The 57,197-nt window shown below is 69.2% G+C and carries 51 protein-coding genes and 1 pseudogene; 21 read left to right on the forward strand and 31 right to left on the reverse strand.

The features are described from left to right. Window positions 1–19 precede the first annotated feature (19 nt). The 3 genes from EIZ44_RS39110 to EIZ44_RS39120 all read right to left on the reverse strand — a co-directional run bounded on the left by EIZ44_RS39110 (window position 20) and on the right by EIZ44_RS39120 (window position 2,186). Entirely contained in the window at window positions 20–232 is a 213-nt protein-coding gene (locus EIZ44_RS39110) for a hypothetical protein (RefSeq protein WP_134734024.1), read from the reverse strand. Between the two features lie 102 nt (window positions 233–334). Beyond that, window positions 335–997 (reverse strand): response regulator, encoded by a 663-nt coding sequence (locus EIZ44_RS39115; RefSeq protein WP_134734025.1) that lies wholly within the window; start codon window positions 995–997, stop codon window positions 335–337. Between the two features lie 10 nt (window positions 998–1,007). Then, the gene (locus tag EIZ44_RS39120; RefSeq protein ID WP_134734026.1) at window positions 1,008–2,186 is read right to left on the reverse strand and encodes a sensor histidine kinase; all 1,179 of its coding nucleotides are present in this window, start codon (window positions 2,184–2,186) and stop codon (window positions 1,008–1,010) included. 140 nt (window positions 2,187–2,326) lie between these two features. Here EIZ44_RS39120 and fabG point away from each other — a divergent pair, with 140 nt between their 5' ends. The 7 genes from fabG (at window position 2,327) to EIZ44_RS39155 (ending at window position 8,775) form a co-directional block, all read left to right on the forward strand. Beyond that, window positions 2,327–3,082, forward strand: a complete 756-nt coding sequence (gene fabG / locus EIZ44_RS39125) for a 3-oxoacyl-ACP reductase FabG (RefSeq protein WP_037814923.1) — start codon at window positions 2,327–2,329, stop codon at window positions 3,080–3,082. Between the two features lie 5 nt (window positions 3,083–3,087). Next, window positions 3,088–3,540, forward strand: coding sequence for a MaoC family dehydratase (locus EIZ44_RS39130; RefSeq protein WP_037814918.1), 453 nt, complete (start codon window positions 3,088–3,090; stop codon window positions 3,538–3,540). A 98-nt stretch (window positions 3,541–3,638) separates the two neighbouring features. Then, window positions 3,639–4,664, forward strand: coding sequence for a phosphotransferase family protein (locus EIZ44_RS39135; RefSeq protein WP_134734027.1), 1,026 nt, complete (start codon window positions 3,639–3,641; stop codon window positions 4,662–4,664). Next, entirely contained in the window at window positions 4,664–5,887 is a 1,224-nt protein-coding gene (locus tag EIZ44_RS39140; RefSeq protein ID WP_037814915.1) for an acyl-CoA dehydrogenase family protein, read from the forward strand. Before EIZ44_RS39135 ends, EIZ44_RS39140 begins: the two co-directional genes overlap by 1 nt. Further along, complete coding sequence (locus tag EIZ44_RS39145) at window positions 5,884–7,062, forward strand: acyl-CoA dehydrogenase family protein (RefSeq protein ID WP_037814913.1); 1,179 nt, start codon at window positions 5,884–5,886, stop codon at window positions 7,060–7,062. The genes EIZ44_RS39140 and EIZ44_RS39145 overlap by 4 nt, the downstream gene beginning before the upstream one ends. After that, a complete protein-coding gene (locus EIZ44_RS39150) occupies window positions 7,059–8,153 on the forward strand; it encodes an acyl-CoA dehydrogenase family protein (RefSeq protein ID WP_037814911.1) in 1,095 nt (364 codons plus the stop codon). The genes EIZ44_RS39145 and EIZ44_RS39150 overlap by 4 nt, the downstream gene beginning before the upstream one ends. 70 nt (window positions 8,154–8,223) lie before the next feature. Then, the gene (locus EIZ44_RS39155) at window positions 8,224–8,775 is read left to right on the forward strand and encodes a GrpB family protein (RefSeq protein ID WP_134734028.1); all 552 of its coding nucleotides are present in this window, start codon (window positions 8,224–8,226) and stop codon (window positions 8,773–8,775) included. 744 nt (window positions 8,776–9,519) lie between these two features. Here the strand turns inward: EIZ44_RS39155 and EIZ44_RS39160 are convergent. The 7 genes from EIZ44_RS39160 to EIZ44_RS39190 all read right to left on the reverse strand — a co-directional run bounded on the left by EIZ44_RS39160 (window position 9,520) and on the right by EIZ44_RS39190 (window position 17,028). Beyond that, entirely contained in the window at window positions 9,520–10,500 is a 981-nt protein-coding gene (locus EIZ44_RS39160; protein ID WP_205669957.1) for a chitinase, read from the reverse strand. Between the two features lie 197 nt (window positions 10,501–10,697). Further along, entirely contained in the window at window positions 10,698–12,014 is a 1,317-nt protein-coding gene (locus EIZ44_RS39165; RefSeq protein WP_134734029.1) for an MFS transporter, read from the reverse strand. Window positions 12,015–12,067: 53 nt separating this feature from the next. Beyond that, window positions 12,068–12,841, reverse strand: a complete 774-nt coding sequence (locus tag EIZ44_RS39170) for an SDR family oxidoreductase (RefSeq protein WP_037814906.1) — start codon at window positions 12,839–12,841, stop codon at window positions 12,068–12,070. Next, window positions 12,838–13,590, reverse strand: coding sequence for an SDR family oxidoreductase (locus EIZ44_RS39175; protein ID WP_106961427.1), 753 nt, complete (start codon window positions 13,588–13,590; stop codon window positions 12,838–12,840). Before EIZ44_RS39175 ends, EIZ44_RS39170 begins: the two co-directional genes overlap by 4 nt. Window positions 13,591–13,967: 377 nt before the next feature. Continuing rightward, window positions 13,968–14,789, reverse strand: coding sequence for a carbohydrate ABC transporter permease (locus EIZ44_RS39180; RefSeq protein ID WP_134734030.1), 822 nt, complete (start codon window positions 14,787–14,789; stop codon window positions 13,968–13,970). Continuing rightward, window positions 14,789–15,721: a carbohydrate ABC transporter permease gene (locus EIZ44_RS39185; RefSeq protein ID WP_370318143.1), complete on the reverse strand. Its 933-nt coding sequence runs from the start codon at window positions 15,719–15,721 to the stop codon at window positions 14,789–14,791. The genes EIZ44_RS39180 and EIZ44_RS39185 overlap by 1 nt, the downstream gene beginning before the upstream one ends. Next, complete coding sequence (locus EIZ44_RS39190) at window positions 15,718–17,028, reverse strand: extracellular solute-binding protein (protein WP_134663536.1); 1,311 nt, start codon at window positions 17,026–17,028, stop codon at window positions 15,718–15,720. The genes EIZ44_RS39185 and EIZ44_RS39190 overlap by 4 nt, the downstream gene beginning before the upstream one ends. 152 nt (window positions 17,029–17,180) lie before the next feature. On the opposite strand from EIZ44_RS39190, the gene EIZ44_RS39195 reads away from it, so the two are divergent. The 3 genes from EIZ44_RS39195 (at window position 17,181) to EIZ44_RS39205 (ending at window position 23,780) form a co-directional block, all read left to right on the forward strand. Continuing rightward, window positions 17,181–18,224 carry a LacI family DNA-binding transcriptional regulator gene (locus EIZ44_RS39195; protein WP_134734031.1) on the forward strand — a complete coding sequence of 348 codons (1,044 nt, stop codon included), beginning with the start codon at window positions 17,181–17,183 and terminating at the stop codon, window positions 18,222–18,224. Further along, on the forward strand, window positions 18,221–20,521 hold the full coding sequence (locus tag EIZ44_RS39200) for a beta-xylosidase/alpha-l-arabinosidase (protein ID WP_134734032.1): 2,301 nt from the start codon (window positions 18,221–18,223) through the stop codon (window positions 20,519–20,521). Before EIZ44_RS39195 ends, EIZ44_RS39200 begins: the two co-directional genes overlap by 4 nt. Before the next feature lie 289 nt (window positions 20,522–20,810). After that, window positions 20,811–23,780 carry a right-handed parallel beta-helix repeat-containing protein gene (locus EIZ44_RS39205; protein ID WP_134734033.1) on the forward strand — a complete coding sequence of 990 codons (2,970 nt, stop codon included), beginning with the start codon at window positions 20,811–20,813 and terminating at the stop codon, window positions 23,778–23,780. Between the two features lie 79 nt (window positions 23,781–23,859). Here the strand turns inward: EIZ44_RS39205 and EIZ44_RS39210 are convergent, their stop codons facing one another. Together EIZ44_RS39210 and EIZ44_RS39215 are read right to left on the reverse strand one after the other, a co-directional pair. Beyond that, a complete protein-coding gene (locus EIZ44_RS39210; RefSeq protein ID WP_205673448.1) occupies window positions 23,860–25,149 on the reverse strand; it encodes an MFS transporter in 1,290 nt (429 codons plus the stop codon). A gap of 86 nt (window positions 25,150–25,235) precedes the next feature. Further along, window positions 25,236–26,579, reverse strand: coding sequence for a M20/M25/M40 family metallo-hydrolase (locus tag EIZ44_RS39215; RefSeq protein ID WP_240691539.1), 1,344 nt, complete (start codon window positions 26,577–26,579; stop codon window positions 25,236–25,238). 66 nt (window positions 26,580–26,645) lie between these two features. Between EIZ44_RS39215 and EIZ44_RS39220 the strand changes: the two genes are divergently transcribed. Further along, window positions 26,646–27,191 carry a winged helix-turn-helix domain-containing protein gene (locus EIZ44_RS39220; protein ID WP_205673449.1) on the forward strand — a complete coding sequence of 182 codons (546 nt, stop codon included), beginning with the start codon at window positions 26,646–26,648 and terminating at the stop codon, window positions 27,189–27,191. 91 nt (window positions 27,192–27,282) lie between these two features. Then, window positions 27,283–28,506, forward strand: a complete 1,224-nt coding sequence (locus EIZ44_RS39225; protein WP_240691540.1) for a cytochrome P450 — start codon at window positions 27,283–27,285, stop codon at window positions 28,504–28,506. Here the strand turns inward: EIZ44_RS39225 and EIZ44_RS39230 are convergent. From EIZ44_RS39230 to EIZ44_RS39255, 6 genes are all read right to left on the reverse strand, one after another. After that, window positions 28,395–28,766 (reverse strand): VOC family protein, encoded by a 372-nt coding sequence (locus EIZ44_RS39230; RefSeq protein WP_134734036.1) that lies wholly within the window; start codon window positions 28,764–28,766, stop codon window positions 28,395–28,397. The two genes, EIZ44_RS39225 and EIZ44_RS39230, sit on opposite strands and share 112 nt — an antisense overlap. Before the next feature lie 49 nt (window positions 28,767–28,815). Next, the gene (locus EIZ44_RS39235) at window positions 28,816–29,412 is read right to left on the reverse strand and encodes a GNAT family N-acetyltransferase (RefSeq protein ID WP_134734056.1); all 597 of its coding nucleotides are present in this window, start codon (window positions 29,410–29,412) and stop codon (window positions 28,816–28,818) included. Window positions 29,413–29,555: 143 nt separating this feature from the next. Continuing rightward, a complete protein-coding gene (locus tag EIZ44_RS39240; protein WP_134734037.1) occupies window positions 29,556–30,515 on the reverse strand; it encodes a hypothetical protein in 960 nt (319 codons plus the stop codon). Window positions 30,516–30,618: 103 nt separating this feature from the next. Then, complete coding sequence (locus tag EIZ44_RS39245; RefSeq protein ID WP_037814893.1) at window positions 30,619–30,996, reverse strand: hypothetical protein; 378 nt, start codon at window positions 30,994–30,996, stop codon at window positions 30,619–30,621. Window positions 30,997–31,071: 75 nt separating this feature from the next. Further along, a complete protein-coding gene (locus tag EIZ44_RS39250) occupies window positions 31,072–31,689 on the reverse strand; it encodes a response regulator (RefSeq protein WP_134734038.1) in 618 nt (205 codons plus the stop codon). Further along, window positions 31,686–32,861 (reverse strand): sensor histidine kinase, encoded by a 1,176-nt coding sequence (locus EIZ44_RS39255; RefSeq protein ID WP_134734039.1) that lies wholly within the window; start codon window positions 32,859–32,861, stop codon window positions 31,686–31,688. Before EIZ44_RS39255 ends, EIZ44_RS39250 begins: the two co-directional genes overlap by 4 nt. A gap of 171 nt (window positions 32,862–33,032) precedes the next feature. On the opposite strand from EIZ44_RS39255, the gene EIZ44_RS39260 reads away from it, so the two are divergent. Genes EIZ44_RS39260 through EIZ44_RS39270 form a run of 3 tightly spaced genes read left to right on the forward strand, consistent with a single transcriptional unit; the run spans window position 33,033 to window position 35,166 of the window. Further along, window positions 33,033–34,049, forward strand: a complete 1,017-nt coding sequence (locus EIZ44_RS39260) for an ABC transporter permease (protein WP_134663546.1) — start codon at window positions 33,033–33,035, stop codon at window positions 34,047–34,049. After that, window positions 34,049–34,747 (forward strand): ABC transporter ATP-binding protein, encoded by a 699-nt coding sequence (locus EIZ44_RS39265; RefSeq protein ID WP_134663547.1) that lies wholly within the window; start codon window positions 34,049–34,051, stop codon window positions 34,745–34,747. Before EIZ44_RS39260 ends, EIZ44_RS39265 begins: the two co-directional genes overlap by 1 nt. Then, entirely contained in the window at window positions 34,744–35,166 is a 423-nt protein-coding gene (locus EIZ44_RS39270; protein ID WP_134734040.1) for a DUF2871 domain-containing protein, read from the forward strand. Before EIZ44_RS39265 ends, EIZ44_RS39270 begins: the two co-directional genes overlap by 4 nt. A 52-nt stretch (window positions 35,167–35,218) precedes the next feature. On the opposite strand, the gene EIZ44_RS39275 is transcribed toward EIZ44_RS39270, so the two are convergent. Then, complete coding sequence (locus EIZ44_RS39275) at window positions 35,219–36,613, reverse strand: MFS transporter (protein ID WP_134734041.1); 1,395 nt, start codon at window positions 36,611–36,613, stop codon at window positions 35,219–35,221. 49 nt (window positions 36,614–36,662) lie between these two features. Further along, on the reverse strand, window positions 36,663–37,361 hold the full coding sequence (locus EIZ44_RS39280) for a DUF8832 domain-containing protein (protein ID WP_205673450.1): 699 nt from the start codon (window positions 37,359–37,361) through the stop codon (window positions 36,663–36,665). Window positions 37,362–37,780: 419 nt separating this feature from the next. Between EIZ44_RS39280 and EIZ44_RS39285 the strand changes: the two genes are divergently transcribed. The 4 genes from EIZ44_RS39285 to EIZ44_RS39300 all read left to right on the forward strand — a co-directional run bounded on the left by EIZ44_RS39285 (window position 37,781) and on the right by EIZ44_RS39300 (window position 43,657). Then, on the forward strand, window positions 37,781–39,205 hold the full coding sequence (locus EIZ44_RS39285; protein WP_134734042.1) for a xanthine dehydrogenase small subunit: 1,425 nt from the start codon (window positions 37,781–37,783) through the stop codon (window positions 39,203–39,205). After that, entirely contained in the window at window positions 39,202–41,571 is a 2,370-nt protein-coding gene (gene xdhB / locus EIZ44_RS39290) for a xanthine dehydrogenase molybdopterin binding subunit (RefSeq protein WP_134734043.1), read from the forward strand. Before EIZ44_RS39285 ends, xdhB begins: the two co-directional genes overlap by 4 nt. Continuing rightward, the gene (xdhC, locus tag EIZ44_RS39295) at window positions 41,568–42,392 is read left to right on the forward strand and encodes a xanthine dehydrogenase accessory protein XdhC (RefSeq protein WP_134734044.1); all 825 of its coding nucleotides are present in this window, start codon (window positions 41,568–41,570) and stop codon (window positions 42,390–42,392) included. The genes xdhB and xdhC overlap by 4 nt, the downstream gene beginning before the upstream one ends. 71 nt (window positions 42,393–42,463) lie before the next feature. Beyond that, entirely contained in the window at window positions 42,464–43,657 is a 1,194-nt protein-coding gene (locus EIZ44_RS39300; RefSeq protein WP_134734045.1) for a GNAT family N-acetyltransferase, read from the forward strand. 220 nt (window positions 43,658–43,877) lie between these two features. Here the strand turns inward: EIZ44_RS39300 and EIZ44_RS39310 are convergent, their stop codons facing one another. From EIZ44_RS39310 to EIZ44_RS39320, 3 genes are read right to left on the reverse strand one after another with little or no spacing between them, the layout of a single operon-like run. Beyond that, on the reverse strand, window positions 43,878–44,432 hold the full coding sequence (locus EIZ44_RS39310) for a TetR/AcrR family transcriptional regulator (protein WP_043840193.1): 555 nt from the start codon (window positions 44,430–44,432) through the stop codon (window positions 43,878–43,880). Further along, on the reverse strand, window positions 44,429–45,745 hold the full coding sequence (locus EIZ44_RS39315) for an amidase (RefSeq protein WP_134734046.1): 1,317 nt from the start codon (window positions 45,743–45,745) through the stop codon (window positions 44,429–44,431). The genes EIZ44_RS39310 and EIZ44_RS39315 overlap by 4 nt, the downstream gene beginning before the upstream one ends. Then, complete coding sequence (locus EIZ44_RS39320; protein ID WP_037814852.1) at window positions 45,732–45,929, reverse strand: hypothetical protein; 198 nt, start codon at window positions 45,927–45,929, stop codon at window positions 45,732–45,734. The genes EIZ44_RS39315 and EIZ44_RS39320 overlap by 14 nt, the downstream gene beginning before the upstream one ends. Before the next feature lie 91 nt (window positions 45,930–46,020). Between EIZ44_RS39320 and EIZ44_RS39325 the strand changes: the two genes are divergently transcribed. After that, window positions 46,021–46,884: an MBL fold metallo-hydrolase gene (locus tag EIZ44_RS39325; protein WP_134734047.1), complete on the forward strand. Its 864-nt coding sequence runs from the start codon at window positions 46,021–46,023 to the stop codon at window positions 46,882–46,884. Window positions 46,885–46,951: 67 nt separating this feature from the next. Here the strand turns inward: EIZ44_RS39325 and EIZ44_RS39330 are convergent, their stop codons facing one another. From EIZ44_RS39330 to EIZ44_RS39360, 7 genes and pseudogenes are all read right to left on the reverse strand, one after another. Further along, on the reverse strand, window positions 46,952–48,292 hold the full coding sequence (locus EIZ44_RS39330) for an MFS transporter (protein ID WP_134734048.1): 1,341 nt from the start codon (window positions 48,290–48,292) through the stop codon (window positions 46,952–46,954). A gap of 108 nt (window positions 48,293–48,400) precedes the next feature. After that, on the reverse strand, window positions 48,401–48,919 hold the full coding sequence (locus tag EIZ44_RS39335; RefSeq protein WP_037814847.1) for a flavin reductase family protein: 519 nt from the start codon (window positions 48,917–48,919) through the stop codon (window positions 48,401–48,403). 55 nt (window positions 48,920–48,974) lie between these two features. After that, the gene (locus EIZ44_RS39340) at window positions 48,975–49,319 is read right to left on the reverse strand and encodes a cupin domain-containing protein (RefSeq protein WP_043840232.1); all 345 of its coding nucleotides are present in this window, start codon (window positions 49,317–49,319) and stop codon (window positions 48,975–48,977) included. Further along, a pseudogene (locus EIZ44_RS46210) lies at window positions 49,316–50,775 on the reverse strand (4-hydroxyphenylacetate 3-hydroxylase family protein). The gene EIZ44_RS39340 and the pseudogene EIZ44_RS46210 overlap by 4 nt, the downstream one beginning before the upstream one ends. Next, window positions 50,775–51,434 (reverse strand): DUF2848 family protein, encoded by a 660-nt coding sequence (locus EIZ44_RS39350; protein WP_167754419.1) that lies wholly within the window; start codon window positions 51,432–51,434, stop codon window positions 50,775–50,777. Before EIZ44_RS39350 ends, EIZ44_RS46210 begins: the two are co-directional and overlap by 1 nt. After that, window positions 51,431–52,243: a carbon-nitrogen family hydrolase gene (locus EIZ44_RS39355; protein WP_134734050.1), complete on the reverse strand. Its 813-nt coding sequence runs from the start codon at window positions 52,241–52,243 to the stop codon at window positions 51,431–51,433. The genes EIZ44_RS39350 and EIZ44_RS39355 overlap by 4 nt, the downstream gene beginning before the upstream one ends. After that, a complete protein-coding gene (locus tag EIZ44_RS39360; RefSeq protein ID WP_037814835.1) occupies window positions 52,240–52,899 on the reverse strand; it encodes a GntR family transcriptional regulator in 660 nt (219 codons plus the stop codon). The genes EIZ44_RS39355 and EIZ44_RS39360 overlap by 4 nt, the downstream gene beginning before the upstream one ends. Window positions 52,900–53,543: 644 nt before the next feature. On the opposite strand from EIZ44_RS39360, the gene EIZ44_RS39365 reads away from it, so the two are divergent. Next, window positions 53,544–54,716: an amidohydrolase family protein gene (locus EIZ44_RS39365; protein WP_205673451.1), complete on the forward strand. Its 1,173-nt coding sequence runs from the start codon at window positions 53,544–53,546 to the stop codon at window positions 54,714–54,716. A gap of 593 nt (window positions 54,717–55,309) precedes the next feature. Here the strand turns inward: EIZ44_RS39365 and EIZ44_RS39370 are convergent. Further along, window positions 55,310–57,088 (reverse strand): glycoside hydrolase family 76 protein, encoded by a 1,779-nt coding sequence (locus tag EIZ44_RS39370; RefSeq protein ID WP_134734052.1) that lies wholly within the window; start codon window positions 57,086–57,088, stop codon window positions 55,310–55,312. Between the last annotated feature and the right edge of the window lie 109 nt (window positions 57,089–57,197).

The following is a 57,197-nucleotide window of genomic DNA, read 5'->3' on the forward strand; positions in this document are numbered from 1 at the left end:
CAGGAGTGTGCCGGACGGCTCACTCCCAGAACTGATTAGGCAACTCCAGCGCGGACTTCGGGTCGAGCGCGAGCAGGGGCTCGTAAAGCGGCTGTCCGCGCAGCACGGCCAGCGCACCGGCGCGGTACACCGCGCTGTCCACCCCGAGCGGTGCTCCGCCGAGCCAGCGGAAGACGGCGAGCCCGGCCAACGCGGCGATCACCACGACGACAATGTTTTTCTCTTGGCGCACAAGGGAAAGCTAGGGAGACGAGTGCCCCGGAAGCGTCGGTCCGCGGAGCTGTCTTCGGCTGCTCCCCCGGTAGCGTGCTCGCGCGCGAGTGCTACCGGCGTATCACTGTCCCGGCACCACGAACTTCGCCTCGTAGGCCATGACCACGGCTTGTGCACGGTCGCGGACCCCGAGCTTGCCCAGCACCCGGCTGACGTGCGTCTTGGCGGTCTGTTCCGCGATCACCAGCTGCGCGGCGATGTCCGCGTTGGACAGTCCGCGCGCGATCAGCCGCAGCACCTCGAGTTCGCGCGCGGTCAGCTCGGACAGCCTGCCGACGTCCTGGGTCGGCCGCCGCGTCCCGGCGAACCCTTCGATCACGCGGCGGGTCACCGCGGGCGCGAACAGCGCGTTGCCCGCCGCCACCATCCGGACCGCGACGACCAAATCGTCCAGCGGGGAGTCCTTCAGCAGGAACCCGCTCGCACCGGCGCTGAGCGCGCCGTAGACGTATTCGTCCGCGTCGAACGTGGTCAGCACGAGCACCCGTGGCCCGGTGTCCCGGCCGTCGCCGAGGATGAGCCGGGTGGCGGCGAGCCCGTCGAGGTCCGGCATCCGGATGTCCATCAGCACCAGGTCCGGGCGCAGCGCGCGGCACGCGGCCACCGCCTCGGTCCCGGTGGCCGCCTCGCCGACCACCTCGATGTCCGGCTGCGCGGCCAGCACCGCGCGAAAGCTCTGCCGGACCATGGTCTGGTCGTCGGCGATCACCACCGTCACCGCCATGGCTGTCCCCCTAGTCCAGCGGAACGGTCACGACGACGGCGAATCCGCCGCCGTCCCTTCGCTCCGCGGAGAACGTACCGCCGAGCGCTGCCGCGCGTTCCCGCATCCCGAGCAGTCCGTGTTTCGCCCGCCCCGCCGTGTCCTCGGGAGCGCTCGCGACGGCACCGGTGTCCTGCACGACAAGCCGCAGCTCGCCTGGTCCGACGTGCACGAACACCTCGACCGGTGCGCCGGGAGCGTGCCGCACCGCGTTGCTGAGCCCTTCCTGGACGATCCGGTACGCGGACAACCCGACGCCCTCGGGCAGCCCGCGGTAATCGCCGCGCAGCTCGAACCGCACGTCAGTGCCCGTCGCGCGGACCCGTTCCACCAGCTGTTCGATCTGCTCGGCTCCGGGCTGCGGCTCGGTCTCCTGTCCGGCTTGCTCGGCCCGCAGCAGGCCGAGCAGCCGGCGCATTTCGGTCATCCCGTTGCGGGCGGTGTCCTGGATCGACTGGAACTCCTCGCGCAGCCCGTCGTCGAGGCCGGGGAACCGGTAGCGCGCCGAATCCGCGCGCATGGCCAGCACCGACATGTGGTGCGCGACCACGTCGTGCAGCTCGCGGGCGATCCGGGCGCGTTCCTCCAGCACCGCGCGGCGGGTGGACTCCGCTTCCAGGTCGCGTTCGGCGCCGCGCAGCCGCGAAACCAGCCAGCCGAACGCCAGCGGCACCGCGAGCAGCACGGAGATCACGACCAGCTCGCCGCGCACGTTCGCCAGCAGGGCGCTGACCCCGGTGGAGATCAGCCAGACCCACGCCAGCACGCCCGGCCGGTGGTTGCGGCCGACCGCGGCGAGCACGGGGATCGCCGCGAACGCGAACCCCTCGGTCCACGGCCAGCCGAACCGGGCGTGGATCCCGTACAGCTGGTCCGCGCAGCCCACGAGGACGATCAGCACCCGCCAGGACCACAGCGGACGCACCAGCGTCAGCCCGACCGCGAACAGGGTCAGCGCGGCCGCCAGCACCCGCGCGCCCTCGGTCGCGCGGTCGGCCGGAAAAAACGCGAGCACCCCGGCGACGAGCGCCGCGAGCCCGGTCAGCACCTGGTGCGTCCGGCCGGGCGCGACAACCGGACCGCCGCCGCCGGCGACCGCTTCTCCCAGCGCGCGTCCCGCCGCGACGAGGGGCGCGCTCGTGATCTTCATCGGCGGCGACCCTACCGGGCCGGACCGACAATTCCGGCCGCACGCGGCGAACCGCTCTTCCGAGGTCTCGCGAAATTCTCGTACTAAGCGTACGCTTAGCGCCGCTGCCGAACCGCTTTCTCGACGATGAGGAGATCCCCGTGACCGCTTCCCGTGTGGCCATCGTGACCGGCGCAGGCCGTGGCATCGGCGCCGCCGTCGCCCGCCGCCTCGCCTCCGACGGGTTCGCCGTCGGCCTGCTGGACCTCGACGAGGCCGGGGTCAAGCAGGGCGCCGAGGCGATCGTCGCCGACGGCGGCCGCGCGGTCGGCGTCGCGCTGGACGTCAGCGACGCCGAGCAGGTCGAGGCCGCGGTGACCCGCGTGGCCGAGGAGCTCGGCGCGCCGACCGTGCTGATCAACAACGCCGGCATCACCCGCGACAACCTGCTGTTCAAGATGACCGAACAGGACTGGGACTCGGTGCTCAACGTGCACCTGCGCGGCTCGTTCCTGATGACCCGCGCCGTGCAGAAGTACCAGACGCAGGAGAAGTGGGGCCGGATCGTCAACCTGTCCAGCACCTCGGCGCTGGGCAACCGCGGGCAGGTCAACTACTCCGCGGCCAAGGCGGGCATGCAGGGCTTCACCAAGACGCTGGCGATCGAACTGGGCAAGTTCGGCGTCACCGCCAACGCGATCGCGCCCGGGTTCATCGCCACCGACATGACCGCGGCGACCGCCGAGCGCGTCGGCATGAGCTTCGAGGACTTCAAGGCCGCGGCCGCCTCGCAGATCCCGGTGCAGCGCGTCGGCACGCCCGAGGACATCGCGAACGTCGCGTCGTTCCTGGTCAGCGAGGGCGCGGGCTTCGTGTCCGGCCAGGTCATCTACGTCGCCGGCGGACCGAAGGACTGATCCCGATGCGCGTGTTCTCCGATGTCGCCGAACTCGCCGAAGCAGTGGGCGGGCCCCTGGGCACGAGCGAATGGCACACCGTCTCCCAGGAGCAGGTGCAGTTGTTCGCCGACGCCACCGGCGACCACCAGTGGATCCACCTCGACGCCGAGAAGGCCGCTGCCGGCCCGTTCGGCACGACGATCGCGCACGGGTTCCTCACGCTGTCGCTGATCCCGGCGTTCCTGCCGGAGATCTACCGGGTCGAGGGCCTGAAGATGGGCATCAACTACGGCCTCAACAAGGTGCGGTTCCCGCAGCCGGTGAAGGTGGGCTCGCGGGTGCGCGGGACCGCCGAACTGGTCGAGCTGACCGACGTGCCCGGCGGCAAGCAGGCCGTGGTGCGCTGGACCGTCGAAATCGAGGGCGAGGACAAACCCGCCTGCGTCGCCGAGATGGTTTCCCGGCTCATCCTCTGAGCCCCCGCCCGCGCCCCGATGCGGCGTCCGGTGCGTCCCCGCACCCGACGCGGCATGGGCGCGCAAGCCCCGACCTCGCACGAACTGGAGTCCTTCCGATGACCGAAACCGACCCGCCCGGCCTCGATCTGGCGAGGCTGCGCGCCCATCTCGACCGCGAGCGGCCCGGGCTCGTCTCCGGAGCCCTCACCGCGGAAGTGGTGCAGGGCGGGCGGTCCAATCTCACCTATCTCGTCTCCGACGGCACGCAGCGCTGGGTCGTGCGCCGTCCGCCGCTCGGCCACGTGCTGCCGACCGCGCACGACATGCGCCGCGAGTTCCGCGTGATGAGCGGTCTCGCCGGGACTCCGGTGCCGGTGCCGGAAACCGTTCTGCTGTGCGAGGACGCGGACGTGCTCGGCGCGCAGTTCTACGTGATGCAGTTCGTCGAGGGCACGCCGTACCGCACCGCGGAGGAGCTGGAGCAGCTCGGCCCGAAGCGGACGAGGGCGATCGCCGATTCGCTGGTGGACACGCTCGTCGACCTGCACGCGGTCGATCCGGAAGCGGTCGGGCTCGGCGATTTCGGCCGTCCGGAAGGCTTTCTGGAACGCCAGCTGCGCCGGTGGAAGAAGCAGCTCGACGGTTCGCGCAGCCGTGACCTGCCGGGCGCGGACCGGCTGCACGACCGGCTCGCCGCGGCGATCCCGGCGTCCGGCCCGCCCGCGATCGTGCACGGCGACTACCGGCTGGACAACGTCCTCGTCGACGGCGACGACCGGATCACTGCGGTGCTGGACTGGGAAATGTCCACGCTCGGCGACCCGCTCACCGACCTCGGCCTGATGATCACCTACGCGCAGCGCGACCAGCTCTCGCTGCCGATGGTGTCCAACGCCAGCAGCGCGCCCGGTTATCCGGGCACCGACGAGACGATCGCCCGCTACGCGCAGCGGTCCGGCCGCGATCTGTCGGCGCTGGACTGGTACGTGAGCTTCGCGTTCTTCAAGCTCGCGGTGATCCTCGAGGGCATCTACTTCCGCTTCCAGCAAGGCAAAACCGTCGGCGAGGGCTTCGACCAGATCGGCGCCGCCGTCGCTCCCCTGATCGAGCAGGGCGCCAAGACGCTCAGCAAGGAGAACTGATGGACTTCGCGTTCGACGCCCGCACCGAGGAACTGCGCGGGCAACTGCTCGAATTCATGGACTCGCACGTCTACCCCGCCGAGGCTGTTTTCCACGAGCAGCTGGCCGCGCGCACCGACCCGTGGTCGCCGCCGCCGGTCGTCGACGAGCTCAAGGCCGAGGCGCGCAAACGCGGGCTGTGGAACTTCTTCCTGCCCGGCGACCACGGTGCGGGACTGACGAACCTGCAGTACGCGCCGCTGGCCGAGATCACCGGCCGCAGCCCGCACCTCGCGCCCGCCGCGGTCAACTGCGCCGCGCCGGACACCGGGAACATGGAAGTGCTGACCATGTTCGGCAGCGACCAGCAGAAGAAGCAGTGGCTGGAACCGTTGCTGGCCGGGGAAATCCGCTCCGCGTTCGCGATGACCGAACCCGACGTGGCCTCCTCGGACGCGCGCAACATCGCGACCAGCATCCGGCGCGAGGGCGACGAGTACGTCGTCAACGGGCGCAAGTGGTACATCACCGGCGCGATGAACCCGAACTGCAAGATCTTCATCGTGATGGGCAAGACCGATCCGGACGCGCCCGCGCACCAGCAGCAGAGCATGATCCTGGTCCCGCGCGACACGCCGGGGCTGACCGTCGTGCGCGGCATGCAGGTGTTCGGCTACACCGACGGCGACCACGGCGGGCACGCCGAGGTGCTGTTCGAGGACGTGCGGGTGCCCGCGGAGAACCTGATCGCCGACGAGGGTTCCGGGTTCGCCATCGCACAGGCCCGCCTCGGGCCGGGCCGCATCCACCACTGCATGCGCGCGATCGGCATGGCGGAACGCGCGCTGGAGGCGATGTGCCGCCGCACGCTGTCGCGCGAGACGTTCGGGCGTCCGATCGCCGATTCCGGCGTCGTGCAGGACTGGATCGCCGAGGCGCGCGTGCGGATCGAACAGCAGCGGCTGCTGGTGCTCAAGACCGCGTGGCTGATGGACACCGTCGGCAACCAGGGCGCGCACACCGAGATCCAGGCGATCAAGATCTCCACCCCGCTGACCGTCGAATGGATCCTGGACAAGGCGATCCAGGCGCACGGCGCGGGCGGCGTCTCGCAGGACTTCCCGCTGGCGGAGATCTGGGCCGGGGTGCGCACGCTGCGGCTCGCCGACGGTCCGGACGAGGTGCACAAGCGTTCGCTGGCGCGGCGCGAGCTGAAGAAGTACCGGACGGAGGCGGGCAAGTGACCGCCGAGGAGCTGCGGGCGCAGGTCGACGCGTTCCTCGCCGCGCACGATCCGGCTTCCTTGTCCACTGTGGACTTCCTGCGGGCCCGGTTCGACGCCGGGCTCGCCTGGGTGCACTTCCCCGAAGGACTCGGCGGCCAGGGTGCTCCGCGTGCGCTGCAGGGCGAGGTCGAAGCCGCATTCGCCGCCGCCGGCGCACCGGACAACAACCCGCGCCGGATCCTCATCGGGCTCGGCATGGCCGCGCCGACCATCCTCGCGTTCGGCACCGAGGAGCAGAAGAAGCGCTACCTCCGTCCACTGTGGACCGGCGAGGAGGTGTGGTGCCAGCTGTTCAGCGAACCGGGCGCCGGCTCCGACCTCGCCGCGCTGGCCACGCGAGCGGTCCGCGACGGCGACGACTGGGTCGTGACCGGGCAGAAGGTGTGGACGTCCAGCGCGCATCTCGCGCAGTGGGCCATCCTCGTCACCCGCACCGACCCGGACGTGCCGAAACACCAGGGCATGACGTACTTCCTGTGCGATATGACCGCACCCGGCGTCGAGGTCCGGCCGCTGCGGCAGATCACCGGCGAGGCGGAGTTCAACGAGGTCTTCCTCACTGAAGTGCGGATCCCGGACGCGCAGCGGATCGGCGCGGTCGGCGAGGGCTGGAAGGTCGCGCAGACCACGCTGATGAACGAACGCGTCGCGATCGGCGGCACCGCGATGCCGCGCGAGGGCGGCATGATCGGGCTGGTCGCGAAGACGTGGCGGGACCGTCCGGAGCTGCGCACGCCGGAACTGCGCGACCGGCTCGTGCAGCACTGGGTCGAGGCGGAATCGTTGCGGCTGGCCGGAATGCGGCAGCGGCAGCAGCTCGCCGTGGGCGCGCCGGGCCCGGAAGGTTCGGCGATGAAGGTGGCGTTCGCCGAGCTGAACCAGCAGCTGTCCGGTTTGGAGCTGGAACTGCTCGGCGAAGAGGGCCTGCGCTACGAGGACTGGACGATGCGCCGTCCGGAACAGGTCGACTTCTTCGGCCGCGACGCCGGGTACCGGTACTTGCGCGCCAAGGGAAACTCGATCGAGGGCGGTACCTCGGAGGTGCTGCGGAACATCATCTCCGAACGCGTGCTGGGGCTGCCGTCCGAGCCGCGGGTGGATAAGGACGTCGCCTGGAAGGACCTGCCGCGATGAGCACGCCGGACCTGCTGTACTCGGATGTGGAAGAGGACCTGCGGTCGTCGGTGCGCGCACTGCTGACCGACCGGGCCGGGCCGACGGCCCTGCTGGCTCGGGTCGAAACGGACACGCCGTACGACCTCGCGCTGTGGAAGACGCTGGCTGCCGACCTCGGCGCGGCCGGGCTGATGGTGCCGGAATCCCTTGGCGGACATGGCGCTTCGACGCGCGAGGTCGCGGTCGTGATGGAGGAACTGGGCCGGAGTGTCGCGCCGGTGCCGTACCTGGGCAGTGCAGTGCTCGCGACGGCTGCCTTGCTGGCCGCCGGTTCGGACCTGCTCCCCCAGCTCGCTTCCGGCTCGGTGATCGGCGCCCTGGCGGTGCCTTTGTCGACCGCTCCGGGTGCTGCTTTCCCTTCTGCTGTTTCGTTTCTCGACGGAACGTTGTCCGGCCGGGTGTCCACAGTGGCCGATGCTTCGGTCGCCGATCTGCTGATCGTTCCGGCTGTCGGCCCTGATGGTCCCGGCCTCTACTCCGTGGACGCTTCCGCGGCGACCGTGACCGAGGCAGTGTCGTTGGACCTGACGCGCCGGGTCGCCGATGTGACCCTGAATTCCGTTGCCGCACAGACGATTTGCACCGGCTCCGCCGCTGCCGAGGCATTGGACAGCGCCCTGACCACTGCGGCTGGGCTGCTGGCTTCGGAGCAGACCGGGATCACCGAGTGGGCGTTGACGGAGACTGTCACGTACCTGAAGGGGCGGTACCAATTCGGCCGTCCGGTCGGGGGTTTCCAGTCGCTGAAGCACCGGTTGGCGAATCTGTACACGGAACTGGTCAACGCGCGGGCCGCGGCTCGGTACGCGGCGGATGCGCTGGCGACGGGGAACGACGTGCCGATCGCGGTGTCGGTCGCGCAGGCCAGGGTGTCGCCGATCGCGGTGCACGCGGCGGAGGAAGCGATCCAGCTGCACGGCGGGATCGGGATGACGTGGGAACATCCGGCGCATCTGTATCTCAAGCGGGCCAAGAGCGACCAGATCGCTTTCGGTACTCCCGGACGGCATCGGGCCCGGCTGGCTGATCTGGTGGATCTTCCCGCCTGACGGTTTTTGTCGGTGGCCGGGGTTAACGTGATCGGCATGGACGAAACCCCGGCCTCCCTTGCGGCCCGGCATGGATGACCCGTCCCATGCTCCGGCCTGGGCCTACGAACGACCCGAAATCCATCCCCCGGATCCGACGTGGGCTTCACGCGGCTCCGCGCTGTGCGCTGAGATCGCGCGGCTGCTCGCGCCTTGGCTCGCTCCCGGGCAGGTGGAGCACGTCGGCTCGACAGCGGTGCCCGGCTTGGCGGCCAAACCGGTGCTCGACGTGATGGCCCCGATGCGGGACCTGTCCGCGGCGACGGTCTCGGCGGTAGTGCCGGTGCTTTCCGCTGAGGGCTGGTGCTACGTGCCACCGGAACTGGACGTCGCGGCACCGTGGCGGCGGTTCTTCGTGCTGCCCGATGTGGAGGGACGGCGTCGGGTGGCGCACCTGCACCTGCTGCCGGAGGGACATCCACGGTGGCAGGCACAGCTCCGATTCCGGGACGCGCTGCGGGCGGATCCCGGGTTGGCCGAGGAGTACGCCGAGGTGAAGCGACGGCTGGCTGGGGAGGTGACGGATCGGGAGGTGTATACGGCGGGGAAGACGGAGTTCGTCCTGCGGGTTTTGGGCGGTTGAGGGCTGTGTGCTGCGGCTAGCGCCGAGTCTCGCTGTTCGAGCCCGGTACGGTCGCGCCCCCACCGCGCGACCGTGCCGACCTCTGCGCCGAGCTCCTCTGCGCCGAGCCCTCTGCGGTCGAGGGTGCTCCGGCGATCATCCCGCCGGGCCCTGCGCCCTCAGCGGCTCCTGTGAATCGCAGCCGCCGCACCGCGCTCGCCCCGGCGCCCTCGGCAGCCCCCGGGAATCGCAGCCGCTGCACCACGCCACCGCGATCACCCCGCCCCAGCATCACCTGTGTGAAATCGCGGCCGCCACATCGCGCGCTCGCCCCTGCGCCCTCCGCACCCACTGGGAACCGCAGCCGCCAGACGACACCGCTCCAGCAACCCCGGCGATCACCCAAACCCTGCGCCCTCGGCAACCCCACCAATCGCAGTCACCAGACGACACTCCAGCAACCGCGGCAATCACCCCGGCCCCCGCTAACCTCTGCGGGCTGCCGCGGCCCATCTGTCCAGACCGGCCTCTTCGCACCGGTCCGTCCCGAGCCCATCCCGGACCCGCCGCCCCCTCAACCTCGGCTCAGCCCGACCTCTGTCCCCCTGCGCCAGAACTCAGCCCAGCCAGCCCGCCCGACCGGATGCGGCTCCCCCGCATCGACCGGCCGCTCCGAACCCCACCGAGTCCCCACCCAGTCGCAGAGCAGGTGGCGACGAGGCCGCACCCCTCGGAACGGCGGCCTCGTCACCGGCCTGGACCAGCTCAGCCGTGGTACCCGGCCACGATCTTCGTGAACGCGTACTTCGGCTGCGAGATTCCGCTGCACTCCCCGCCGCCCGAGCAGTCCCGGTTGGTCGCCCAGAAGGTGAACCGGCCGAGGTGGTGGCTGGAGGCGTAGTCGCGGATCGCGGTGAAGTCCGACACCGAGACGACCTCGCCGGGGTTGTCCGTCTTGCCGTTCATCGACGAGAGGCCCGCGTGCCGGTACGCCGTGGCGCTGTCCCAGCCGAACGTCGACTTCAGCTGCCCCACGAGACCGTCCACCGCGGACTTCGTCTTGCCCGCCATGTCGCCGCCGCTGGAGAAGTCGAACGGCATCACCGACCACACGTCCACCGGCGCGCCGATCGCCTTCGCCTGCTTGATCAGCCGCTTGCCCCAGTCGTTCGGGCCGGACGTTTCGGTGCCGATCGTGATCACGACGCGCACGCCGGGGTTCTTCTGCTTGGTGATCTTGACCGCGTTCAGGATCCGGTCCTGCACTGTCGCGTTCTCGAACTCGTCGGTGTTCTCGATGTCGAGGTCGATCGCCTTCAGGCCGTACGCGTCGATCACCTTCTGGTACGCCCCCGCCAACGCCGAGGCCGACGAGCACTTGGCGCCGAGTTTCGTGCCGGACCAGCCGCCGAAGGACGGGATCACGTCGCCGCCCGCGTCGCGGATGGACTTGATCAGGGTTTTGTCCGAACCGGTCAGCGAACGGTCGCCGTCCCACTTCGGGTTGCACGAGCCGTCCGACAGCATGAACGCGAGCGTGAACGTCTTGATCCCGGTCGCGGACATCGCCGCCGACGCGCTGGTCTGCCCCGCCCACTGGTACAGGTACGGCGAAGCGAGCACCGGGTCCGGAGCGGCCGCCACCTGCGGAGCGGACGCGGGCGCGGCCGTGGCCACCCCGGCCGCGGTCGCGAGAGCCGCCCCTGCCGCCGCCGCGAGCGCGGCCAGCCGACGCACTGATTTCATCGTGTTCCTCCCACGAGCACCACGGAACACCTCCGGTTTGAGGCGGCGGGATCAACCCGGGAGGAGTGCACCCGGAAGGGTGCCGTCACACACTGGACTAGACCAAATCGGCGTGTCAAGAGCCGCAGCCCGAACGGCGCACCGGACCGGAAACACCGCGCCCGGCCGGATTTCCCCCGGCCGGGTGGGGCCGAAAGTCAGGGGCGGCCGGCGGCGGTCCCCTCGCCGAGCCCGTCGGAGAAGTCGTGGTCGCGGGTCTCCGGCAGGGCCAGCACGCACAGGAAGCTGAGCACCCCGAGCACGACCAGCACCAGGGCGACCGGCACCGTCGAGCCGGTCGACGCCCACAGATCGGTCGAGATCAGCGGCACGATCCCGCCGCCGATCACGCCCGCGACGCTGTACGCGATCGAAGCGCCGGAATACCGGTACCGCACCCGGAACAGCTCCGGCAGGAACGCACCCATCGGCCCGTACAGCATCGCGAAACACGCCAGGCCGCCGACGAAACCGAGCGTCAGCAGCACTGGGTTTCCCGTCTGCAGCAAGGCAAAGAGCGGAAACGCCCACACCACAACGGAAACCGCGGCCGCCGCGCTCAGCCGCCTGCGGCCCCATCGGTCGGACTTCATCGCGAACACCAGCGTCGCCACGCCCATCACGGTGGCGGCGATGAGCAGGCTGATCAGGACAGTGGTGCGCGGAATGCCGAGTGTGGTCGTCGCCATCGAAAGACAGAATGTGGTGACAGTATAGAAAAGCGCGTGCGCGAGCACGAACGACAACGTCGACAGCACCAAAATCCGCGGCTGTTTCCGCAGCAGTTCGAAGAGCGGGACTTTCGCCTGTTCGGCTTTGTCTAATGCGGCCTGGAAAACCGGCGTCTCAGCGATCTTGATCCGGATGTAGAACCCGACCGCCAGCAGCACCGCGGAGAACAGGAACGGCAGCCGCCAGCCCCAGGACAAGAACTCGGCGGGCGGGAGCACCGCGTCCAGCAGCAGGAACAGCAGGTTGCCCAGCACGAATCCGATGGCCGGGCCGAGCTGTGGGAAAGCCGAGTACAGGCCGCGTTTGCCCGGCGGCGCGTACTCCGTTGACATCAGCACCGCGCCGCCCCATTCGCCGCCGAGGCCGATGCCCTGCACGAAGCGCAGCACCACCAGCAGGACCGGCGACCAGATGCCGAGCGTGCCGTAGTCCGGGACCAGCCCGACGGCCACTGTGGACAGTCCCATCACCAGCAAGGACGTGACCAGCATGGACTTGCGGCCGATCCGGTCGCCCCAGTGTCCGAAAAGGATCGCCCCGACCGGGCGCGCGACGAATCCCACCGCGAAGGTGCCGAGCGAGGCGAGCACCCCGGCGGTCGAGGAAAACGTCGGGAAAAAGACCTTCCCGAACACCAGCGCCGCCGCGGTCCCGTAGATGTAGAAATCGTAGAACTCGATGGCGGTGCCGATGAAACTGGCGGTGGCGATGCGCGACATGTCGGTGCGCGCGGGTGCGGTCATTCCGGCTCCCTGTTCTCCCCTGCGGCTCGGTGCCGCCCCGGGAGAATATCGGGTCACGCGTCGCCGGGCAGCTCCTCCATTTTCCGCTGCAGCTTGTTCATCCCGCCGAGCCAGCGGTCGGTTTCGGTGGCGCGCAAGGCATAGAAGTCCGCGACCTCGGCGTGCGGCAGCACCAGGAACCGGTTCTCGGCCATCGCGGCGAACAACGCGTCGGCCACCTGCGGCGGGTCGATCGCGCTGGCGCCCATCAGCAGTTTGCCGCGTTCGCCGGTCTCTTCGAGCATCGCGGTGCGCACGCCCTGCGGGCAGATCGCCTGCACGGTGATGCCGCGGTGCCGGTAGGTGGCCGACAGCCATTCCGCGAACGCCAGCGCGCCGTGCTTGGTCACCGAATACGGAGCCGAGCCAAGGCTCGTGAGCACGCCCGCCGCGGACACCGTCGCGACGAACCGCCCCTCGCCGCGCTCCAGCCACGCCGGCAGCAGCAGCCGGGCCGCACGGACGTGTGCCATCACGTTCACGTCCCACGCCAGCGACCACGCGTCTTCGTCCGCGTGGGCGTCGCCGAACGGCGCGACCCCGGCGTTGGCGCAGAAAACGTCGATCTCACCGAGCGTTTCGCGGGCGGTGTCGATCAGGTCGGCGACCCCGGATTCGCTGGCGACGTCACCGGCGAACGACGTGCCGCCCACCTCGGCCGCGACCTCGGCGGCACGGTCCCCGTCGAGGTCCGCGACCACGATGCGAGCCCCGTCGGCCGCGAACCGCCGCGCCAGTGCCGCCCCGATCCCGCCACCACCGCCGGTGATGACGACTCCGGCGCTCACAGACCGCCGCCGAGCGTCACGCCGCCGTCGAGCACGACCGTCTGCCCGGTCATCCAGCCCGCCTCGCCGGACAGCAGGAACGCCACCGCGCCCGCGATGTCCTCCGGCACCCCGAGCCGCTTCATCGGATACGCCGCGGCGACTTCTTCCTCGCGCCCCTCGTACAGCGCGGTCGCGAACTGCGTCTTGACCACCGCCGGAGCCACCGCGTTGACCCGGATCTTCGGACCGAGTTCCGCGCCGAGTTCCTGGGTGAGCCGGATCAGCGCGGCCTTGCTGACGCCGTACATGCCGATGCCCGGCGAGGTGCGGATGCCCGCGATCGAGGCGACGTTGACCACCGCGCCGCCGTGCTCGCCCATCCACGCGTCCCGCGCGACGCGGATCCACGACAGCGGCGCCACGACGTTCACCGCGAAGATCTTGCTCGCGGCGGCCGGGTCGACGTCCAGCGTGGGCCCGTAGACCGGGTTGATGCCGGTGTTGTTGACCAGCATGTCGAGACTGCCGAACTTCTCGACCGCGGCGGCGACCGCCTCCTGCTGATGCGCGGCGTCGTCGGCCTTGCCGGGCACCGCGATCGCGACCTCGGGCCCGCCGAGCTTCTCGACGGCCTCCGCGAGCGGCTCCGGCTTGCGCGCGGTGATGCACACCTTCGCCCCGCGCTCGACCAGCCCCTGCGCGATAGCCAGCCCGATCCCCCGGCTGGCCCCGGTGACCAGGGCAACGCGATCCTTGAACGACTCCACCACACCGTCTCCTTGTCCGCCGCTGGACAGCCACCGCTAAGCGACCGCTTAGTCGCAGGATAACGGCGAGGCTCGCTTACGCAACCCTGGACCGTCGCCTCGGCCGTCACAACGCGGTGGGTCACTGCCGTCCGGACCCTGCGTATTCACCGACCAGCGGCTCTCGACAACACGCCCGCCTGCAGTTCTGGCGACATGCGAGGAACAGCGAAACACAGAAGTCGATGACTGCTGGCGCGCCGGCTGAGTGAAGCAGATCTGCCCCCGACGGACTCAGCGCTGGTCCCTCGCGCAACCTCGAACCGCATAGCGACCACAGACAGTGACCGCCGTCGCGACCCTGTGCGTTCGCCTGGCCGGGAAGTCCGGGCGAAGGATTACTTGCCGAAACCCGCGGTGAGACCGGTGACGAGGTAGCGCCGGCCGAGGATGTACAGCGCGAGGACCGGCAGGGTGGAAAGGACGACCGCGGCGAGGACCGCGGGGATGTTGACCCGGAACTGGCCTTGGAAAGCCCACAGCGCCATGGGAAGCACGCGCTGGTCGGCGCTCTGGGTGAGGATGAGCGGGAAGAGGAATCCGTTCCACACGTTGAGGCCGTCGTACACCGCGACGGTGACCATCGCGGGTTTGACCATGGGCAGCACCAGGCTGACGAGCATCCGTCCGTGCCCGGCGCCGTCCACGCGCATCGATTCGAACAGCTCGTTCGGCACGTCGCGCAGGAAATTGGCCAGGACGACCACCGAGAGCGGAATCGCGAAGGCGACCGAGGGCAGCACGATCGCGAGCAGGGTGTCGTAGAGGTGCGCGCGCGTGATCAGGTAATAGATCGGGATGATCGTCGCCTGCAGCGGGATCGCCAGGCCTAGCAGGAAAATCTTGTACGTGGTCGCGGAGAACCGGGTCCGGCCGCGCACGATGAAATAGGCCGCCAGTAGCGATACCGCGACGGTGATAACCACAGTGCCTGCCGTGACGACCGCACTGTTGATCAGGTAGCGGAGGAAACCGTTGTCCAGGACCAGCCGGTAGTTCTCGAACGTGGGATCGGCGGGCAGCGACAACGGATTGGCCCCGAAGAACCCGCTCTGGCCGCGCAGGCTCGTCACGACGATGTAGTACACGGGCACGAGAACGACGAACAGCCAGGCGAATCCGGCGAGCCCGCCGAGCACGTTGGGCCTGCTCCTGGCCATCACACACCGTCCTGCTGGCTGCCGCGGGAGAAGCGGGCGAACCGGGAGAGGCCGAGCGACAGCGCCAGCCCGGCGACGACGAGCAGTACGGCCAGAGTGCTCGCGCGGCCCATGTCGTTGTTCGAGAAACCGTTGAGGTACATGTCCAGCGGCAGGAACCGGGTGGCGTTGCCCGGGCCGCCGCCGGTGAGCACGAAGACCAGGTCGAAATAGGTCAGCGAGCCGACCAGCATCAGCGTCGAGGAGGTGACGATCGTGTAGCGCAGCTGCGGCAGGGTGATGTGGAAGAACTGCCGGACCGGGCCCGCGCCGTCGATCTGCGCGGCTTCGTAAAGCTGGGCCGGGATCTGCCGCACTCCCGCTTGATAGAGCAGCGTGTGGAACGGCATGAACTGCCAGCCGATCACGAAGATCACCACGTACAGGGCCAGTGTCGGCTCGCCGAGCCAGTCCTGGGAGAGCCAGTCGGCTCCGAAAGCGCGGCTCATCCCGAAGTTCGGGTCGAGCAGGGCTTTGAACGCGATCGCGATCGCGGCCGAGGACAGCAGCAGCGGAAGGAAATACAGCACGCCCAGCACCGCGCGGTACCGGCCGCGGCCCGCGGTCAGCACGCCAAGCAGAAGCGAGACCGGCGTCTGGAACAACCAGCTCGCCGCCATCACCTGCACGCTGAGCCAGAGCGCGTGATAAGTAGCCGGGTCGCTTAGCGCCGCCGTCCAGTTGCCGAGCCCGGTCCAGACGGGGTCGGCGATCCCGTCCCACTTCATCAGGCTGAGCACCGCCACCCCGCCGAGCGGGAGCAGCGCGAAGATCGAGAAGAACGCCAGCGCGGGAACGGCCGTCAGCGGATGCGGTCCGGCGCGGCCGGGCGTCGCGGCGGACCGCGGCCGCTTCCCGGAACGCTCCCGCACGAGGGCAGCGGACACCGTCACTTCCCGACCGTCGCGTTCATGTTCGCCGAGAACTGCTCGGGCGTGATCTGCTTGAGGAAGAGCTGGTCCAGGTTGTTCAGCAGCGCGTCGGCCTGTCCGGGGGAAAGGGCCTGGTCCCAGGAGAGCTGGAAATTCGGCGCGTTCCGCGCCAGTCCGTACACATAGGACAGATACGCCGGGTCCGGTGCCTTGGCCAGTTTGGCCTCGATCCCGTTGACCGGCGGCACCGCGCCCCCGGCGAGCAGCGCGTCGACGTAGGCATCGTTCATGACGCCCTCGCGCAGGTATTTCACCGCCGCCTGTTTCTGCGCGTCGGAGGCGTGCGCGGACACCGACCAGAAGTTCGCCGGGTTCCCGACGATGTCCGCCGGATCGCCCTTCCCTCCCGGCACGACCGGGAAGCCGACGTAACCGAGTTTGCCCGCGGCGAAACCGGGGTCGGCTTCCTTGATCGTGGGGAACGCCCACGAACCCATCAGGTACATCGCCGCCTTGCCGGTGTAGAGCAGGGCGAGGTCCGCGTTGCTGTCGGTGCTGATCGAATTGAACCCCTTGGCGAATCCGCCCGCGTCGACGAGCTGCTGGATCTTGCGGTTCGCGTCCAGGATCGCGGGATCGGACCAGGCGCCCGGCTTGTTCGCGGCGATCGCGGCGAAGACGCCCGGCCCGCCGATCCGGTCGACCAGGTACTCCTCCCACATCAGCTGCGGCCATTTGCTTTGCCCGCCGAGGGAGAACGGAGCGATCCCGGCGGCGGCGAACTTCGGCACGAGCGCCATCAGCTCGTCCCAGGTCTTCGGCGGCTGCGCGCCCACCCGGGCGAAGAGATCCTTGTTGTAGAACAGGAAAACCGGCTGCATGCTGTTGTTCGGCACGGCGTAGGTCTTTCCGTCCAGCACCCCGGTTTTCGCCACCGAGGGCAGGAACCGGCCGGTCAGCGCGGGATCCTTCCGCACCTCCGGGGTCAGATCCATGATTTTCCCTGCCGCGACCCAGGATTTCAGCATCCCGCCGTTGCCCCAGCTGAACACCAGGGTGGGCGCCTGGTCGGCGCCGACGGCCGAGCGGATCTTCTGCTTGTACGCGTCGTTGCCGAAGAACTGCCCCTCGACGCCGCCGCTGGCGAACGAAGCGCGGAACACCTGCTCGTCGCCGCCGGTCAACGCCCATGCCGTCGCTTTCCCGCCGGCGGCGGCCGTGGGCCCGCTCGTGCCGCACGCCGCGGTCAACGCCAGCAGAGCCGCGAACCCGGTCGCCGCGAGCGTCGTCCGCGTCCCGCGGACCGTCCGGCGAGTACCCAGTTTCATGATGCACCTTCCGCTCCGAAGGTTCGAAAAGTTTCGAAAACTTCTCGTAGGCTGGCCGAAATCTAGGGTAGTGATTCGGGCCAGTCAAGTGCTAAATTCCCTTTTCATAGCCAACAATCACGCTTCGAAACATTTCGAAAAGAGGGAGCCTGATGCCGTCCCGCACTGGCGCGAGGCTCGCGGCCGTCGCCGAAGCCGCCGGCGTCTCGCTGCCGACCGTCTCGAAGGTGCTCAACGGGCGATCCGACGTGGCCGCGCGCACCCGCGCCCGAGTGGAACAAGCGTTGCGGGAGGCCGGATACGTGCCGCGCGGCGGGAGCCGGAACGCCCCCGCGACCCGGATCGTCGACGTCGTGTTCGACGATCTCGTCAGCCCGTACGCGCTCGAAGTGCTGCGCGGGGTGACCGCCGCGGGCGCCGAACTCGGCACCGACGTGGTGGTGAGCCGGATGCCCGAAGCGGCGCCCGGCGGCCCGCTCAGCCCCGAGGACCAGTGGACGCACCGGCTCAAGGGCAACGGCCGGGCCGGGCTGATCGTCGTGACCTCCGAACTCTCGCTCGCCCAGGTCGAAAGCTTCGAACGCGCCGGGCTGCCGCTGGTGGTCATCGACCCGATCAACCTGCCGAGGACCGAGGTCGCCAGCGTCGGGGCGACGAACTGGTCCGGCGGGATCGCCGCCGCCGAGCACCTGCTGAGCCTCGGGCACCGGCGCGTCGCGTTCGCCGGCGGGCCGGTCGGGGCCTCCTGCAGCCAGGCCCGGCTGCACGGGTACCGCGCCGCCCTCGACAACGCGGGCGTCGCCTTCGACCCGGAACTGGTGTGCCACGGCGACTTCGGCCACCCGGCCGGACTGGAGATCGGAAACCGCTTGCTGGCCATGGAAAATCCGCCGACCGCGGTGTTCGCCGCCAGCGACGCCACCGCGCTCGGCGTGCTGGAAGCCGCCCGGCGGCGGGGATTGCGGGTGCCGCAGGACCTGAGCGTCGTCGGCTTCGACGACACCATGCTCGCCGGCCTCGCCACCCCGCCGCTGACCGTGATCCGGCAGCCGCTGCACGACATGGGCCGGGTCGCGCTGCGCACCCTGCTCAAGCTGATTTCCGGGCAGACGCTCGATTCCCACCACGTCGAACTCGCGACCCATCTCGTCGTGCGCGAGTCGACCGCCCCCGCAGCCGACCGAGGAGCACGATGAGCCGCTGGCACGACCGGACCCTCTCCCCCGCCGAACGCGCGGACGCGCTGCTGGCCGGGATGACGCTCGAGGAGAAGGTCGCCCAGCTGGGCAGCGCGTGGCCCGGCAATCAGGAGATCAGCGGGAACGTCGCCCCCATGCAGGACGTTTTCGCCCGCGGCGAAGTCCCGTTCGACCAGGTGCGCGCGGACGGGATCGGGCACCTCACCCGCCCGTTCGGCACCGCGCCGGTGAGCGCGGCCGACGGCGTCGCCCGGATCACCGCGCTGCAGCGCGAAATCGTCTCCGAGACCCGGCTCGGCATCCCGGCGATCGTGCACGAAGAGTGCCTCACCGGCTTCACGACCCTCGGTGCCACGGTCTACCCCACCGCGCTCGCCTGGGCAGCGACCTTCGACCCCGGTCTCGTCGAGCGGATGGCCACGGCCATCGCGGAAGACATGCGCGCGGTCGGCGTGCATCAAGGGCTTTCGCCCGTGCTCGACGTCGTGCGCGACTACCGCTGGGGCCGCACCGAGGAAACCCTCGGCGAAGACCCGTACCTCGTCGGCATGCTGGGCACCGCTTATGTCCGCGGCCTGGAGAAGGCCGGGATCATCGCGACGCTGAAGCATTTCGCCGGCTACTCCGCGTCCCGGGCGGCCCGCAACCACGCGCCGGTTTCGATCGGGCCGCGCGAGCTGCGCGACGTCGTCCTGCCGCCGTTCGAGATGGCGGTGCGCGACGGCGGGGCCCGCTCGGTCATGAACTCCTACAGCGACCTCGACGGCGTACCCGCCGCGGCCAGCGAAGCGCTGCTCACCACGATTCTGCGCGAGGAATGGGGTTTCGACGGAGTCGTCGTCTCCGACTACTGGGCCATCGCGTTCCTCAAGAGCATGCACCGCGTGGCCGCCAGCGCGGGTGCGGCGGGCGCGCTCGCGCTGGCCGCCGGGATCGACGTCGAACTGCCGGACACCCTGTGCTACAGCAAGGAACTGACCGAGCTGGTCCGTTCCGGAGAAGTCCCCGAGGCGCTCGTCGACCGGGCCGCGAGCCGCCTCCTGCGGCAGAAGGCCGAGCTGGGCCTGCTCGACGCGGACTGGGCGCCGCGGGCCGAGCCGGTCGATCTGGATTCACCGCGAAATCGATCCCTCGCCCGGGAAGTCGCCGAGAAGTCCGTCGTGCTGCTCGCCAACGACGGCACGCTTCCGCTGTCCGCCGGGAAAATCGCCCTCGTCGGGCCGTGCGCCGACGACCCGCTGGTCTTCCTCGGCTGCTACTCCTATCCCAACCACGTCCTGCCGCGCCACCCCGAATTCGGCCTCGGCGTAAGCGTTCCGTCCCTGGCCGAAGCGCTGCGGCTCGAACTGCCCGCGGCCGAGATCGCGCTGCGCCAAGGCTGCCCGATCCTCGACGAGGACCGCTCCGGCATCGCCGCCGCGGCGAGCGCCGCGGAAGCCGCCGATGTGTGCGTCGCCGTCGTGGGCGACCGGGCGGGCATGTTCGGCCTCGGCACCTCCGGCGAGGGCTGCGACGCCCCCGACCTGAGCCTCCCCGGCGTCCAGGACGAACTCCTCGACGCGCTCCTGGCGACCGGCACCCCGGTCGTGGTCGTGGTGGTGTCCGGCCGTCCGTACGCCCTCGGCCGCCACGCCGGCCGCGCCGCCGCTCTGGTCCAGGCGTTCCTGCCGGGCGAGGAGGGCGGCGGCGCCGTCGCCGGGATCCTGTCCGGCCGGACCGCCCCGTCCGGGAAACTGCCGGTGCAGGTCCCCCGCGTGCCCGGCGGCTCGCCCGGCACCTACCTGGCTCCGCCGCTGGGCCGCGACAGCGCGGGCATCAGCAACCTCGACCCGACCCCGCTGTTCCCGTTCGGCCATGGCCTGTCCTACACCACGTTCGCCTACTCGGACCTGCGGCTGAGCGCGTCCGAGATCCCCACCGACGGCGAACTGTCCGTTTCGGTCACCGTCCGCAACACCGGCGAGCGCGCGGCGGACGAAATCGTGCAGCTGTACCTGAACGACGTGCACGCCCAGGTCACCCGCCCCGTCCGGCAGCTCGCCGGCTTCGCCCGGGTGCCGCTCGAGGCGGGCGGCGCCGCCAGGGTCACGTTCGCGCTGCACGCCGACCGCACCAGCTTCACCGGACTCGACCTGCGCCGGATCGTGGAGCCCGGAACGATCGAGGTCCTGGCCGGCCCGTCCGCGGGCGACCTGCCCTGCACCGGCCGGTTCGAACTCACCGGCCCGGTCCGCGAAGCGGGCCACGACCGGGTCTTGGTCACGCCGGTGTCGATCACGCCGCTTCCCGGGTGACCGGAGTGCGCCGGGCAGCGCGAAAATCCGGGCTCCGCACGGGGTCAGCTTCGGGGAAGGCTTCAGCACACAGCCCAAAGATCAGATGTAAACCCCGCCGTCGTCCACCTACCGCATTCGCCCGGCAACCTCGCCGATCAGGCACGCACCCGTGCTGTAAAGCCAGTTACCCGCCTCCGGACGCCACCCGGAGAGCTCCTTGACGACCGATACACCCTCCTGCATAGTCTCCTAGACATCGGATGTCCTGGCGTACAGAACGTCCGATGCCTGGTCAAGGAGGACCTGAATGGCCAACCGCCGCCTTCTGAGCATCGTCCTGTCCGCCGTCGCCGGGTTTGGCGGAACGGTCGCCCTCGGCCCGCCAGCCGCCGCGAGTGGGCCGCTGCCGATGGCCGTCTATGCCGCTCCCGGCGCCGACGCACCGCCCGGAAACCCTTGCACCCAGCCGCGTCCGTGTTCGCTTTCGCAGGCGCAGCAACGGGTCCGGCATCTTCTCGGCACCGGCGTCGGCAACCACCGCGACATCGTGGTCAAGCTCGCCGGCGGCTCCTACTACCTCTCCGCTCCGCTGGCGTTGGGCCCGCAGGACTCCGGGCGCAACGGCCACACCGTGACCTGGCAACCAGCGACCGACGCCGCCGTGACGATCAGCGGCGGCCGGTCGTTGCGTCCGGCCTGGCAGCCCGCCGCGCCCGGCAGCAAGATCATGGCCGCGGCCCTCCCGGCCGGGCTGGACTTCGACGGCCTGTTCGTCAACGGCCAGCGCCAGATCCTGGCCCGCTACCCGAACTACGACGCCAGCGCGGCCCGGCTGCAGGGGTCGACCTCGCTGGCCGACCTTCAACGGGAATCGGCGAAGTGGGCGGACCCGTCGACCGCGCTGGTGCGCGCGATGCACTGCGGCGACTGGGGATCCGTCTCGTTCACCGTCAGCGGACGCACCGGCGACGGGCTCGCTCTGCACTACGTCGGCGACAACAACCGGCCGCAGGACTGCGGGCTGACGAAGGGCAACGGGCCCGGCCGGGTCGGTCCGGCGATGGCCGAGAACGTCAAGGAGGAGCTCGACGCTCCCGGCGAGTGGTTCTACGACCGGACGAGCGGCCAGCTGCTCTACTACCCGCCGGAGGGAACCGATCTTTCCGCCGCGACGGTCGAAACCGCCGAGCAGGATCAGCTGATCACCCTCGCCGGGACCTCGGCTGCCGACCCCGTCCACGACATCACGCTGCGCGGACTGCACTTCACCGCGACTCACCGCACGCTCTTCGACAGCCCCTTCGAGGCCGACGCGAAGGGCGACTGGGCGGTGGTCCGCAAGGGCGCGGTATCTCTGAAGAACGCCGCTGACATCTCAGTCACCGGGTCGTTCTTCGACCAGCTCGGCGGCAACGGCGTCTTCCTCGACAGCTACAACAAGCACAACACGATCAGCGACAACAAGTTCGCCTCCGACGGCGCCACGGACGTCCAGATCGTCGGCTCGCCGAGCGCGGTGCGGGACTACTCCGGCAACTACTACGACAACGTCGCGGTCACCGACACCGCGCCAGGGCCGAAGACCGACGACTATCCCCGCGACATCGTCGTGCGGAACAACCTCATGCAGAACATGGGCCGGTTCGAGAAACAGTCCTCCGGCGTCAACATTTCCATGAGCGCGGACGTGACGGTCGACGGAAACACCGTCTCCGGCAGCCCGCGCGCGTGCCTCAACATCGAGGACGGCACGTGGGGCGGACACGACATCAAGAACAACGATCTCTTCAACTGTGTCGAGGAAACCGGCGACAACGGGTCCGTGAACGTGTGGGGCCGCGGCCGGTTCTGGGCCAGCTCCGGCAACAACACCCTCGCGCCGGGCACGAGTTACGAAGGATCTACCGGCACCGCGCTGACCGACGCCCAGGCCCGGAGCCTGATGAAGCTGGACGTCGTCCGGCCGATCACCATCCAGCACAACCGGTTCTGGCACGCCGGGGACTGGGCCATCGACCTCGACGACGGATCGTCCAACTTCCGCCTGCTGGACAACCTCGTCCTCAAGGGCGGAATCAAACTGCGCGACGGCTACGAGCGCACCGTGCGGAACAACCTGCTCGTGGACGGTTCGATCTACGAACAGGTCAGCCACTCCGACTGCGGCGACGTCATCGAGCACAACATCACGCTCGGACCGCAGGCGTACAACAACGTGCTGAACAATCCGTCCACCGCCAAGTACGGCGTCGACCGCAACCTCTTCTGGAACGACAGCTACCCGGTCTACGTCAATCCCGACGGCAGCGGCAACGAAGCGCTCTCCGCGGACGGTGCCACGATCAACCCCCAGTCGGCCTGGGTCCGCGCCGGAATGGACCCGCATTCGCTCGTCGCCGACCCGAAGTTCGCCGCGGCCGACCCGCTCGGCAGCTACGATTTCACGGTCGCCGCCGATTCGCCCGCGCTCGGCCTCGGGTACGCCAACTTCCCGATGACCGGCTTCGGCGCCTCGGGCGGGCCGCTTCCGCCCAAAGCGGTCTTCGCTTACGGCCCCGGTTCCGGCGGGCCTAGCAACGGGATGATCGTCCAACCCGAAATGCTGATGGGCGCCACCGCCACCAACATCCCGTCGCTCGCGGTCCAGTCGTCGCTCGGCTTGACCAAACCGTACGGCCTCTACCTGCCGTCGGTGCCGCAGGGCAGCTACGCGGCGCAGAACGGGCTGCGGACCGGTGACGACATCACCGCTGTCAACGGCACTCAGGTGACCGATGATCGCAATACTTTTTGGCTCAGCTACAACAAACTCGCGCCGGGTGCATCGATCACGCTGACCGTGCGGCGCGGGCAGGCCGACGTCACCGTTCGCCTGGACAAGACGCGGGAATCGGAGCTGCTCAACAACACTTCCGGCGTGGTCTACACCAACACCGGCGCCCCGTCGACGGGATGGCTCTGGCGCGGCAGTTCCGCGGGAGGCGCAAACTCGTATCTCGACGATATCTGGGCGACACAGAACGTCGGCGATTCGTGGAGTTTGACGTTCTACGGCACCGGGATCGACATCATCTCCGAAACCAACACCGACGAGGGCGACGTCGACCTGGCCTTGGACGGTGCGCCTTATCGGACGGTCAGTTTCGTGACGCCGACCCGGCAGTACCAGTCGACAGTCGCGACTGTCTCCGGTCTGCCGCCGGGGGTGCATACCGTTACCGGCACGATGAAGAACGGCAGTTACCTGATCGTGGACGCTTTCCGGACTCATCCGTAGCTGACCTGCCGTGCGCGCGGTACCTCGCCGGCATCGCGCGCACGGCAGTTCCGACCGAGAGTCCACAACGGACCAAGGCTCACCGCACGCGCAGCCGCCGTCGGGCGAAAACCAGGGCGCCCAGGCTCAGCACCGCCAGCGCCATCACGTAGTAACTCGGCGCCAGATTGCTCCCCGTCACCTCGATCAGCCAAATCACCACCAGCGGCGTGAACCCGCCGAACAACGAAGCCGTGATGTTGTAACTGACCGACAATCCGGTCGCACGGGTCCGGGTCGGGAAGACGTCGGCCATCATCGTGCCCAGCGGGCCGACATACCAGACCTTGACCAGGCCGATCGCGGCCATCACCGCCGTCATCATCGCGAACGTCGGCTGGCTGTTCAGTGCGAGGAACAGCAGGAAGATCGCGAGCAGCATCACCGAGCAGGCGGCCGCCATCAGCGGGATCCGGCCGGTCCGGTCCGACAAGCGCCCGGCGACCGGGGCGAGGACGGTCAGCACGATCTGGGTCACGATGGTCGTGGTGAAGGCCAGCGATTTGGGCAGTCCGAGGTTCCGGATGGCGAAGGTCGGCATGTAGATGATGAGGTAGCTGATCGCGGTGGACACCGCCATCGCGCCCATCGCGACCAGGATCCGGGTCTTCTGCGAGCGCAGGACTTCCCGCAGCGGTGCCTCGGCGGCGTCCTCCTCGAACGCCGGGGATTCCTCGACGTGCCGCCGGATGTAGTAGCCGATCGGGGCGATCAGCAGGCCGAAGGCGAACGGGATCCGCCAGCCCCACGACCCGAGCTGCTGTTCGGTGAGCACCGCGCTCAGCACCGCGGCGAACACGATGCCCAGCAACGTGCTCAAGCCCTGGCTCGCCGCGCCCCAGCTGCCCATGAATCCGCGGCGTTTCCGGTTGCTCTCCACCAGATACGCGGTCGCGCTGCCGAATTCGCCGCCCGCGGAGAAGCCCTGCAGCAGGTTGGCGAACACCAGGCCGATCGGGGCCGCGATGCCGATCGTCGCGTAGTTCGGCATGATCGCGATCAGCAGGGAGGCCACGGCCATGATCCGGATCGACCACACCAGCGCGGCTTTGCGGCCCGCGCGGTCGGCGTAGGAGCCGAGGATCATCCCGCCGAACGGGCGAATCAAATACGCGACCGCGACGCTGGCGAAAGCCAGCATCAGCGAGACCGCCGGGTCCGTCGCGGGAAAGAATTGTTTTGCCAGGACGTCGGCGAACAGGGTGTAGGCCCCGAGGCTGAACCATTCCAGGGTATTGCCGATCGTGGCCGCGAGCACGATCCGGGACGAGCGCGGCGAGGGGGTGTTTTCGGTTCTGACGGCAGGGGAATCGGGAGCAGGGATCGACATGGTCGCCTCCGGGGCGGTGCGTTCGGCGTCATTGGTGAAGCGCGGTTCCGGGCACACCGGCCCGGACCAACCATGTGCGCGGGAATTCAGCGAAGCTTGCCCAATTCGAGCAGGACATTCGCGGCGGCGGTGATTCCGGCGTGGAACCGGGCGAGTTCGAAATTCTCGTTCGGGCCGTGATTGTGCTCGTCGATGTTGGCGAGCGGGATTCCGTAACAGGGCAGGCCGAGGCCGTCGGACAGCGCGGCGATCGGCAGGCTCCCGCCCATCGCGGGCACCAGCACCGCCGGACGGCCGGCGGCCGCGCTGACCGCGTCGGCGATCACCGCGGTGTAAGGCGATTCCGGCAGCGTCCGGGACGCTTCCATCCGCCCGCCCGGCACGTGCAGTTCGGCATGCGGAAGGTGTTCGGCGAGGTGCGCGCGCAACGCCTCGATGACCGTCGAGGCGCGCTGACCGCCGACCGTCCGGATGTCGCAGCGGGCGACCGCGACGGCCGGAATGACCGTGCGGTGGTCACCTTCATCCAAACAGGACAGTGAGTTGATGCTGAACGTGGGCAAAGCCAAGCGGTCGTTGAACCCGACGCCGTCGGGCACGTCCATCCGGTCCAGCCCGACCTCGGCGAGCGCGCCGGGAACGTCGACCGGGAGCGCGTCCAGCGCGTCCCGTTCCGACGGGCTCAGCGGAACCATGCCGTCGGCGATTCCCTTGACCAGCACCTCGCCTTCGGGCGAGCGCATCGTCGACAGCAGCCACACCAGTTCCCACGCCGGATTCGGCGCGACCCCGCCCCAGTTTCCCGAATGCAGCGCGGCCGGGGCTCCCTGCACCCGGATCTCGAACCGGACGGCACCACGTACGCCGAGACTGACCGTCGGCTCGCCGCTGTCGTGCACCGGACCGTCGCTCCACAGCACCAGATCCGCGTCCCACTCGTCGCGCAAGCCGGCGAGCGCGGATTCCAGGTTCGGGCTGCCGATTTCTTCCTCGCCGTCGAGCAGGACGGTCACGCTGCACGGCAGTCCGCCGGTCTCGGCGAGCGCGCGCAAGGCAAGCAACTGCGCGAGGTGCTGGCCCTTGTTGTCCCCCGTGCCGCGCCCGTACATCCGGCCGTCCCGGACGCTGGCCTCGAACGGCGGGCTGTCCCAGGCCGCGAGCGGCCCGGCGGGCTGCACGTCGTAATGGCCGTAGATCACCACGTGCAGCGATCCGGGCGGCCCGTCGGCGCGGCCCACCACCAACGGCCAGCCGCCGGTCTCGACCCGCCGCGCTTCGAGCCCGCTGCGCCGCAGCAACTCGCACGCGAACTCCGCCGCCTCCGCCATGCCCTCGCCGGTGGCGCTCACGCTCGGGACGGCGATCCACTCGGCCAGCTCCGCCTCGTGCCGCTCCCGGTACTGCTCGACGTACGACTCGATGCGGCGCACCCGACCTCCAGTGATTTCACTTTCTGATATCGATGCCATCGAAGCAAATCGGCTAAGCTGCTGTCAATGGACGACCGTCTCCCGCGCCAGGCGACCGCCGACGACCTCCGCGCGCTCGCACACCCGCTGAGCTGGCGGATTCTGCGGCTGTGCCTGGATTCCGCGTGGACGAACCAGCAACTGGCGAAGCGGCTGGAGGAGCCTCCGGCGACCGTGCTGCGCCGGGTCCACGCACTCGCCGAAGCCGGGTTCCTGGTCGCCGAACCGGCCCGCCGGAGCGACCTCGGCGCCTGGGAACGCCCCTACCGGACGACGCGGCGGACCTGGCACCTCGACCTCGACCAAGCAGGCGATCCGGCACTGACCGCACGCGTCGAATTGGCGACCCTGGACGCCCACCGAGCCGAAATGCTCGAAGCCGACCCCACGTCGATCCAGCAAACCCGCCGCGGCGTGGTCCGGCTCAGCGACGAGGCCGCGGCCGAGCTGCAGTCGCGATTGGACGCACTGCTGGACGAGTTCGTCGCGCGCGAGGAACCGGCTGGGCGGAGGCATTCGTTCCTGTGGAGCGTGGTCGAACGCCCCGGAGAGCCGGACATCGCCGAAGACTGAGGCACACGTCACATCCCTTTTGTCTGATTACCGGACTCCCCCGCGCAGCCATGCTTCAGCTCCGAAACGCACTCGACCGTGAGGAGCTGGCATGACCGGCAGCGAAACCTTCCCGATGGCGCGCGAGCCACGATGCCCCTTCGCCCCCGCCCCTGGATTGACGGCGCGGCCACCGGTGTCGCGGGTGCGGCTGTGGGACGGCAGCGAGCCCTGGCTGATCACCCGGTATGCCGATGTCCGTGCGGTGCTTGCGGATCCGCGCGTCAGCGTCGATGTCGCGCAGCCTGGTTTTCCGCACACCAACGCGGTCAGCAAGGCGCGTGACGCGCGGATGAAGACGTTGATGCAGATGGATCCGCCGGAGCACACCGTTCAGCGGCGGATGCTCGCCTCGGAATTCACCGTCCGGAAAATGGCGGCGTTGCGGCCGCGTATTCAGGAGTTGGTGGACGACCTTCTTGACGGAATGCTCGCGGGGCCGAATCCAGCCGATTTGGTCGAGGCGTTCGCGATGCCCCTGCCTTCGCTGGTGATCTGCGAACTGCTCGGCGTCCCATACGCGGATCGCGACTTCTTTCAGGGAGTGGCTCGCACGCTCGTCATGGACGACCCGGACCCGGCGCGTGCCGTGGCGGCCAGCGAAGAGCTGAATGCGTATCTGGAAGACCTCGTTGGCACGAAATCCGCCGGGCCGGGCTTGCTCGGCAAACTGGCTCTCGCGATGTCCCCGCGCGAGATCGCGGTGCTGGGGCAGCTTCTGCTAGTGGCGGGCCACGACACCACCGCGGCCATGATCGCGCTGGGCACGGCCGTGTTGTTGACGCATCCGGAGCAGTTCCGCGATTCGGCGGATCCGGTGGAGGAATTGTTGCGCTACTTGTCGATCACGCATACCGAGGCGCGTCGCGTCGCCTTGGCGGATCTTGAAATCGGCGGGCAGGTGATCCGCGCGGGCGAGGGCATCATCGCGGTGAAGAGCACCGCGAACCGGGATCCGCTGGCCTTTCCGGATCCCGATCGCTTCGACCTCCACCGGTCCGCCCGGCACCACGTCGCGTTCGGTTACGGGCGGCACCTCTGCCTGGGTGCGCCGCTGGCGCGGGTGGAGTTGCAGGTCGCGTACTCGACGTTGCGGCGGCGGGTGCCGACGCTGGCGCTAGCGGTGCCGCTGGATCGCTTGGAGTTCAAGGAGAACGCGATCTTCTACTCGGTGCGCGAACTGCCCGTCACGTGGGCGAGCACGTTGACCACATTGCCGCCCGGATCCTCGACGAAAAACCGGCGCACGCCCCACGATTCGTCGGTCAACGGATAAACCACCCGCAGCCCGCGCCGGACCGACTCGGCGTGGGCTGCGTCGACTGCCTCGGGGGTGCCGAGATCGATGCCCCAGCGAGGGACGGGGTCGGTGCTTCCGGGCGGGAGGACGAGCACCTGCGCGGCCGGGTTGTCGCTGCTGCGGAGGCCGAGCGCGGGATGGTCCATGGCGACGTCGAGTCCGAGGACGTGGACGTAGAAGTCGCGGGTCGCGGCGTCGTCGGCGCCTTCGGAGTAGGCGATGATGCGTTTGATCACCCGGTGAGCGTCGCAGATCCGCCGGGCGCGGGTCTTGGAGAAAGGGGAGCTAGCTGCCAGCGGAGTAGGCGATGCGGCGGTGCCGTCCGGGGCGTTGGACTCGCCAGTGCCGTCCGCGCGACGAGGACCGGGCGGAGTCGCGAGCTTCCAGCGCGACGTGACGCTCCGCGAACTGTTCGGCGGTGATGCTCATCAGAACAGGGTACTTGACCTCCCCGCGGAGCAACTCGGCGTCGCGGAGCCGGCCCTCTTCCCGGAAGCCCAGCTCGCCGTGCAGCGCCAGCGAGGCGAAGTTGCTGCCGTTGACGCTCACCTCGCACGCCCGGTACCGGCACCGTTCGAACATGAACGCCAGCAGCAGCGCGACCGCGTCGGCGGCGTAACCGCAGCGGCGGTGCTGCGGGCCGATGCCGACGCCGTAGCTGAACCGGCCGGAGAACGGGTCCGTTTCGACCCACACGGAGCCGACCAGCGTCCGGTTGTGCAGGGTCTCGATCGCGAAGTGGAAGCCGTCCGGGGAGGAGTGGCCGCGGTGCGTCGCCCAGTGCCGGTAGCCGCCGACCTGCGGATCGCGCGCCCGGACCGAGTCCCGGTCGAATCCGGCGAGGGTGCGCTGGTCGCCGGGGCGGACCTCGCGCAGCCGCACCTTCCGTCCGACCTCGTCGACCCGCCACGGGGCGACGGCGCCGGACCCGGGCCGCCGAGACGCATTCGTGATCATCGGGAGTGATGGTACCGGGCCGCGCCCTGGCGCGTTCCAGAGAATCCCCCGTTCGGTTCCCGGCTTGGTTACTCGCCGCAGTTTCCCTTGGTGGGCAACGGTTTGTCCGGGTCGAACTGGCCCGGTGCCCGGCTCATCGAGGGACCGCCGTAGTCCGGGTCGCTGAACGCGGGCGCGAGGTCCTCGGGGTTGCCCGTGCGGCACGCGATGCTGGTGTAGAACCCGCCGCCGTCGCCGGTCCACAGCCCGCGGCTGCCCGGCGCCCACCGCGGGCCGCTGCGCAGGACGTAGTCGCGGTCGACCCGGACGAACGGTTCCAGATCGGCGGGGCCGTAGACGACGCGGCTGCCCGGGTCGAAGGCGTAGGCCACCACGTAGGAGACGTGCACCGTCAGCTCGCCGGATGCGCCGGGGCGGACGGTCATCCTCCCCGTCATCCGCGGCGGCACGGGAAGCAGGTGGTAGCCCTCGGCGAAGTAGGTCACGTAGCCCTGGACGTGGGCTTCCAGGTCCTTGCGCGCGTCCGGGGCAAAGAGACCGACGTACCCGGACGGATGCCGCCCGACCTGGGTGTCCGGGTCGAACTGCGCGATCTCGACCGCGTGCTTGACCTGTTCCTGCGCCTCGCCCACCTGCTTCGCGGAGAATGTGCCGACCTTCGCCGGGGCCGGGATCTTGAGCCCGGCGATGCCCTCGGGCCAGTTCTGCGCCGGGGTGTCGAGGAACGGCCGGGTCAGGTCGACGTGCCCGGAGTCCGGGAGATCGGTCGGCGCGGGCGCGGTGGTGGTGGTCAGCGCGGGTGCGGCAGGAGTGCTCCCGGCGACCTCCTCCGCGCGCGTCCCCTGCTTCCACAGGTAGAACCCCGCCGCCGCCACGACGATCACCACCGCGCCCCAGATGGCGGCCAGCCTGCGCCGACGCGCGCGGCGGCGGCCGCGGCGCAGGCCGGTCCAGGCTTCCTTCTCGGCGTGCCGCTGCCAATCCGGGTCCATCAGGTCCGGATGGCTCTCGATGTCGTGCTCGTCCACGTGCCCCCGCCTGTCTCGTCGATCTCGCATCGAAAGATCGACAACCGCGAGCAGGCGTTACGAGCGGCCGGGCTTCGCAATCATTTCGGAATCCAAGCGGGGTTCAAATCAATTTGCACGGAATGTCGGCATTCTCGTCGAGATGATACGAAGCGCACACGCGGTGGTAACCGTCCGCGATCACCAGGTCGTCGGCCGTCTCGAACCCGGGGTGGCCGTGCCCTCGGACGAGCAGGACCGGCGAGAGCGCTTTGCCGTCCTTGACCTTCTCGAGGTCCTTCGCGACGTGCGCGTTGTCTTCCGGGAGAAGCTTCAGCTTGCTGGCCCGGAGGATGTCCTTCGCTTTGCGGTGCGTCAGCTTCGCGTCTTTCAGCTGATCGACCAGACGAGTCGCGATGTCCTCGGGCGCGACCAGGGTGAGATAGTCGAATGCCGCCGGATAATCGTGCTCGTCCGGTTCATCTTTCCAGTGTTCCTTCACGACGCCTCCCTCGATTCGACGGGAGCCATTGTCGTCCGGTCGCGGGCGGGCGGGCCAGGTCCGAAGCGGTACGCGTCAGCGGCGGATCAGCCCCTGCGCCTTCCCCGCCGCCACCGCAGCGGTCCGGGAATCCACGCCGAGCTTCGTGTAAATGTGCACCAGATGCGATTTCACCGTCGCCTGGCTCAAAAACAGCCGTTTGCTGATCTCCAGGTTCGACAATCCGTCGGCGACCAGACCCAGCACCTCGATTTCCCGCGGCGACAACGCGGCCGCCGGGGTGCGCATGCGGTTCATCAGCCGGTGCGCGACCGCGAGAGCCAACACGGTCTGTCCGGTGGCGGCGTTGCGCACCGCGGCGGCGAGGTCTTCCGGCGGGGCGTCCTTCAGCAGGTATCCGGTCGCGCCCGCTTCGATCGCGGCCAGGATGTCGCCGTCGGTGTCGTACGTCGTCAGGACCAGGACTTTCGGCGCGTCGGCCGCCGCGGTGATCGCGGCCGTTGCTTCGGAGCCGTGCATTCCGGAGCCGAATTGGAGGTCCATCAGCACGACGTCCACGCCTGCCGCCAGCCGCACGGCCTCTTCGGCGGAGGACGCTTCGGCGACGACTTCCAGGTCCGGTTCGGTTTCCAGGACGGCGCGCAATCCGGCGCGGACGACGGGGTGGTCGTCGGCCAGCAGGAGGCGGATCATCGCGGGTCCACGGGGAAGCTCACGGCCAGCGCGGTGCCGTTGCCGGGCGACGATTCCACCGTCCACGAGCCGCCGAGGGAGCGGGCGCGGGCGCGCATCGCGGGCAGGCCGAAGCCGCTGCCGCCGCGCACTTCCTGCGGGTCGAAGCCGATGCCGTCGTCCACGGCGTCCAGGGTGATGCTCGTGTCCATGTAACTCAAGGTCAGCTCGGCGCGGCCGGCCGCCGCGTGCCGGACGGTGTTGGCCAGCGCCGACTGGGCGATCCGCAGCAAGGCGACCTCGTACGCGGTCGGCACGTCGAACGGGGTGCCGCTGAGGTGAAAGTGGACAGTCAGGCCGGAACGCTGTTGCGTGGTCGCGCACAGGCGTTCCAGTGCCGCGGGCAAGGACGCGCCTTCCAGTTCCACCGGGGCCAGTGCGTAGACGAGGCGGCGGGCTTCGGTGAGGTTGTCCTGGGCGGCTTGCCGGGCTTGCGTGACGTGCGGGACCGCGGCGTCGGGACGGTCCGGCAGCGCGCGCTCGGCGGCACGGAGCAGCAGGTGGATGCTCGAAAGACCCTGCGCGAGGGTGTCGTGGATTTCCCGCGCGAGGCGTTCCCGTTCGGCCAGCACGCCCGCGGAGTGTTCCATCGCGGCGAGGTCGTTGCGGGTCTCGCGGAGCTCCTCGATGAGCTGCCGCCGTTGCTCGCTCTCGCGGTAGAGCGCCTGGTAGCCGAGCACGGTGGCGATCGCGACCGCCGCCCCGAGCGCCGGGCCGATGATCACGCCGACGCTGAATCCGCCTTGGTGGCGCGTGAAACCGGCGATCGCCAGCACCGTGCTCAGCGCGACGACGGCCGGGCCCCAGCGCGTCGGCAGCAGGTGCATTTGCAGGAAGTACAGCGGGAAAGCCAGCCACACCCCGTCGGGCGTGAGCCACAGCAGCACGAGCCACGCGACGCCCAATACGGCCAGCCACCCGGCCGTCGCGCCCGGCAACCGGCCGACGCGAGGCAGCAGCGGGCCCGCGGTGTAGACGCCGCCCATCACCAACGCGCCCGCCAGCACCGCGGGCGCGTGCGGCACCCCGTCGGCGAACGCGCGCGCGACGGCGAGCACCAGCAGCCCGGCGAGCAGGAGGTGCAGGCAGACGCGCAGCACGCGCAACGGCCGGTCGAGGGTGTGCGGGTTCACGAAAGCGGCTACCTCCCCCGCCGATTGTCCGGGTCCCGGGCGGAATCCGCATCAATCGAAAGGTTGAGCGGCGAGTGCACCCATCGATTCCCGGGAGACCGTCCGCGGCGCGATGTCCCCGCGCCCCGGCCGGACGAGGGTGGGAAGCACACCGAGAAGGAAGGGACGCACATGTTCGTCGCGTGGCGGGATCTGCGCTTCGCCAAGGGGCGGTTCGCGTTGATGGGAACCGTCGTCGTGCTGATGACGTTGCTGGTCGGGCTGTTGTCCGGGCTGACCGCGGGGCTGGCCGCGCAGAGCACGTCCGCGATCACCGGGTTGAAGGCAGACCACCTGGTCTTCGCCGAACCCGGCAGCGGATCGCTCTCATTCGGACAGTCCACAGTGACCCGTGCGCAAGCCGAGCAGTACGCCCGGGTCCCGGGGGTGACCAGCGCGGAGCCGATCGCGATCAGCACGGCCAGCGCGGCGGTCGGCGAGCGCACCGCGACCTTGGCGGCGTTCGGAGTCCAAACCCAGCGCCCGGGCACCGCGGTGCTGTCCACCGAGGCGGCTGACGCGTTGAAGGCCCGCGAAGGCGATCAGCTCACCTTGCAAGGCCAGAAAGTCACCGTGTCCGCCATCTCCGGGGACGCGTCCTACAGCCATCTCCCAGTGGTGTGGACGCACCTCGCCGGTCCAAACGCGACAATGCTCGCGCTGACCACCGACCCGTCCGCCGATCTCGCCGCCGCGGACGCCCGCCTCGGCACCCGGACCGTCACGAAGGACGACGCGTTGTCCGCAATCGGTTCGTATTCGGCGGAAAACGGCTCGCTCCAGCTCATGCGCGGCTTCCTGTTCGTGATCTCCGCGCTGGTGATCGGCGCGTTCTTCACCGTGTGGACAATCCAGCGCAGCCGTGACATCGCGGTGCTGAAAGCGCTCGGCGCGACGACGAAGTACCTGCTGCGGGACGCGCTCGGCCAGGTCGTCGTGCTGCTGGTCGGCGGGACCGCGCTCGGGACCGGGCTCGCCGCGGCGCTCGGAGCGGTCGCGTCCGGGACGGTGCCGTTCATGCTCAGCGCGGGCACCTTGCTCGGCCCGGCGGCGGTGCTCGTGGCCCTCGGGGTGCTCGGCGCCGCGCTCGCGGTCCGCCGCATCACGTCCGTCGACCCGCTGACCGCCCTCACCTCCGGAGCGCACTGATGAGCCTGCACCTGTCCGGCATCACCCTCACCTACCCCGACGGCGATGCCCGCCTCACCGCACTCGACCAGGTCGACCTCCACGTGCCCGCCGGGAGCGTCGCCGCGGTGGTCGGACCGTCCGGGTCCGGCAAATCGAGCCTGCTGGCCGTCGCCGCGACGCTCATCCGGCCTGATCGCGGAAGCGTGGTCGTCGGCGGCGTCGACACCACTGATCTGGACCGCGCCGCGCTGGCGGAACTGCGGCGCACCAAGATCGGGATCGTGTTCCAGCAACCGAATCTGCTCGCGTCGCTCACCGCGGCGGAACAGCTGGAAGTCATGGCGCACCTGAGCGGAACGCCGCGCCGCGAGGCGGCGAAACGGGCCGCGGAGTTGCTCGACGCCGTCGGGCTGGCCGATCGCGCGACGCACCGGCCCGGCCGTCTTTCCGGCGGACAGCAGCAACGGGTCAACATCGCGCGCGCCTTGATGAACGAGCCCGCCGTGCTGCTGGTCGACGAACCGACGAGCGCGCTGGACCAGGACCGCGGCGCGGCGGTGATCGATCTGCTCACTACGATCACGCATCAACAGGCGACGGCAACCGTGCTGGTCACCCACGACCGCTCCCACCTCGAAGGGGTCGACTCGGTGCACGAGGTCGTCGACGGACGGATCCACCAGCCGGCCCGGGCCGGCGCCGAGGAGAACCGATGACGAAGAAAATCTACTGGGCCGCCGCGATCTACACGATCCTCGGCCTGCTCGGCGGGCTGTACTACCGCGAGCTGACCAAGGCGGAGCACTTCACCGGCGACACCCAGCTGTCCATTGTGCACACTCACCTGCTCGCGCTCGGGACGCTCGTGTTCCTGATCGTCCTGGTGCTGGACAAGGTGTTCACGCTCTCGGCGACGAGGTCGTTCGCGCCGTTCTTCTGGATTTACCACGCCGGGATGCTCGTCACGGTCGGCGGAATGGTCGTGCACGGCACGCTCACCGTGCTGGGCAAGGAATCCGGCGCGGCGATCGCCGGGATCGCCGGCCTGGGGCACATTCTGCTGACGGTCGCGTTCGTCCTGTTGTTCGTCGGTCTCCACGGCCGGATCTGGAAGCCCGCCGAGTCGAAGGCGTGACGTGAAGGACTCCTTGAGGGAATCTCATTCCCTCAAGGAGCCCTTCACGGACTTACTGGCGGCGGAAGGTGAGAGCCGCGAGGATGGCGCCAACCAGCGCGATCACCGCTGATCCGACGAACGCGACCGAGTAGCCGTTCGTCAACGCCGCCGGGTCGCCGAGCGCGCCCGCGCCGGAAGCAGCAGCCAGTGCGGTCATCACGGCCAGCCCCAGCGCCGATCCCACCTGGTAGCCGGTGTTCACGATCCCCGACGCGAGGCCGCCTTCTTCCGGCCGGGCCGCGGAAATCGCGGTGCCGAGCGACGGGATGAACGCCAGCGACATCCCCAACGCCGCGACCAGCGACGCGGGCAGAACGTCCACCCAGAAGCTGCCGTCCTCGCGCACCAGGGCGAGCCAGCCCAACCCGGCTGCCAGCAGCAGCAACCCGGCGACGATGGGCGGCTTCGGGCCGAACTTGCCGATCACCCGCGGGGCGAGGGCGATCATCCCCAGCATGATCAGCGCGGTCATCGGCAGCAGCGCCGCACCGGCCGGGAAGGCGCGGAAGCCGAGCACCTGCTGCAGGTAGAGGTTCAGGAAGAACCACATCGGAATCCACGCCGCGCCAAGGAAAACCTGCGCCAGGTTCGCCGCGCCGAGCCGCGGGGCGCGGAAGATCGACAGCCGCATCAGCGGAGTGCGGGCTTTCGCCTGCCGGACCACGAAAACCGCGAGCAGCGCGAGACCGGCACCGAGCGCGATCCACGTCGCTGCCCAGCCCGCTTCCGGAGCGCGGACGATTCCGTACACCAGGGTCCCCAGACCGAGCGTGACGGTCAGTGCGCCAAAAACGTCCACGGTGCCACGGGTTCCGGCCGCCCCGCCGGGGAGTACGGCGCGGGTGGCGAACAGCGCGAGCACCGCGATGGGCACGTTCAGATAGAAGACCCACGGCCACGACAGGTACTCGGTGATCACTCCGCCGAGGAACACCCCAGCGGTACCGCCAGCCGGAGCCGCCGCGCCGTACAGCGCGAGGGCTTTCGTCAGTTCCTTCGGGTTGCTGCCGAAGAGCATCATCAGCAACGTCAGCGCGGACGGGGCGATGAGCGCGGCTCCCGCGCCCTGCACGATCCGGCCGGCGAGTTCGACCGGCACGTTCCCGGCGGCCCCGGCGAGCACCGAACCGGCCAGGAGAATCGCCCATCCGGCGGCGAAAAGCCTTCTGGCGCCGAACAAATCCGACAGCCGCCCGCCGAGCAGCAGCAGGCCGCCGAAGGCGATCACGTAAGCGTTGAAAACCCAGGACAGCGTGCTGGGCGTGAAGCCGAGGGCGTCGCGCATGCGTGGCAGGGCGACGCCGATGATCGAGGTGTCCATGATCACCATGAACTGGGCAAGGGCGATCAGTCCGAGCGCCCACCAGCGGAGGGTGTCCGACCGGGTTTGCGGGGCAGCAGTCATCGTCTTTCGCTTTCTCTTCAAGGGGAACGGCAGCACGGCATGCGGCTGCTCAGGCGGCGTCGAGGACGAAGGCGGCGGTGCGCACGACGCCCTCGGCCTGGAAGTCGAGGTACAGCAGGTAGCGACCGGTCGTCGGGGCCTCGGCGTGGAACCGGATGTCCGGGCCGGGTTTCCCGTCGTCGAGCGCGTGGATGTGCAAGTAGGCGAGGTCGCCCTGACGCAGCGCGACCAGGTGCCCGAACGACCCCAGGTACGGCTCCAGATCGGTGACCGGCTGTCCGTCGCGGGTCACGCGCGCGGTCAGCATCGTTCCGGTGCCAGCTGCTAGCGCGCCTTCGAGAGTCACCTCGTAGCCGTCGACCTCGCTCACCGCGATCGGTTCCGCGGCCAGCGGCTGGTAGTCACCGGCGACCTCGACCGTCCGCGACAGCGTCACGCTCTCGCCGCCCGCCGGGGTCAGGTCAGCGAACACGCGGTAGGTGCCCGCCGCGTCCCAGGTCCACGGGATCGCCCAGACGCCGGTTTCCGGGTCGAGCACCGGATGACGGTGCCGGAAATGCGCGCCGTCGCTGCGGACCACGATCAGGTGCAACTGCTTGCCGTGCGCCTCCTCGTACTTGGTTACCGGTTTTCCGCCGGCGGTGGCGACGGTGAACGAAAGCTCGCCGTCCTCCCCCGCTCGAACCGGGGCGCGCACTGCGCCGAGCTGGACCTCGCCTGCCGAAAGTGCGGTGCCGTTGACGTTCATCGAACTCTCCTTCGCTCGTTCTCGACGGCACGAACTTTATACCCCCTGGGGGTATTTGGAAGCGTGTCCTGGGTCTCCTTCCGGGCGACCCCGGCCCTTGTCTCGGGCTGAGACCGGCGTTACGCTTCGTCGACGGCGGTGCGCCCGCACCGTCCGTTCCGTTCGCTCTCGAGGAGGTGCGCGTGCTTCTGACTTCCGGACAGCTCGCCGACCTCCGTCAGCGCACGCGCCAGTCCGCTTGGAACAAGGGGCGCGTCGCGCACGGCTGGCCAACGCGGCGCTGAGCGGTCTCCGCTCGGTCACGCTCCGCGCACGGGATCGCTTTCCCGTTGCCGCTCTTCCCCACGGTCCCCTGACCTGCGCCGACGCGGCGCGTCGGCGGCCGTGGCCCCAGCCGAGAAAAGACGAGAGGAACTCCGATGGTCGACCCCGAGGTGACCGTCAACGGGAAACGCACCGCGATCGGCGCCGTTCCCGTGCACACCACGGCACTGGACTGGCTCCGCGGACAGGGCCTGACCAGTTGCAAGGAGGGCTGCGCCGAAGGCGAATGCGGCGCGTGCGCGATCCTGGTCGCGCGGCCCGGCGTCGAATCCCCGACGGACCTGGTCGCGATCAACGCCTGCCTCGCCCCGGTCGGATCGCTGGACGGGCAGGAAGTGTGGACGGCCGAGGGTCTCGGGTCCACTGAGGACTTGCACCCGGTGCAGCACGAAATGGCCGTGCGCGGCGGATCCCAGTGCGGGTACTGCACTCCCGGGTTCGTCTGCAGCATGGCCGCCGAGTACTACCGCGGCGACCGCGCCGCGACCGGCGACGAGCACGCGCCGAACGGCTTCGACATCCACGCGCTGAGCGGAAACCTCTGCCGCTGCACCGGATACCGGCCGATCCGCGACGCCGCGCACGCGCTCGGCGCTCCCCCGGCCGAGGATCCGCTGGCGCAGCGCCGCACCTGCCGCGCACCGGAACCCGTTGCGACGCGACTGCACGACGACGGACGGGATTACCTCCGCCCGGCCAGCTGGAGCGAAGCGCTGCAACTGCGCCACGACCGTCCTAACGCGACTTTCGTGGCCGGGTCGACGGACTGGGGCGTCGAGGTGAACATCCGCGGCGTCCGGGCGGAGTGCGTCGTCGCCATCGACCGCGTGCCGGAACTGCAGGTGCTAAACGTCGGCGCGGACACGATCGAAATCGGGGCCGGGCTGAGCCTCACCGAAATGGACCGCCGCCTCGACGGCCGGGTGCCGTTGCTGAGCCAGCTGATTCCGCAGTTCGCGTCGCGGCTGATCCGGAACACCGCGACACTCGGCGGAAACCTCGGCACCGGTTCGCCCATCGGCGACTCCGCACCGGTGTTGCTCGCCCTGGGCGCAAGCGTCGTGTTGTCCTCTGTGGACGGAGAGCGCGAAGTGCCGCTCGACGAGTACTTCACCGGATACCGGCAGAGTGTGCGACGGCAAGACGAACTGATCCGGTCCGTGCGGATTCCCTTGCCGCTGGCCGGAACCACCGCGTTCCACAAGGTCGCCAAGCGGCGGTTCGACGACATCTCCAGCGTCGCCGTCGCGTTCGCGCTCGACATCGAGGACGGTCTCGTGCGCACCGCGCAGATCGGCCTCGGCGGGGTCGCCGCGACCCCGATTCGCGCTAAAGACACTGAAGCGGCACTCGTCGGACAGTCCTGGAACGAGGAAACCGTCCGCGCCGCGGCGGAAATCCTGCGCGGCGAGGGCACGCCGATGGACGACCATCGCGCGAGTGCCGCCTACCGCGCCGCGACGCTGGGCCGCAGCCTGCTGAAACTTCACGCCGACTCTCTTGAGGGAGCACGAGCATGAGCGCACTTTCTGAACGCCCGGAAAGCCCGTCCATCGGGATCGCCCGTCCGCACGAAGCCGCCGCCGCGCACGTCCGGGGCACCGCGCTGTACACCGACGACCTCGTCGCCCGCACGAAAGACGTCCTGCACGCATACCCCGTACAGGTACCTGAGGCGCACGCGAAGGTGCTCGCGATCCGCACCGGGGCAGCGGAAGCCGTACCCGGCGTGGTCCGCGTCCTCACCGCGGCGGATGTCCCTGGCGTCAACGATTCCGGCGTGCACCACGACGAACCGCTGTTCCCGTCCGAGGTCATGTTCTACGGCCACGCGGTGGCCTGGGTGCTCGGCGAGACGCTGGAAGCGGCGCGGCTGGGCGCGGCGGCCGTCGAGGTGGACACCGAAGCGCTGCCGTCGCTGGTGACCGTCGCCGACGCGATCGCCGCGGGCAGTTTCCAGGGCGAGCCGCGAGTGGTGGCGCGCGGCGACGTCGACCCGGCGATGGCCAGTTCAGCACACGTTTTCCGCGGCGAGTTCGACTTCGCCGGACAGGAGCACTTCTACCTGGAAACCCAGTGCGCGCTGGCGCACGTCGACGAGTCCGACCAGGTTTTCGTGCAGAGCAGCACGCAGCATCCGTCGGAAACGCAGGACATCGTGGCGCACGTGCTGGGCAAGCACAGCCACGAGGTCACCGTGCAAAGCCTGCGGATGGGCGGCGGGTTCGGCGGCAAGGAATGGCAGCCGCACGGGTACGCCGCCGTCGCCGCGCTCGGCGCGACGCTCACCGGACGTCCGGTGCGGCTGCGGCTCACCCGCACCCAGGACATGACGATGACCGGCAAACGGCACGGTTTCCGCGCCGAATGGAGCGTCGGCTTCGACTCCGACGGCAAACTGCAGGCGCTGGACGTCGTGCTGACCGCGGACGGCGGCTGGAGCCTCGACCTGTCCGAGCCAGTGCTCGCCCGCGCGCTGTGCCACGTCGACAACGCGTACTGGATCCCGCACGTCCGCGCGCTGGGGCGGATCGCGAAAACGAACAAGACGTCGCAGACCGCGTTCCGCGGATTCGGCGGGCCGCAGGGCATGTTGGTGATCGAGGACATCCTCGGCCGCTGCGCACCGCTGCTCGGCATCGACCCGGCTGAATTGCGGCGGCGCAACTTCTACTCCGAAGGCCAGGAGACGCCGTACGGCATGCCGGTGCGGCACCCGGAACGCATCCACCGGATCTGGCAGCAGCTGCTGGACTCGGGCGACGCCGAAAAGCGGCAGGCCGAGATCGCGGCGTACAACGCGAAGCACGCGCATTCCAAGCGCGGCCTCGCGATCACGCCGGTGAAGTTCGGGATTTCGTTCAACCTCACCGCGTTCAACCAGGCCGGCGCGCTGGTGCACGTCTACAAGGACGGCTCGGTGCTGATCAACCACGGCGGCACCGAAATGGGCCAGGGCCTGCACACGAAGATGCTGCAGGTGGCCGCGACCGCGCTGGGCGTGCCGCCGGAGAAGGTGCGCCTCGCCCCGACCCGGACGGACAAGGTGCCGAACACCTCGGCCACCGCGGCGAGTTCGGGCGCGGACCTCAACGGCGGCGCGGTCAAGAACGCCTGCGAGCAGATCCGCGACCGGCTGCTCACCGTCGCGGCGGGCAAGCTCGGCGTGCCCGAAAGCGACGTCCGGATCGTCCGCGGCGCCGCGCGCACCCCGTCCGGCGAGGAGATCGGCTGGGACGAACTCGTCCACGCGGCCTACTTCGACCGGGTGCACCTGTCGGCGGCCGGGTACTACCGGACCGAGGGCCTGAGCTGGGATTCCGCGACGATGAGCGGCACCCCGTTCAAGTACTTCGCCTACGGCGCGGCGCTGGCCGAGGTCGAGGTGGACGACTTCACCGGCGCGTACCGGACGCGGCGGGTCGACATCGTGCACGACGTCGGCGACAGCCTGTCCCCGCTGATCGACATCGGCCAGATCGAGGGCGGGTTCGTGCAGGGCATGGGCTGGCTGACTTTGGAAGACCTGCGCTGGGACGAGTCCGACCGGCCCTCTCGCGGACGGCTCGCGACCCAGGCGGCGAGCACGTACAAGCTGCCGAGTTTTTCGGAGATGCCGGAGGTCTTCAACGTCACGCTGCTGACCGACGCCGCCGAAGAAGGCGCGGTCTACGGCTCGAAGGCGGTCGGCGAACCGCCGTTGATGCTGGCCTTCGCGGTGCGGGAAGCGTTGCGGCAGGCGGTCTCCGCGTTCGGCGAGCCCGGGCACAGCGTCGATCTCGCTTCGCCGGCGACACCGGAGGCCGTGTTCTGGGCGATCGACCGTGCCGTCACCGCCGCTCCGGTGGTCGAGGAGCAGGTACCGGATCTGGTGGGCCAGCCGTGAACTGGCTCAGCGCGGTCCAGCACCTGCGGGACGCGGGGCTGCCCGGCGTGCTCGTCACCGTGACGTCCTCGCGCGGGCACACCCCGCGCGAGGGCGGCGCGAAAATGGTGGTCGGCTCGTCGGAAACGCACGGCACGATCGGCGGCGGCAACGCCGAGGCGGTCGCGATCGAGCGGGCCCGGGAGCTGTTGCGGGACAACGCGACCGCGCCGGTGCTGCAAACGCTTTCGTTGTCCGACAAGGCTCCTTACCAGCACGGCGTGCAATGCTGCGGAGGGACGATGACGCTGTTGTTCGAGCCGCTGCCGGTGCGTCCGGCGGTCGCGGTCTTCGGGGTCGGGCACGTCGGCCTCGAGCTGGCGCGGGTGCTCGCCCGGCACGAAATTTCGCTGCACCTGATCGACAGCCGGCCCGCCCAGCTCACTGCGGAACGGCTGGCGGTGCTCGACGACGCCGTGGCCAGCGTGCACGTCCACCAGGTCCCGCTGCTGCCGGAAACGGTGCTGTCGGAACTGCCCGCGGGCACGCACGTGCTGATCATGACGCACGACCACGCCGAGGACATCGCGCTGTGCGACGCGGCTCTGCGCAGCGGCACCTGCGGGTCGATCGGGCTGATCGGGTCCGCCGGGAAGTGGTCGCGGTTCCGGAAACGGCTGACCGATCTCGGGCACGACGAGGCGGCGCTGTCCCGGATCACGACGCCGATCGGGCTTCCGGACCTGACCGGGAAGGAACCGGCGGTGATCGCGGTGAGCGTCGCGGCTTCGTTGCTGCAGAAATTCCAGGCGCGCGTCCAGCCGGGAGCCCTTAAGGCGTAATTCGCTTGCCTGCCCCCGGGAGCACGACTGGGATACGGGGAGACACCGTCAGCTCCTGGGGGCCTCCTGCGATGGAAATCCGGCGCAACAACGACTACGAGCTCTTCTTCAGCACCGTGCAGGCCGCGTTCGGCCGGTACTGGCCCGACTCGGCGGGCAGCGGGATCCTGGGCGCTTTCGAGAGCGAACGGAGCTTGATCGCCCACGCGCCGGACGGGAAACCGGTCGGCACCACCGGCGCGTACTCCTTCGACCTCACGCTTCCGGGCGACGTGCTCGCCTCCGCCGCCGGCGTGACCGCCGTCGGGGTGCTGCCGACGCATCGGCGGCAGGGCGTGCTGCGCGCGATGATGCAGGAACACCTCGCCGACGTCCGCGCTCGCGGGGAGTTCCTGTCGGTCCTGCTCTGCTCTGAAGCGGTGATCTACCGGCGATTCGGCTACGGACCGGCCACCTACACGGAGCAGATGACCGTCGAACGGCACCGCTCCGGTTTCGGCGCCCCACGTGGCGGTACGCCGGTCGCGACCGGCTCCGTCGAGTTGCTCCGGCGCGTCGACTGCGGTGAGCTGCTGGAAGAGATCTACGACCGCTACCGCCGCACCCAGCCCGGCGCGTTGTCGCGACCGCACCGCTGGTGGGCGCTGGGCGCGGGACATCCGCCAACTGGCCCGGAGCCGCGGTACCTCGCCGTGCACCGCGACGCGGACGGCACGGCTGACGGGTACGCGAGCTACCTGGTCAACGACGCCGTTCTGACCGTCGACGAGGTCATCGCCGTCGACGACCCGGCTTTCACCTCGCTCACGCAGTACCTGCTGGGGCACGATCTGGTGAAGAAGATCGACTTCCGGCACCTCCCGCCGGGGAACCCGCTGCGCTGGCAGCTGGCGGACCTGCGCGCGGGCGAACCCACCACGACGGACTGGCTCTGGGTGCGTTTGCTGGACATCCCGCGCGCCCTGACCAGCCGTGGTTGGTTCACGGACGGGTCGCTGGTGCTCGACGTGACGGACCCGTTCCTGGCGGAGGACGGCCGGTACCGGCTCACGGTGCGCGACGGGAAGGCGGAGTGCGTGCGGACGGATCTCGCGCCGGACTTGTCGCTGGATGTGAGCGATCTCGGGTCGATTTATCTCGGCGGGACCTTGCCTAGTGTGCTGGTGCGGGCTGGGCATGTTCAGGCGCACCACGGAGACGCGGCCGGGGCGGCGGACGCGCTGTTCCGATCGGATCGCGCGCCCCACTGCGTGCACTGGTTCTAAACCAGCACCTCAGCCGCCAACCAGCGCGCATACGCGGCGTCAAGGCCGTCCAGATGACCCCGCGCCGGACCTGTCGCTGAGCGAGAGCGATCTGCCCCGGCGAGACCTCGCCGAGTGTGCTGGTGCGGGCTGGGCATGTGCGGGCGCACCACGTAGAAGCGGCCGGGGCGGCGGACGCGCTGTTCCGATCGGATCGCGCGCCCCACTGCGTGCACTGGTTCTAAACCAGCACCTCAGCCGCCAACCGGCGCGCGTACGCCGCGTCGAGGCCGTCCGGGCGGAACAGGATTCGGTACATGATCGGGGCCACCACCCGGTCCATCACCGTCTCCGCGGCCGGTGCGGCCTCGCCCCGGGCGACCGCCCTGGCCAGGACCACTTCCACCTGGTCGACGGCGTATGCCGAGCACTGTCCGGCGTTGCTGCCGTCCGGATCGCCGAGCAGCGCGTCGCGGATGTAGGCGCGGCCCGCCGGCGAGGACATTTCGTCCAGGAACAGTTCGGTCCACGCCGTCAGGTCCTCTGCCAGCGAACCGTGGTCCTCCGGCGGGGCTTCCGGGCGCAGCCGCTCGACCGCGACGTCCGACAGGAGTTCCTGCAGGTCGCCCCAGCGCCGGTAGATCGTCGACGGCGTGACGCCCGCGCGGGCGGCGACCTGCGGCACGGTCAGCGCGTCCCGGCCCGATTCGGCGATCAGGTCGCGGACGGCGGCGTGCACCGATTCCTGGACTCGCGCGCTGCGCCCGCCCGGGCGCACCATCCGCTTCTGGCTCACCGTGTCACTGTAAGCCGCGCCCGTTCCAGTGCGTGTCCGGTCCGCAGCAGCACGGACTCGCCATGCGGCCGGGCAAGGAGTTGCAGCCCGATCGGCATCCCGTCGGGATCGTCGCCGATCGGGAGCGTCAAGGCGGGCACGCCGGTGATGTTCGCCGGGGCCGAGAGCCGGATGTACGCGTCCGAGACTGTTTCGACACTCCCGTCCGACCAGGTGACAGTCTCTTGTCCGGCGGGAACGGCGGTGGTCGGGACGGTCGGCGCGGCGAGAACGTCGATCTTGTCGAACAGCCGCGCCCATTCCTGGCGCATGAGGGTGCGGGCGCGTTGGGCACGCAGGTAGTCCCCCGCGCTCATCAGCTCGCCGGCTTCGAGCAGGACGCGGACGTCGGCGGCGTACTGGTCGGGCACGCTGCGGATGCTTCGTTCGTGATATGCCGTGGCCTCGGGAACCATCAGGCCCCAGTGCGTCGCCTGGAGGTAGCGGGTCATCGGGATTTCGACGTCGACCAGCTTCGCGCCCAGTTCGGCGAGGTGGTCGATCGCCTCGCGGACGGCGGTTTCCACGGCCGGGTCGAGGTGGTCGAAGTAGTAGTTGCCCGGCACCCCGACGCGGAGCCCGGTCAGATCTTCGTCAAGGGAGAATGACTGTCCAATGAGGACGGACAGAACCAGCGCGGCGTCCGCAACGGTGCGGGTGATCGGGCCGACATGGTCCAGCGACCAGGACACCGACGTCACGCCGTTCCGCGGGATGAGGCCGTAAGTCGGCTTGAGGCCGACGACTCCGTTCAGCGCGGCGGGGACCCGGATCGAACCGCCGGTGTCGGTGCCGAGGGCGAAAGTCGCGGCACCCGCGGCGACGGCCACTGCCGAACCGCCGCTGGATCCTCCGGCGACACGGGACGGGTTGCGGGCGTTGTGCGTCTGCGGAGTCGTGAGGCCGTAAGCGAATTCGTGCGTATGGGTTTTGCCGAGGAGGACCGTTCCGGCGGCCTTGAGCTGGGCCGCGACAGTGCTGTCCCGCTCGGCGCGATGCCCGGCGCGGACCTGGGAACTGGCAGTGGTCGCGGTTCCGGCGACGTCGATCAGGTCCTTCAATCCCATGGGGATGCCGTGCAGCGGGCCGCGGAGGTCGCCGAGTTCCGCAGCTTCCGCACGAGCCCGATCGGCGTCCACCGAGACGTACGCGTGCAGGCGGGGTTCTACCTCGTCGATGCGCGCCAGGACATCTTCGACCAGCTCCGTCGGCGACACCCGCCGGTCCCGGATCGCGGCAGAGGCTTCGGTGAGAGTGAGGTCAGCGAGCGACATGGCTCTCCTCCGCACGGTAGAGGGAAGCCGGTGGGGTGTCGCCGAAATCCAGGTCGCGCAGGACAGTCACCACGGAGTGGATGTGGTTGGCGACGGCGGCGACGTCGGAATGCCGGGCGGCAGCCAGCGGCAACCCGGCTCGGGCGGCCAGGCTCGCCGCCTCCTCGGGGGTCAGGTCGGACACAAGGACTCCTAAAAGCTAAACGTTTGCGTTAAGCGACAGTAGCGGCTACCGTGGCTTAACGCAAACATGTTGCGTTAAGGAGGCGTTGCCCATGTCCTGGACCGTCGGCGAGATCGCTGTCCACCGGATCGACGAGATCGAATTCCCCGCCGCGACCGGGCCCTGGCTGCTCCCCGGTGCGACCGCGGAGGTCGTCTCGGGCGAGGACTGGCTGCGGCCGGACTTCGCCGACGGCGGCTCGATCCGCTTGCACAGCCACAGTTTCGCGTTCGAGAAGGACGGGATGAAAATCCTCGTGGACACCGGGATCGGCAACGGGAAGACCCGCGCCAACCCGGCGTGGCACGGTCTCGACACCGGATACCTGGACGCGCTGGCCGCCGCTGGGTTCGCGCCGGACGAGGTCGACCTGGTGCTGCTCACCCACCTGCACGCCGACCACGTCGGCTGGAACACCCGCGAGCAGGACGGCGAGTGGGTGCCGACGTTCCCGTCCGCGCGGCATGTCACCGCGCGCGTCGAGCGGGAGTTCTGGGCGGGCTACGCGATGGACGAACCGCGGCGGCAGATGTTCGAGGATTCCGTGCTGCCAGTGGAACGGCCGGGTCTGCTGGACCTGGTCGACGTCCCGGCGGACGGGGTGGAAATCGTGTCCGGCGTGCGGTTGCTGCCGACGCCCGGCCACACGCCGGGGCACGTCTCGATCGAACTGCGCAGTGCCGGCGAGACCGCGCTCATCACCGGGGACGCGGTACACCATCCGGTGCAGTTCGCGCACCCGGAGATCGGCGCGTCTGTGGACATCGACCCGGCGGAATCCGAGAAAACCCGCCGCCGCCTGCTCGCCGAACTGGCCGATTCGCGCGCGCTCGTACTGGGCACACACTTCACCCCGCCCACCGGCGGCCACCTGGTGCGGCACGGGTCCAGCTACCGGCTCGTGGAAAAGCCGTGAAGGACTCCTTGGGGGAATCTGAGTCCCGCAAGGAGTCCTTCACGGACCTCAAAACCGCCCGGGGTGCTCAGTCAACGGATGCACGGACTTCCTCCTCCGTCTTCCCAGCCACCGAACCAAGATCGACCGACTTCGTCTCCTTCGCCAGCAACGAGGCCACCAGCGAGATCAAACCCATCACCGCCAGATAGACCCCGATCGCATACCCGGTGCCGAACTTCGCGTACAGCCCGATCGCGATGATCGGCGCGAGCGAACCAGCCAGCACCGACGCCAGGTTGTACGCCAGCGAAACCCCGGAATATCGCACCTCCGTCGGGAACAATTCCGCGAAGAACGCGCCGATCACCGAGCTGTACGCGGCGAAGATCAGCAACCCGCCTGCCACCGCGACCGTGATCAATCCGGGACTGCGCGTGTCGACCAGTGCGAAGAACACGAACGCCCACACGATCGTCGCCACCGAGGCGACCACGTAGATCGGCCGTCGTCCGATCCGGTCGGCCAGCAGGGCGAACAGCGGAATCGTCACCACCGCACACGCCTGCCCGACCAGCACCGCCGTCAATCCGACCGAACTGTCCATTTTGAGCGCAGTCGTGACATAAGTGATCACGAACAACGAGAACAGATAGAACCCGGCGTTCTCCCCGAAACGCGTTGCCGCGGCGAGCAAAACACTCCGCCAATGCTTGCGGACCACCACACCGGCAGGCATCCCCTTCGGCTTCGGCGCTTCCTTGAACAACGGAGTTTCCGCGACATAAAGCCGCAGCCACAACCCGATCAAGACCAGCACCGCGGACAAGCCGAACGCGATCCGCCAGCCCCAAGACAGGAATTGCGCCGACGGCATCACCGCGCCGAGCACCGCCAGCACACCGGCGGCGAGCAGATTCCCCAGCGGCGGCCCGACATTCGGCCACGAAGACCAGAACGCGCGACGCGCACTGCCGCCGTGTTCGGACACCAGCAGCACGGCCCCGCCCCATTCCCCGCCGAGCGCGAATCCCTGCACCAGGCGACAGACGACGAGCAGCAATGGTGCCAGCACACCGACAGCTTCGTACGTGGGCAGCAGAGCGATCAAGAACGTCGAAGCACCCATCAAAAGCAAACTGGCGATGAGCGTCGAACGTCGTCCCTTGCGGTCGCCGAGGTGGCCGAGCACGACCGCGCCCAGCGGACGCGCCAGGAATCCGACGGCGTAGGTGGCGAAAGCGAGCACCGTGCCGACCAACGGGTCGTGCGAAGGGAAATACAGTTTGTTGAAGACCAAAGTGGACGCGGTGCCGTACAGAAAGAAGTCGTACCATTCGACGGCGGTGCCGGCGAGACTCGACGCCGCCACCACCCCCAGCCGCGTGTGCGGGCGTTTTCTGTTACGTTCGCGAGAGGTATCGGCCATTTCGGCTCCTGTGGTCGGAGGGTCCGTGACGCGGATGAAGTGCTGATGCCGGAAGCCTCGGTGGCTGTTGGCGCAGCCACCGAGGCGTGCTCCCCCCTGGGAACTGCCTCAGAAGAACCAGTGCACGGGCTCGTTGGCCCGGTCGGCGACGTCGGCGAACCGGCCCCCGTGGAACGCCAGCGGGTCGCCGTCGCGCTCGCACACGCTGCGCACGTGCCCGAACACGACCACGTGGTCGCCGGCGACCAGATGCCGTTCGACGTCGCATTCGAGGTGCGCGAAGGCGTCCGGGATCACCGGCACGCGGTGGCGGCCCTCGGTCACCTCCAGCCCGGCGAAGTGGTCCTCGCCGCGACGGGCGAAGCGGAGCGCGAGCTGTTCCTGCCGCGCGGACAGGATGTTGACCGCGAACCGGCCCGCCTCGACGACCGCGTCGGTGCTGCGCGCGCCGGTCGTCAGGCACACCAGCAGCAGCGGCGGGTCGAGCGAAACCGACGTCAGCGAGTTGACGGTCATCCCGTGCGGCACCCCCGCCGCCCGGGTGGTGACCACCGCGACGCCGGTCGCGAAACGCCCCATCGTGCGGCGCATCGTCATCGGGTCGACCTCGGCCGAGGAAGTGATCATGACGTTCTCCTTGCGAAGGGAGCGGCGGTCCCGTGACCGCCGCTCCCGAACGGGCTCAGGCGGGGTAGCGGACCTCGAACGTGACGACCCCCTCGTCGGTCCGCCACGGGCCGTGCGGCATGCCCGGCGGACGGCAGGCGTACATCCCCGCGGTGAACGTCCGGCCGAGCGTGAGGTCGGTGAACGAGCCCTCGAGAATGTAGACCTCTTCCCAGAAATCGTGCTTCTGCACGCCCATCGGCGTCGAATCGGCACCCGGTTCGTACCGCAGGATCCGTGTCGCCACGCCGGTTTCCGGGTCCTTGGCGAGAATGCGCTCGGTGATCTTCGGATCGTCGCCCGGGCACACTGTGAAGGCGACGTCGGTCACCGGGAAGAATTCGTGTTCCGGTTTGCTCATCGGGTGATCGCTCCGTCGAGGTCGTAGCTGGACAGGAAGGCGTCGATGTCGCCGAGCGCGCCGTCGAAGCCGTAATTGCGGAAGGCGTAGCCCTTCACCACGAACGGCGCGCCCGCGTAGAACATCTCGTACTGGTGGTGCCGTCCGGCGAATTCGCTGCCGACGACGTCCCAGGCCAGTTTGAACAGCTTCACCCGCTCCTCGGCGGGCGCGGACGGGCTGTAAATGTATTTGTCGATATCGGCGCGGGTCTCCGGGTTCGTCAGGTCCGCGACGCTGGAGGGCACCTGCAGCACGCCGCCGCCGACCAGGTCGCGCAGGATCGCCAGCAGCCGCGGGTACAACTCGGCCTGCAGCCCCATCGCGCCGTACACCGCACGAGAACCGGGGCGCCACATGCCGTTCTCGTCCGGCTCCGCGGTGTATTCCGCCGCCAGTACCGCCGATTCCACAATGGACGCGAGGCTAGCCAGCTCACCGAGTTTCTCGACCACGCCGGGGAATTTGTCGACCCCGTTGACCGTGCGACCTTGCGCGCGAGCCCGGCGATGAACTGCGTCTTCACCATGAACCGGATCTGCGCCTGCCAGTTCCCGAAGACGTGCGCACCGGTGTCGAAGAACTGCCGCCGCAATCCCGCGACATCGCGGTAAACGAACACTCGGTCCCACGGAATGAAGACGTCGTCGAAGACGACCAGCGCGTCGGTTTCGTCGTAGCGCGAGGTGAGCGGATAGTCGTATTCACTCGTGGCCGCCGGCGCGTACGGACGGCGGCAGTAGAGCTTAAGTCCTTCTGCGTCAACGGGAACCGCGAATCCGAGCGCGAAGTCAGCGTCCTCCGGTCCGAGCGGTTTGATGCAAGACACGAAGATCTCGTCGGCCACCGCGCCGCCGGTCGCGAGCATCTGCGCACCGCGGATCACGATGCCGTCCTCGCGCTCCTCGGCGACTCCCGCCTGGATCAGGTCGCCTTCCCAGGCGTGCGCGGTGGTCGCCCGCGAAACCTGCGGCGGAATGATCGCATACGAAACGTACAGATTCTCTTCCAGCACGCGCTTGTGGTACGCGGCGATGTTGGCCGAAAAGTCGCGCTCCCCTTGCGAAAACGCCTCCGGATGCGCGGAGAACGCCGCGACGAACGCGCCCACGTGGTCCGGGCTGCGGCCGACCCAGCCGTGCGTGTGCCGTGCCCAGGTGGTCGCCGCTTCGCGGTACGCCTTCAGGTCTTCCCGGCTGCGCGGCGGCGTGAACAGACGGTTCACTGTGGACCCGGACGCCGGGTCGGTGACCGAGATGCCGGATTCCGGGTCGGCCGCGAGGTCGAAGAGTTCCGCGATGGTCTTCGCGATCGGCGCGAACGCCGGGTGGTGGGCGACGTCCTCGACCGGCGCGCCGTCGAGGTAGATCCGCCGGGGGCCTTTCAGTGCGGCCAGATAGTCGGCTCCGCTGCGCATCACTCGCTCCTCTGTTTCGTTTCGTACGCGTGGGTCAGGGTCGGGCCGCCGGGCAGTTCCAAGTGGACGCGCCAGTACGCGCCGTAGGTGAATTCGCCGCCGAGCAACGGCAAAGTGCCGCAGTACAGCGCGAAATCGCCCTCGACCGGACCGAGCCGGTCCAGCAGATCCGCCGGATGCCGCAGCGCGGCCAATTCCCCCTTCTGATACGGACATCCGTCCACACTGGAGTCCGCGACGACGTGGTCCCAGTCCGGAATGGACACTTCGGTCCCGAGCTCGGCGACCACCTCCCCGAGCGGCTTCGGACAGGCCGCTTTGGACAGTGCCACCCCGTCCCGCTCGAGGTCGCGGTCGGTGTGATCGGACCCGACCCCGAGGAAATACCGCCCCTGGTGCCGGATCAGCACCGGTTCGACCTCACCGGACGTCCCCGGCGCGCTCACCCCGACCACCGGCTCCGTCGTCAGCAATCCCGTGTCCAGGTGGTAGAACGCAGGCACCGATTCCGGCCGCGGCACCCCGATCGCCGCCAATTCCGCGATGTGCTCCTCGACCGCGGCCTCGTCGCTCCCGGTGTACCCGGCCACCACCAGCCGCGCCGGGGCGAACGCCAGTTCCTCCCCGGTTCCCGCGACGTGCAGGGCAATCGTGCTCATACTCCCGCTCCCGTAAAGTCTGCTGTGGACACCGGCCACCGCCGATCGGCCAGCACCGGGAACTCCGCCCGCACCGTGTCCACAATGGATTGGTCTATTTCGCAGCGCAGCACTTCCTCGCCGGTGCCCGCCTCGGCCAGCACAGTCCCCCACGGATCGACGATCCGGCTGGTACCCGCCAGCTCGACACCGCCGTGCTGGGTGCCGGCCGCGTTGACCGCGATCACCAGGACCTGCTCCTCCACCGCCCGGCACGAGGTGAACATCCGCCAGTGCTCGCGCCGCGCCGACGGCCACGCAGCCGGGACCACGACCGTCTTCGCGCCGCGATCCACCAGCCCACGCCACAATTCGGGAAACCTCAGGTCGTAACAGGTCGTCGCCCCGATCGGCCCGAGTCCCGTTTCCGCGACGCTGAGCGTTTCGCCCGGCGTAAGCAATTCCGCCTCACGCGAGGCATATCCGAAGACGTGCACCTTGCGATAGGTATGCGCGATCGTGCCGTCCGGCGCGAGCAACACCGCGGTATTGAACAACCGCCCGGCCGCATCCCGCTCGACCAAACTGCCCACATGCACATACGCACCAAGGCTCCGCGCCCACTCGCGCCCCGCCGCGACCGTCGGCCCGTCGAGCGATTCCGCCTCGTCCGGATACGCGTCGAACGAGAAATATCCGGCCGCCCACAACTCCGGCAACACCACGAGATCAGCCCCGCGCGCCGACTCCACCAACTGCCCAGCCCGCACCCGACGGTCCGCCGCCGTCTCGTCCGGCGGACTGGCCAGCTGCACCAACGCGACCTTCACAGCCGCTCCCCGACTCGCAGTGCTGTCATCGTGCTGGAGAGATGCTTCGCGAGCGCCTCCCCGGCCACCTCCGGCTCGCCACCGCGCAACGCTTCGACGATCGCCGCGTGCTCAGCCAGCACCGTGCCCGCCCGGGTCTCGCTGCCCGCGACCGCGCGCAACCCCATCCTGACCTGCCGCTCCCGCAACGATTCGTAGAACTCGGCCAGCACCGGATTCCCGGCCCGCCGCACGATCGCCCGGTGAAACGCACGGTCGAACTCGATGAACCGCACCGGTTCGTCCACCACCTCGCGCTGCTTCGCGAGAATGTCGTCCAGCTCGCCGAGAAAGGTCTCGTCGACGCGCTCGGCGAGCTTGCGGACGCACCAGTCCTCGACCAGCTCGCGCGCCTCCATCACCGCCCGCACCTCCGCGTCGGAGATCGGCGGCACGAACGCGCCCTTCTTCGGCACGATCTCGAGGAACCCCTCGGCCTCGAGCCGCAGCAGAGCCTCCCGCACCGGAGTCCGAGACGTCCCGGCCGCCTCGGCAACCTCCGATTCGGTGAGGAACGTCCCGCCGTCGCGAGGCAGCTCGGCGATGCGCTGCTTGAGGAACCGATAGGTGACGTCCTGCGCGGACCCGGCCCGCCCAGCCTGTCGTACACTGCTCATGGACAAGATGTATACATCACGCATGGCAGGCCGGGCAAGGGGTGTTTGCCGAGGTTGAGCGGGTGTGCCGGGTGGGGATGGCTCGTGTTCGCCTGCGGAGGAGGGTCGCGTTGCCCGGGGCGGATGGCTCGGGCTCGCTCGCGGAGGAGGGTGCGTGTTGTCGGGGAGACGACTTGGGGGCGGTGGTCCCGATGGGCACGCGCGGGACCTCGTGTTGGCGCCGTGATGGGTCGCGCTGAACGTCGGGGCGACGCCCTGACTTGCCGCTTGGAACGTCCTGTCGCCGCGGCAGCCCTGGCGCCTCCGCCGGAACGTCCTGTAACCGCAGGTGCCCTGGCACCTCGCCCGGGACTTCCCCGACGCGGTTGCCCTGATGTGTCACCCCTGGCCGGGCGAATCCGCGACGACGGCACCCGGTTCGAGCCGCTGCCTAAGCACCGATAATGGCGTGTCGACCGAGGGGATCCCGCCTCGCCCTGCGCGACTGCACGGGATCCGCTGACCACAAGGCCCGGCCCCTTCAGCCGCCAGGTAAGCCGGTCACCGCGCCCTCACCACCTACCCGAAAAGTGCCTTCTTGGCACCGTGATCACACGCCGCTTACGGTTCCCGAGCCACCTTCGCACCACCCGCTTGGAGCCTCCGTGAACCACTTCGTCATCACTGGCGCGCATGTCTTCGACGGCGAGAACTCGCTCGGAACCGTCGATGTCGAGGTCGCTGACGGAAGAATCGCGAGCGTCGGCGGCACCCGCCCCGACGGTGTCGACCTCATTGACGGAGCAGGAGCCACGCTGTTGCCCGGTCTGATCGACGCGCATACGCACACTGACGAGCAGTCGCTGCGCCAAGCGTTGACCTTCGGAGTCACCACCGAATTCGACATGCTCTCGATGCCGCAACAGATGATTCCGGTGCGCCGCAAGGTCGCCGCCTCGAATGACTTAGCTGACGTGCTGTCTCCGTCCATCGGTCTCACCCCGACGGGCGGGCATCCGCAGCAGCTGAGAAAGGGCGACCCGCCATGGCCGACTGCCACGCGTCCGCACGAGGTGGCGGCGTTTGTCGAGGCCCGGATCGCGGAGGGTGCCGACTATCTCAAGGTCCTGGTGGAGGACGGCCAGCTCTTCGGGAGCGGCAGCCTGCCGAGGCTCGCTCCCGAACTGGTCGAAGCGACGGTTCGCGAAAGCCACAGTCGCGGGAAAATGGTGTTGGCGCACGCGATGACCGTCAAGACCGCAGGACAGGTCATCGACGCCGGAGTGGACGGACTCAGCCATCTGTTCTTCGACCGTCCGCACACCGCGGAGTTGATCGAGAAGATCGCGACCGCTGGTGCGTTCGTCATTCCGACGTTGACGGTAATCGCGTCGATCACCGGCGAGCCTGCTGGCCGCCGACTCGCTGAGGATGCGCGAGTCTTCCCCAAGCTGACTCCGGAATGGCTCGATAACCTGTCCAGCGCGATGGCCACGAGCCCGCGCGAACACTTCGGCTACGCAGTGGAAACGTTGGCAGCACTGAAGAAGGCCGGAGTCGACATCCTGGCGGGCACGGACGCAGCACACCTCGGCGCGCCAGGGATGGCCCACGGAGCGAGCCTGCACGACGAACTCCGCCTCCTGACAACGGCGGGCTTCACTCCGACCGAAGCCTTGCGGGCAGCGACCTCGGTCCCCGCTCGACGCTTCGGTCTGCCCGACCGCGGCCACATCAAGCCCGGACTGCGCGCAGACCTCGTACTGGTCGACGGCGACCCTACGGTCACTATTAGCGACAGCCTTTCGATTCGTCGCGTATGGCGGAACGGGTCCTGAACCACCGCCGCGGTCCGGATGCTACGGCCGCGCTGGATCAGAGGCGGCGTCATGCGTTGCGTGGCCCTGGCGAGCATGCAGAATCCCGGTCGCGACAATACGTCCGGCCACCGCACAGGTTCCCCGCGATCAGTACGGCATCGAAACCACCCGCACAGCGTCCCAACTATCGCGCTGCAACCCGACCGCCATGCAACATTCAGAACGACCGCGCGGAGTCCCGGCAACCACGCAACATCCAGCCACCGCACAACATCTCCGCGACCACGCGACGTCCCGGCCACCACGCGCCACACGGCATCCTACGCTGCGTGCGGCGTGCGGGCAGCGACATAACATTCAGCCGTCGCATGGCATCCCACGAGCGTCCGGCAACCTGACCGCCACTCGACATCCCGGCGTCACGCAATATCCCTACGAGCGTCCGGTGTCCTCACTACCACGCCACGTCCAGACGTCACGCAGCATCGCCACGATGCGTCCGGCGTCCTCACTGCCACGCCACTTCCAGTCGTCACGCAGCATCCGACGGTCGCGGCACCAGCCGTCCCGACGGATTCCCGCCACCGCGCGGCGTCTCGGCCAGCGCGGAGCTAGCGTGCGGCAGCGGCGATCAACGCTTCCAGTCCCGAAGCCTGCGTCCGCCAGTCCACCGCGTTCGGGGTGCCGCCAGTCCACCGTTGGCCGATTCGGTTCAGGGAGTCCCGGTCTCGCAGCCAGATCGAATCCGCTTGCTGCTGCACGAAATCTCGGTACTTCTGTTCGCCGGTAGCTGTCGCGAGGTCGCCGAAGTAGCGCAGGAAGATGCCCTTGAATTGCTTCTGATTGTCATCACACGAGCCGCTCTCACACGATTCTACCAGCACCCCACCCGAAGTCAGGCCGGTTATCGCCGAATCAGCCAATCGGTGGGCAGCGTCCAAATAGGACTGATCGCCGGTTGCTCGCCAGAGTTCGGTGAAGCCCCCGATGGCTAAGCCCTGGTTGTAGGTCCAGACGGTTTGGCCGTTGTTCGTGCAGCTTGCAGTCAGGCCGTCGTTGACCAGGCCGGCTGAGTTGATCAGGCCGCTCCGCAGGTACCAATCGCCGGCGGTGCGGGCGCGGGCCAGCCATTCGGTGTCGTCGGGCAGGCGGCGGTGCAGGGCGGCGGCTAGGCGGAGGTAGAGGCCACTGGTGACGGCGTTCTTGTACGTCCGTTCGCGATCCCACCACACTCCCCCGCCGCATGTGCCGGGGTCCCAGAAACCGTGCACGTAATCGGCGATTTTCGTGGCTTCGGCGAGATATCGGGAGTCGTGTGTACGGTCGTATGCCGCGAGCCAGGCCAGGGCCCACCAGGCGGAGTCGTCGATGGCGCGGCTGATGAAGTCGCCGTCGATCGGGTCGGAGCTGCGGGCTCCGGCGGGGAAGGCGGCGCGGTTCACGTCGAAAACCCTTGCCAGTACTGGATCTAGGTTGGACACTCCGGAATCCGCCAGTGCGGTTACCGCTACGGCCGAATTCCACCAGCTCGAAGGCCACCAGGCGCGGTAAATGTCGTGGGACCACAGCAAAGCGTCGACGGCGGCCGCGACCCGGGATTGCGCGGGGCGTGCCCAGGCGGTGCAGGCGCCTTCGTTGTGAGAAGCTTCCCGGCCGCATGCTCGAACGGCGCCGCCATTCAGTCGTCCGCGTGGATCTTGGGTGGCGAACGTTGCGGTCTGTATCGCGGTCGCGGCGGCGGGGACACTCGTGCGGCCGAGTAACGAGCCGTCGGGCCAGGTCGTGCCTTCGTCCCACGAACGGTCCAGCCAGGTTTCGTCGCCGGGGCCGCCGGAATCGATGCTCGACCAGGCCATACCGCGGTCGTCGAAGTGGAGCCGGACGGTGCGGCCGAAGATCGTCGCGGGCGGTACCGGCTGGGTGTCGCCGGTGCCAGGAGCGGAACCGTCGCAGGCGGCGGCGCAGACGGTCGGATAGATCCAGCCTGTGCAGGCGACCGCTTGTGCGTCCCCGCAGGCCCGGAGCAGGCCGCGGCGGTGGCCGACGGGGTCGGTGAGGTTGTACATGAGCGTGCGGGTGCCGGTCCACGTGTCCGGGATGCTCGCTTTGCCGAGCAGGCCGTCCCAGGTGCTGCCGCCGTCCCAGGAACGGTCGAGCCACACCGCGTCGCCGGTGCGGCCGTTGTCGATGCTGGCCCAGGCCATCCCGTCCTGGTCGGAGACGTGCAGGCGCAGCACCCGGCCGTTGATGTTCTTGTCCGGCAAGGGAAAACTCTCCTGCGCGGCCCTCGACGGGTCAAGGGTGTCGCACGAGAGCGCGCAGACGGCGGCGGCCGTGCGCGGGACGGTCAACGAGGCGAACACGAGCAGCACTACGAGCACGGTCCGCATGGACTCGTCCCCTCGCCTGGGTGAATTTCCACCCAGAATAGAAACCCGCGCGGGTGACGGTGAAGACCCGCGCGAGGTTCTGTCCCGTTCCGGACAGGCGGGTTAACCC

It is taken from the genome of Amycolatopsis nivea (assembly GCF_004522235.1).
Taxonomy (GTDB): domain Bacteria; phylum Actinomycetota; class Actinomycetes; order Mycobacteriales; family Pseudonocardiaceae; genus Amycolatopsis; species Amycolatopsis nivea.

Excerpts from the sequence above, each read along its gene's own strand:
- EIZ44_RS39115 (WP_134734025.1), bottom strand. The coding sequence starts at position 997 with ATGGCGGTGACGGTGGTGATCGCCGACGACCAGACCATGGTCCGGCAG.
- EIZ44_RS39120 (WP_134734026.1), bottom strand. The coding sequence starts at position 2,186 with ATGAAGATCACGAGCGCGCCCCTCGTCGCGGCGGGACGCGCGCTGGGA.
- EIZ44_RS39130 (WP_037814918.1), top strand. The coding sequence starts at position 3,088 with ATGCGCGTGTTCTCCGATGTCGCCGAACTCGCCGAAGCAGTGGGCGGG.
- EIZ44_RS39135 (WP_134734027.1), top strand. The coding sequence starts at position 3,639 with ATGACCGAAACCGACCCGCCCGGCCTCGATCTGGCGAGGCTGCGCGCC.
- EIZ44_RS39140 (WP_037814915.1), top strand. The coding sequence starts at position 4,664 with ATGGACTTCGCGTTCGACGCCCGCACCGAGGAACTGCGCGGGCAACTG.
- EIZ44_RS39150 (WP_037814911.1), top strand. The coding sequence starts at position 7,059 with ATGAGCACGCCGGACCTGCTGTACTCGGATGTGGAAGAGGACCTGCGG.
- EIZ44_RS39155 (WP_134734028.1), top strand. The coding sequence starts at position 8,224 with ATGGATGACCCGTCCCATGCTCCGGCCTGGGCCTACGAACGACCCGAA.
- EIZ44_RS39160 (WP_205669957.1), bottom strand. The coding sequence starts at position 10,500 with ATGAAATCAGTGCGTCGGCTGGCCGCGCTCGCGGCGGCGGCAGGGGCG.
- EIZ44_RS39165 (WP_134734029.1), bottom strand. The coding sequence starts at position 12,014 with ATGACCGCACCCGCGCGCACCGACATGTCGCGCATCGCCACCGCCAGT.
- EIZ44_RS39180 (WP_134734030.1), bottom strand. The coding sequence starts at position 14,789 with ATGGCCAGGAGCAGGCCCAACGTGCTCGGCGGGCTCGCCGGATTCGCC.
- EIZ44_RS39190 (WP_134663536.1), bottom strand. The coding sequence starts at position 17,028 with ATGAAACTGGGTACTCGCCGGACGGTCCGCGGGACGCGGACGACGCTC.
- EIZ44_RS39195 (WP_134734031.1), top strand. The coding sequence starts at position 17,181 with ATGCCGTCCCGCACTGGCGCGAGGCTCGCGGCCGTCGCCGAAGCCGCC.
- EIZ44_RS39200 (WP_134734032.1), top strand. The coding sequence starts at position 18,221 with ATGAGCCGCTGGCACGACCGGACCCTCTCCCCCGCCGAACGCGCGGAC.
- EIZ44_RS39205 (WP_134734033.1), top strand. The coding sequence starts at position 20,811 with ATGGCCAACCGCCGCCTTCTGAGCATCGTCCTGTCCGCCGTCGCCGGG.
- EIZ44_RS39210 (WP_205673448.1), bottom strand. The coding sequence starts at position 25,149 with ATGTCGATCCCTGCTCCCGATTCCCCTGCCGTCAGAACCGAAAACACC.
- EIZ44_RS39220 (WP_205673449.1), top strand. The coding sequence starts at position 26,646 with ATGGACGACCGTCTCCCGCGCCAGGCGACCGCCGACGACCTCCGCGCG.
- EIZ44_RS39225 (WP_240691540.1), top strand. The coding sequence starts at position 27,283 with ATGACCGGCAGCGAAACCTTCCCGATGGCGCGCGAGCCACGATGCCCC.
- EIZ44_RS39250 (WP_134734038.1), bottom strand. The coding sequence starts at position 31,689 with ATGATCCGCCTCCTGCTGGCCGACGACCACCCCGTCGTCCGCGCCGGA.
- EIZ44_RS39260 (WP_134663546.1), top strand. The coding sequence starts at position 33,033 with ATGTTCGTCGCGTGGCGGGATCTGCGCTTCGCCAAGGGGCGGTTCGCG.
- EIZ44_RS39265 (WP_134663547.1), top strand. The coding sequence starts at position 34,049 with ATGAGCCTGCACCTGTCCGGCATCACCCTCACCTACCCCGACGGCGAT.
- EIZ44_RS39270 (WP_134734040.1), top strand. The coding sequence starts at position 34,744 with ATGACGAAGAAAATCTACTGGGCCGCCGCGATCTACACGATCCTCGGC.
- EIZ44_RS39275 (WP_134734041.1), bottom strand. The coding sequence starts at position 36,613 with ATGACTGCTGCCCCGCAAACCCGGTCGGACACCCTCCGCTGGTGGGCG.
- EIZ44_RS39280 (WP_205673450.1), bottom strand. The coding sequence starts at position 37,361 with ATGAACGTCAACGGCACCGCACTTTCGGCAGGCGAGGTCCAGCTCGGC.
- EIZ44_RS39285 (WP_134734042.1), top strand. The coding sequence starts at position 37,781 with ATGGTCGACCCCGAGGTGACCGTCAACGGGAAACGCACCGCGATCGGC.
- xdhB (WP_134734043.1), top strand. The coding sequence starts at position 39,202 with ATGAGCGCACTTTCTGAACGCCCGGAAAGCCCGTCCATCGGGATCGCC.
- EIZ44_RS39300 (WP_134734045.1), top strand. The coding sequence starts at position 42,464 with ATGGAAATCCGGCGCAACAACGACTACGAGCTCTTCTTCAGCACCGTG.
- EIZ44_RS39315 (WP_134734046.1), bottom strand. The coding sequence starts at position 45,745 with ATGTCGCTCGCTGACCTCACTCTCACCGAAGCCTCTGCCGCGATCCGG.
- EIZ44_RS39325 (WP_134734047.1), top strand. The coding sequence starts at position 46,021 with ATGTCCTGGACCGTCGGCGAGATCGCTGTCCACCGGATCGACGAGATC.
- EIZ44_RS39330 (WP_134734048.1), bottom strand. The coding sequence starts at position 48,292 with ATGGCCGATACCTCTCGCGAACGTAACAGAAAACGCCCGCACACGCGG.
- EIZ44_RS39335 (WP_037814847.1), bottom strand. The coding sequence starts at position 48,919 with ATGATCACTTCCTCGGCCGAGGTCGACCCGATGACGATGCGCCGCACG.
- EIZ44_RS39340 (WP_043840232.1), bottom strand. The coding sequence starts at position 49,319 with ATGAGCAAACCGGAACACGAATTCTTCCCGGTGACCGACGTCGCCTTC.
- EIZ44_RS39350 (WP_167754419.1), bottom strand. The coding sequence starts at position 51,434 with ATGAGCACGATTGCCCTGCACGTCGCGGGAACCGGGGAGGAACTGGCG.
- EIZ44_RS39360 (WP_037814835.1), bottom strand. The coding sequence starts at position 52,899 with ATGAGCAGTGTACGACAGGCTGGGCGGGCCGGGTCCGCGCAGGACGTC.
- EIZ44_RS39370 (WP_134734052.1), bottom strand. The coding sequence starts at position 57,088 with ATGCGGACCGTGCTCGTAGTGCTGCTCGTGTTCGCCTCGTTGACCGTC.